Origin of the sequence: Pseudomonas lyxosi (assembly GCF_047758685.1) — a bacterium.
Taxonomy (GTDB): domain Bacteria; phylum Pseudomonadota; class Gammaproteobacteria; order Pseudomonadales; family Pseudomonadaceae; genus Aquipseudomonas; species Aquipseudomonas lyxosi.
On the sequence record NZ_CP180481.1, the window covers coordinates 3,527,451 to 3,583,410 of the forward strand.

At 58.7% G+C, this 55,960-nt stretch carries 52 protein-coding genes, 3 tRNA genes and 3 pseudogenes (2 of these 58 only partly in view); 36 read left to right on the top strand and 22 right to left on the bottom strand.

Translation table 11 applies throughout. The annotated features are described in order from the left end of the window. Both ACMXYI_RS30890 and ACMXYI_RS30895 read left to right on the top strand, forming a co-directional pair. Positions 1–1,145, top strand: a pseudogene (locus ACMXYI_RS30890) (GAF domain-containing protein); its annotated part reaches 337 nt to the left of the window's first position; the annotation flags it as partial. Positions 1,146–1,220: 75 nt separating this feature from the next. Beyond that, positions 1,221–1,874 (top strand): annotated as a pseudogene (locus tag ACMXYI_RS30895) (sensor histidine kinase); the annotation flags it as partial. A gap of 20 nt (positions 1,875–1,894) precedes the next feature. Here ACMXYI_RS30895 and ACMXYI_RS16160 read toward each other — a convergent pair. After that, on the bottom strand, positions 1,895–2,263 hold the full coding sequence (locus tag ACMXYI_RS16160; RefSeq protein WP_415768092.1) for a VOC family protein: 369 nt from the start codon (positions 2,261–2,263) through the stop codon (positions 1,895–1,897). Between the two features lie 179 nt (positions 2,264–2,442). Here ACMXYI_RS16160 and ACMXYI_RS16165 point away from each other — a divergent pair, with 179 nt between their 5' ends. Both ACMXYI_RS16165 and ACMXYI_RS16170 read left to right on the top strand, forming a co-directional pair. After that, positions 2,443–2,991: a DUF4174 domain-containing protein gene (locus ACMXYI_RS16165; protein WP_415768093.1), complete on the top strand. Its 549-nt coding sequence runs from the start codon at positions 2,443–2,445 to the stop codon at positions 2,989–2,991. 314 nt (positions 2,992–3,305) lie between these two features. Next, positions 3,306–3,674 (top strand): DUF6124 family protein, encoded by a 369-nt coding sequence (locus ACMXYI_RS16170; RefSeq protein ID WP_415768094.1) that lies wholly within the window; start codon positions 3,306–3,308, stop codon positions 3,672–3,674. Between the two features lie 79 nt (positions 3,675–3,753). Here ACMXYI_RS16170 and ampC read toward each other — a convergent pair whose 3' ends face one another. Then, positions 3,754–4,914 carry a class C beta-lactamase gene (gene ampC, locus ACMXYI_RS16175; protein ID WP_415768095.1) on the bottom strand — a complete coding sequence of 387 codons (1,161 nt, stop codon included), beginning with the start codon at positions 4,912–4,914 and terminating at the stop codon, positions 3,754–3,756. 142 nt (positions 4,915–5,056) lie between these two features. Here ampC and ACMXYI_RS16180 point away from each other — a divergent pair, with 142 nt between their 5' ends. Next, positions 5,057–5,935, top strand: coding sequence for a LysR family transcriptional regulator (locus ACMXYI_RS16180; RefSeq protein ID WP_415768096.1), 879 nt, complete (start codon positions 5,057–5,059; stop codon positions 5,933–5,935). Here ACMXYI_RS16180 and gudD read toward each other — a convergent pair. Both gudD and ACMXYI_RS16190 read right to left on the bottom strand, forming a co-directional pair. Further along, positions 5,932–7,275, bottom strand: a complete 1,344-nt coding sequence (gene gudD, locus ACMXYI_RS16185; protein ID WP_415768097.1) for a glucarate dehydratase — start codon at positions 7,273–7,275, stop codon at positions 5,932–5,934. The genes ACMXYI_RS16180 and gudD overlap by 4 nt on opposite strands. A 37-nt stretch (positions 7,276–7,312) precedes the next feature. Beyond that, complete coding sequence (locus ACMXYI_RS16190) at positions 7,313–8,656, bottom strand: MFS transporter (RefSeq protein ID WP_415768098.1); 1,344 nt, start codon at positions 8,654–8,656, stop codon at positions 7,313–7,315. A gap of 281 nt (positions 8,657–8,937) precedes the next feature. Between ACMXYI_RS16190 and ACMXYI_RS16195 the strand changes: the two genes are divergently transcribed. Then, on the top strand, positions 8,938–9,651 hold the full coding sequence (locus ACMXYI_RS16195; protein ID WP_415768099.1) for a FadR/GntR family transcriptional regulator: 714 nt from the start codon (positions 8,938–8,940) through the stop codon (positions 9,649–9,651). Between the two features lie 92 nt (positions 9,652–9,743). Next, positions 9,744–9,968 carry a hypothetical protein gene (locus ACMXYI_RS16200; RefSeq protein WP_415768100.1) on the top strand — a complete coding sequence of 75 codons (225 nt, stop codon included), beginning with the start codon at positions 9,744–9,746 and terminating at the stop codon, positions 9,966–9,968. Between the two features lie 367 nt (positions 9,969–10,335). On the opposite strand, the gene ACMXYI_RS16205 is transcribed toward ACMXYI_RS16200, so the two are convergent. Together ACMXYI_RS16205 and yegQ are read right to left on the bottom strand one after the other, a co-directional pair. After that, positions 10,336–11,142, bottom strand: coding sequence for a hypothetical protein (locus ACMXYI_RS16205; protein WP_415768101.1), 807 nt, complete (start codon positions 11,140–11,142; stop codon positions 10,336–10,338). A gap of 250 nt (positions 11,143–11,392) precedes the next feature. Then, a complete protein-coding gene (yegQ, locus tag ACMXYI_RS16210; protein WP_415768102.1) occupies positions 11,393–12,691 on the bottom strand; it encodes a tRNA 5-hydroxyuridine modification protein YegQ in 1,299 nt (432 codons plus the stop codon). A 163-nt stretch (positions 12,692–12,854) separates the two neighbouring features. Between yegQ and ACMXYI_RS16215 the strand changes: the two genes are divergently transcribed. Then, positions 12,855–13,916: an AI-2E family transporter gene (locus ACMXYI_RS16215; protein ID WP_415768103.1), complete on the top strand. Its 1,062-nt coding sequence runs from the start codon at positions 12,855–12,857 to the stop codon at positions 13,914–13,916. On the opposite strand, the gene ACMXYI_RS16220 is transcribed toward ACMXYI_RS16215, so the two are convergent. The 3 genes from ACMXYI_RS16220 to ACMXYI_RS16230 form a co-directional block, all read right to left on the bottom strand. Further along, complete coding sequence (locus ACMXYI_RS16220) at positions 13,913–14,095, bottom strand: hypothetical protein (RefSeq protein WP_415767019.1); 183 nt, start codon at positions 14,093–14,095, stop codon at positions 13,913–13,915. The two genes, ACMXYI_RS16215 and ACMXYI_RS16220, sit on opposite strands and share 4 nt — an antisense overlap. A gap of 100 nt (positions 14,096–14,195) precedes the next feature. Further along, positions 14,196–14,390: a hypothetical protein gene (locus ACMXYI_RS16225; RefSeq protein WP_003179723.1), complete on the bottom strand. Its 195-nt coding sequence runs from the start codon at positions 14,388–14,390 to the stop codon at positions 14,196–14,198. A gap of 235 nt (positions 14,391–14,625) precedes the next feature. Next, the gene (locus ACMXYI_RS16230) at positions 14,626–15,000 is read right to left on the bottom strand and encodes a hypothetical protein (RefSeq protein ID WP_415768104.1); all 375 of its coding nucleotides are present in this window, start codon (positions 14,998–15,000) and stop codon (positions 14,626–14,628) included. 244 nt (positions 15,001–15,244) lie between these two features. Here ACMXYI_RS16230 and ACMXYI_RS16235 point away from each other — a divergent pair, with 244 nt between their 5' ends. Together ACMXYI_RS16235 and ACMXYI_RS16240 are read left to right on the top strand one after the other, a co-directional pair. After that, positions 15,245–16,096 carry a shikimate 5-dehydrogenase gene (locus tag ACMXYI_RS16235; protein ID WP_415768105.1) on the top strand — a complete coding sequence of 284 codons (852 nt, stop codon included), beginning with the start codon at positions 15,245–15,247 and terminating at the stop codon, positions 16,094–16,096. Between the two features lie 12 nt (positions 16,097–16,108). Next, positions 16,109–16,627 (top strand): cupin domain-containing protein, encoded by a 519-nt coding sequence (locus tag ACMXYI_RS16240; RefSeq protein WP_415768106.1) that lies wholly within the window; start codon positions 16,109–16,111, stop codon positions 16,625–16,627. A 175-nt stretch (positions 16,628–16,802) separates the two neighbouring features. On the opposite strand, the gene ACMXYI_RS16245 is transcribed toward ACMXYI_RS16240, so the two are convergent. Beyond that, positions 16,803–17,450 carry a YceH family protein gene (locus ACMXYI_RS16245; RefSeq protein ID WP_415768107.1) on the bottom strand — a complete coding sequence of 216 codons (648 nt, stop codon included), beginning with the start codon at positions 17,448–17,450 and terminating at the stop codon, positions 16,803–16,805. A 310-nt stretch (positions 17,451–17,760) separates the two neighbouring features. Between ACMXYI_RS16245 and ACMXYI_RS16250 the strand changes: the two genes are divergently transcribed. From ACMXYI_RS16250 to ACMXYI_RS16270, 5 genes are read left to right on the top strand one after another with little or no spacing between them, the layout of a single operon-like run. Further along, positions 17,761–18,738: an NAD-dependent epimerase gene (locus ACMXYI_RS16250; protein ID WP_415768109.1), complete on the top strand. Its 978-nt coding sequence runs from the start codon at positions 17,761–17,763 to the stop codon at positions 18,736–18,738. Between the two features lie 45 nt (positions 18,739–18,783). Beyond that, positions 18,784–19,524, top strand: a complete 741-nt coding sequence (locus tag ACMXYI_RS16255; RefSeq protein ID WP_415768110.1) for a glycosyltransferase family 2 protein — start codon at positions 18,784–18,786, stop codon at positions 19,522–19,524. Further along, positions 19,521–19,799, top strand: a complete 279-nt coding sequence (locus ACMXYI_RS16260; RefSeq protein WP_076028031.1) for a lipid-A-disaccharide synthase N-terminal domain-containing protein — start codon at positions 19,521–19,523, stop codon at positions 19,797–19,799. Before ACMXYI_RS16255 ends, ACMXYI_RS16260 begins: the two co-directional genes overlap by 4 nt. A gap of 3 nt (positions 19,800–19,802) precedes the next feature. Then, a complete protein-coding gene (locus ACMXYI_RS16265; protein ID WP_415768111.1) occupies positions 19,803–21,323 on the top strand; it encodes an ArnT family glycosyltransferase in 1,521 nt (506 codons plus the stop codon). Positions 21,324–21,362: 39 nt separating this feature from the next. After that, complete coding sequence (locus ACMXYI_RS16270; protein ID WP_008148402.1) at positions 21,363–21,872, top strand: DUF1993 domain-containing protein; 510 nt, start codon at positions 21,363–21,365, stop codon at positions 21,870–21,872. 185 nt (positions 21,873–22,057) lie between these two features. Here ACMXYI_RS16270 and sstT read toward each other — a convergent pair whose 3' ends face one another. After that, positions 22,058–23,290 carry a serine/threonine transporter SstT gene (gene sstT, locus ACMXYI_RS16275; protein ID WP_415768113.1) on the bottom strand — a complete coding sequence of 411 codons (1,233 nt, stop codon included), beginning with the start codon at positions 23,288–23,290 and terminating at the stop codon, positions 22,058–22,060. Between the two features lie 280 nt (positions 23,291–23,570). Here sstT and ACMXYI_RS16280 point away from each other — a divergent pair, with 280 nt between their 5' ends. After that, positions 23,571–24,725 (top strand): MFS transporter, encoded by a 1,155-nt coding sequence (locus tag ACMXYI_RS16280; protein WP_415768114.1) that lies wholly within the window; start codon positions 23,571–23,573, stop codon positions 24,723–24,725. Positions 24,726–24,729: 4 nt separating this feature from the next. On the opposite strand, the gene nhaR is transcribed toward ACMXYI_RS16280, so the two are convergent. After that, positions 24,730–25,629: a transcriptional activator NhaR gene (gene nhaR, locus ACMXYI_RS16285; protein WP_008148408.1), complete on the bottom strand. Its 900-nt coding sequence runs from the start codon at positions 25,627–25,629 to the stop codon at positions 24,730–24,732. Between the two features lie 135 nt (positions 25,630–25,764). On the opposite strand from nhaR, the gene ACMXYI_RS16290 reads away from it, so the two are divergent. Both ACMXYI_RS16290 and ACMXYI_RS16295 read left to right on the top strand, forming a co-directional pair. Beyond that, positions 25,765–26,007: a hypothetical protein gene (locus tag ACMXYI_RS16290; RefSeq protein WP_415768115.1), complete on the top strand. Its 243-nt coding sequence runs from the start codon at positions 25,765–25,767 to the stop codon at positions 26,005–26,007. A gap of 28 nt (positions 26,008–26,035) precedes the next feature. Continuing rightward, positions 26,036–26,785 carry a TerC family protein gene (locus ACMXYI_RS16295; RefSeq protein WP_123366156.1) on the top strand — a complete coding sequence of 250 codons (750 nt, stop codon included), beginning with the start codon at positions 26,036–26,038 and terminating at the stop codon, positions 26,783–26,785. A 77-nt stretch (positions 26,786–26,862) separates the two neighbouring features. On the opposite strand, the gene ACMXYI_RS16300 is transcribed toward ACMXYI_RS16295, so the two are convergent. Next, positions 26,863–27,030 carry a hypothetical protein gene (locus tag ACMXYI_RS16300; protein ID WP_415768116.1) on the bottom strand — a complete coding sequence of 56 codons (168 nt, stop codon included), beginning with the start codon at positions 27,028–27,030 and terminating at the stop codon, positions 26,863–26,865. 167 nt (positions 27,031–27,197) lie between these two features. On the opposite strand from ACMXYI_RS16300, the pseudogene ACMXYI_RS16305 reads away from it, so the two are divergent. The 3 genes and pseudogenes from ACMXYI_RS16305 to ACMXYI_RS16315 all read left to right on the top strand — a co-directional run bounded on the left by ACMXYI_RS16305 (position 27,198) and on the right by ACMXYI_RS16315 (position 28,461). Further along, positions 27,198–27,927: pseudogene (locus tag ACMXYI_RS16305) on the top strand (peptidase C39 family protein). Positions 27,928–28,021: 94 nt separating this feature from the next. Next, a complete protein-coding gene (locus tag ACMXYI_RS16310) occupies positions 28,022–28,228 on the top strand; it encodes a DUF6021 family protein (protein ID WP_027925384.1) in 207 nt (68 codons plus the stop codon). 17 nt (positions 28,229–28,245) lie between these two features. Next, entirely contained in the window at positions 28,246–28,461 is a 216-nt protein-coding gene (locus tag ACMXYI_RS16315; RefSeq protein ID WP_415768118.1) for a hypothetical protein, read from the top strand. A 55-nt stretch (positions 28,462–28,516) separates the two neighbouring features. Here the strand turns inward: ACMXYI_RS16315 and pbpG are convergent, their stop codons facing one another. Both pbpG and folD read right to left on the bottom strand, forming a co-directional pair. After that, positions 28,517–29,455, bottom strand: a complete 939-nt coding sequence (gene pbpG, locus ACMXYI_RS16320; protein WP_415768119.1) for a D-alanyl-D-alanine endopeptidase — start codon at positions 29,453–29,455, stop codon at positions 28,517–28,519. Positions 29,456–29,693: 238 nt separating this feature from the next. Further along, entirely contained in the window at positions 29,694–30,548 is an 855-nt protein-coding gene (gene folD, locus ACMXYI_RS16325; protein ID WP_008148421.1) for a bifunctional methylenetetrahydrofolate dehydrogenase/methenyltetrahydrofolate cyclohydrolase FolD, read from the bottom strand. Positions 30,549–30,827: 279 nt separating this feature from the next. Here folD and ACMXYI_RS16330 point away from each other — a divergent pair. The 10 genes from ACMXYI_RS16330 to ACMXYI_RS16375 all read left to right on the top strand — a co-directional run bounded on the left by ACMXYI_RS16330 (position 30,828) and on the right by ACMXYI_RS16375 (position 41,158). Beyond that, positions 30,828–30,904, top strand: a tRNA-Arg gene (locus ACMXYI_RS16330). Positions 30,905–30,944: 40 nt separating this feature from the next. Continuing rightward, positions 30,945–31,020, top strand: a tRNA-His gene (locus tag ACMXYI_RS16335). Between the two features lie 54 nt (positions 31,021–31,074). Beyond that, positions 31,075–31,159 (top strand) — tRNA-Leu (locus tag ACMXYI_RS16340). Between the two features lie 423 nt (positions 31,160–31,582). Continuing rightward, positions 31,583–32,893 carry a trigger factor gene (gene tig, locus ACMXYI_RS16345; RefSeq protein WP_415768120.1) on the top strand — a complete coding sequence of 437 codons (1,311 nt, stop codon included), beginning with the start codon at positions 31,583–31,585 and terminating at the stop codon, positions 32,891–32,893. Positions 32,894–32,986: 93 nt separating this feature from the next. Then, complete coding sequence (clpP, locus tag ACMXYI_RS16350; RefSeq protein WP_033057292.1) at positions 32,987–33,622, top strand: ATP-dependent Clp endopeptidase proteolytic subunit ClpP; 636 nt, start codon at positions 32,987–32,989, stop codon at positions 33,620–33,622. Positions 33,623–33,734: 112 nt separating this feature from the next. Beyond that, positions 33,735–35,018: an ATP-dependent Clp protease ATP-binding subunit ClpX gene (clpX, locus tag ACMXYI_RS16355; RefSeq protein WP_007946893.1), complete on the top strand. Its 1,284-nt coding sequence runs from the start codon at positions 33,735–33,737 to the stop codon at positions 35,016–35,018. Between the two features lie 161 nt (positions 35,019–35,179). Continuing rightward, positions 35,180–37,576 (top strand): endopeptidase La, encoded by a 2,397-nt coding sequence (gene lon / locus ACMXYI_RS16360; protein WP_008148424.1) that lies wholly within the window; start codon positions 35,180–35,182, stop codon positions 37,574–37,576. Between the two features lie 147 nt (positions 37,577–37,723). Further along, entirely contained in the window at positions 37,724–37,996 is a 273-nt protein-coding gene (locus tag ACMXYI_RS16365; protein ID WP_002552737.1) for an HU family DNA-binding protein, read from the top strand. Between the two features lie 233 nt (positions 37,997–38,229). Then, complete coding sequence (locus tag ACMXYI_RS16370) at positions 38,230–40,101, top strand: SurA N-terminal domain-containing protein (RefSeq protein WP_415768121.1); 1,872 nt, start codon at positions 38,230–38,232, stop codon at positions 40,099–40,101. A gap of 229 nt (positions 40,102–40,330) precedes the next feature. After that, positions 40,331–41,158 carry a DUF2242 domain-containing protein gene (locus tag ACMXYI_RS16375; protein ID WP_415768122.1) on the top strand — a complete coding sequence of 276 codons (828 nt, stop codon included), beginning with the start codon at positions 40,331–40,333 and terminating at the stop codon, positions 41,156–41,158. Between the two features lie 350 nt (positions 41,159–41,508). Here ACMXYI_RS16375 and ACMXYI_RS16380 read toward each other — a convergent pair whose 3' ends face one another. After that, the gene (locus ACMXYI_RS16380) at positions 41,509–42,549 is read right to left on the bottom strand and encodes an AraC family transcriptional regulator (RefSeq protein ID WP_415768123.1); all 1,041 of its coding nucleotides are present in this window, start codon (positions 42,547–42,549) and stop codon (positions 41,509–41,511) included. 3 nt (positions 42,550–42,552) lie between these two features. Beyond that, positions 42,553–43,683, bottom strand: a complete 1,131-nt coding sequence (locus ACMXYI_RS16385; protein WP_415768124.1) for a carbon-nitrogen hydrolase family protein — start codon at positions 43,681–43,683, stop codon at positions 42,553–42,555. Positions 43,684–43,892: 209 nt separating this feature from the next. On the opposite strand from ACMXYI_RS16385, the gene ACMXYI_RS16390 reads away from it, so the two are divergent. Beyond that, complete coding sequence (locus ACMXYI_RS16390; RefSeq protein ID WP_415768125.1) at positions 43,893–45,932, top strand: FAD-dependent oxidoreductase; 2,040 nt, start codon at positions 43,893–43,895, stop codon at positions 45,930–45,932. 50 nt (positions 45,933–45,982) lie between these two features. Continuing rightward, positions 45,983–46,900 (top strand): 1-aminocyclopropane-1-carboxylate deaminase/D-cysteine desulfhydrase, encoded by a 918-nt coding sequence (locus tag ACMXYI_RS16395; RefSeq protein ID WP_415768126.1) that lies wholly within the window; start codon positions 45,983–45,985, stop codon positions 46,898–46,900. Positions 46,901–46,910: 10 nt separating this feature from the next. Here ACMXYI_RS16395 and ACMXYI_RS16400 read toward each other — a convergent pair whose 3' ends face one another. The 3 genes from ACMXYI_RS16400 to ACMXYI_RS16410 all read right to left on the bottom strand — a co-directional run bounded on the left by ACMXYI_RS16400 (position 46,911) and on the right by ACMXYI_RS16410 (position 49,781). After that, positions 46,911–47,459, bottom strand: coding sequence for a cytochrome b (locus ACMXYI_RS16400; protein ID WP_415768127.1), 549 nt, complete (start codon positions 47,457–47,459; stop codon positions 46,911–46,913). Positions 47,460–47,647: 188 nt separating this feature from the next. Continuing rightward, on the bottom strand, positions 47,648–48,475 hold the full coding sequence (phnX, locus tag ACMXYI_RS16405; protein ID WP_415768128.1) for a phosphonoacetaldehyde hydrolase: 828 nt from the start codon (positions 48,473–48,475) through the stop codon (positions 47,648–47,650). Positions 48,476–48,671: 196 nt separating this feature from the next. Next, a complete protein-coding gene (locus ACMXYI_RS16410; protein ID WP_415768129.1) occupies positions 48,672–49,781 on the bottom strand; it encodes a 2-aminoethylphosphonate--pyruvate transaminase in 1,110 nt (369 codons plus the stop codon). Positions 49,782–49,890: 109 nt separating this feature from the next. On the opposite strand from ACMXYI_RS16410, the gene ACMXYI_RS16415 reads away from it, so the two are divergent. Further along, positions 49,891–50,748, top strand: coding sequence for a LysR substrate-binding domain-containing protein (locus ACMXYI_RS16415; protein ID WP_415768130.1), 858 nt, complete (start codon positions 49,891–49,893; stop codon positions 50,746–50,748). Positions 50,749–50,858: 110 nt separating this feature from the next. On the opposite strand, the gene ACMXYI_RS16420 is transcribed toward ACMXYI_RS16415, so the two are convergent. After that, positions 50,859–51,734 carry a LysR family transcriptional regulator gene (locus ACMXYI_RS16420; protein WP_415768131.1) on the bottom strand — a complete coding sequence of 292 codons (876 nt, stop codon included), beginning with the start codon at positions 51,732–51,734 and terminating at the stop codon, positions 50,859–50,861. Positions 51,735–52,002: 268 nt separating this feature from the next. Between ACMXYI_RS16420 and ACMXYI_RS16425 the strand changes: the two genes are divergently transcribed. Together ACMXYI_RS16425 and ACMXYI_RS16430 are read left to right on the top strand one after the other, a co-directional pair. Next, complete coding sequence (locus ACMXYI_RS16425) at positions 52,003–53,328, top strand: MFS transporter (RefSeq protein WP_415768132.1); 1,326 nt, start codon at positions 52,003–52,005, stop codon at positions 53,326–53,328. 10 nt (positions 53,329–53,338) lie between these two features. Next, on the top strand, positions 53,339–54,730 hold the full coding sequence (locus ACMXYI_RS16430; protein ID WP_415768133.1) for an FAD-dependent oxidoreductase: 1,392 nt from the start codon (positions 53,339–53,341) through the stop codon (positions 54,728–54,730). Between the two features lie 3 nt (positions 54,731–54,733). On the opposite strand, the gene ACMXYI_RS16435 is transcribed toward ACMXYI_RS16430, so the two are convergent. Beyond that, a protein-coding gene (locus tag ACMXYI_RS16435) for a type VI secretion system Vgr family protein (RefSeq protein WP_415768134.1) crosses the window boundary here: on the bottom strand, positions 54,734–55,960 show its 3' portion. It continues 192 nt past the right edge of the window; the window shows 1,227 of its 1,419 coding nt (coding positions 193–1,419); its start codon lies beyond the right edge, outside the window; the stop codon is at positions 54,734–54,736.

The window sequence follows — 55,960 nt, forward strand, 5'->3', positions numbered from 1 at the left end:
TTATTCTTGAGCTGGAGCCGTTGCATGACGCTGCACCAGACAACACCGGCATCCTGCTTCGGGCCCTGCGACGGATGCAGGCAGCCAGCACGCTGGAGGACTTGTACACCGTCAGTGTCGATGAAATCCGCCGCCTGACCGGCTTCGACCGGGTGATGATTTATCGTTTCCAGCCGGCGGGGAATGGGCAAGTCATCAGCGAGGCGCTGGGCGGTGTTCTGCCCGGTTACTTGGGTCAATGTTTTCCCGCCTCGGACATTCCTGCGCAGGCGCGTGAGCTGTATCGCCTGAACTGGATTCGGGTGATCCCGGATGCGCGTTATGTGCCGGTGCCGATTCTTCCGGTATTGCGCCCTGACAACGGGCAGCCTCTGGATCTGGGTTTTTCGGTCCTGCGCAGCGTGTCGCCGGTGCATTGCCAGTACCTGGAAAACATGGGCGTGCGGGCCTCCATGAGCCTGTCGCTGCTGGAGAACGATCAGCTTTGGGGGCTGATCACGTGTGCCCATCCTGAACCGTTGCTGGTCAGTCACTCGGTGCGCACGATGTGCGCTGCAATCGCCCAGTTGCTCAGCGTGCAGATCACGGCCTTGCAAACCCGGGACGAACAGCGTCAGCGTGAACAGAAATCCCGGCTGATCAATGAACTGACCGCCGCGATGCGCCTGGCTGACAGCGATGTGCTGGAGGGGCTGCTCAACCACCCGGCGCAATTGCAGGATCTGACCGAGGCCAGTGGCGTCGCCGTATTGATTGAAGATCGCTTGCAGCTGTTCGGTGAGTGTCCGACGGTCGAGCAGGTACGCGCCCTTTACCTGTGGGTGCGCGAGCAATGCCTGGAAAGCGGTAAGCCGCTGTTGACCGACCACCTGCAAGGCTTGCACGGTGCCAGCGCGCTCTACAGTGACGTGGCAAGCGGTCTGCTGGCTTTCGTACTGCCCAAACCGGTGGATAACGGCGTCCTGTGGTTCCGCCCGCAACTGCGCTCCAGCATGAAGTGGAGCGGCAATCCCGATGAGCATTTCAGTGCCGGGACCGACAATCGTCTGCAGCCGCGTACCTCCTTTGCGCTGTGGGAACAGCAAGTGGAGGGCAGGGCGCGTGAATGGAGCACGGCGGATGCTTATGCGGTCAGAGAACTGCGCCGCAGCGCCATTGAAAACGACCTCGCCCGTCAGGTGCTCCGCGAGCATGAAGCGGTCCGCAAGCGGGATGAGTTGGTGGCAGTGGTGTCCCATGACCTGCGCAATCCCATGACCATAATCATCATGCAGTGCGGAATGATGCAGCGCCTGGTCGCCAAGGACGAAAGCAAGCATACCGTGCGCCTGAGCGCGGCCCTGGGCACCATGGAGGAAGCCACCGCAAGGATGAACACCCTGATTGCCGATTTGCTGGACAAGTCGAAACTCGATGCAGGCAAGTACCCGCTCGCGTGCAAGCCGCTGGATGTGGTCAACCTGCTTCAAGAGGCCTGTGGGTTGCTGGTGACCCTCATGGCCCACAAAAACATCGAGCTCAACTGCACAAGTTCTGAAGGGTTGAGCATCGACGCCGATCCCCAGCGGTTGTTCCAGGTGCTGTCGAACCTGTTGGGCAACGCGATTAAATTTACCCCCTTGGGCGGACGTATCGACCTCAGCGCCCGCCAAGTAGACGGCAAGGTGCTGATCTCGGTGCGCGACAATGGCGGCGGTATCCACGCCGTGCATTTGCCGCACATCTTCGAACGCTACTGGTCGGTTCGTGACGGAAATCCCAACGGCAGTGGACTTGGTTTGTACATTTGCCGCAGCATCGTGCAGGCCCATGGCGGAGAGCTTTGGGCCGAGAGCGAACCGGGGATCGGCAGCGTGTTCACCTTTTCCATTCCGGCGTTGGTGGCGGGCGCGGCTTAGGCCCGGGTCAGAATCTCCAGCAGATGCCCGTCGGGGTCATCGAAATAAACCCGCCGGCCACCGCCGTAATCGTTGATCTCGTTCGGTCGTTGTTTGCCGGGGTCGGCCCACCAGGGTTGCTTTCGGGCTTGCAGCCGCGCGAAGGCCGCATCGAAATCGTCGTCACCGATCAAAAACGCGTAGTGCTGGGAGGCAATCGGCGGGTCATTGTCGTAGAAGTCCAGCGACACACCGTTGTCGAACTTGACGATCAGCATCGGGCCGAAGGGTTCGGGGCTGGGCAGGCCGAGGATGTCTGCCAGATAGTTGGCTGATGTCTGCTTGTTGCGACACCAGACGATGGTGTGATTCAACTGAGCGCTCATGCAGTGGTCCTCACGGCGGATCAGGGCGTTGTTATTGAGCTATGAGATTAGCTCAGCCTGTTGCGCAATGACCGCCCTGACCTAAGCTTGGGGCAAGGCGAGACATAATTGCGTGAGTCACCCGGAACGAACGCCGTGATGCGCAATCATTAGAGCGTGGATATCAAAAGGAGATGCGCATGCTCATCAGGTCATTGACCCTGACTACCCTGCTGGCTTTCGCCGGCCCCTTGTTCGCTGCCGATGACGGCTCACCGCTGGATATGGACAAGGGCAGGTCCCGGCCGTTGATTGTCATCGCTCCAAGTACGGTCGATCCCACGTGGGTCAGCCTGAAAAAGTCTCTGGATGAGCCTGCCAATCGCAAGGGGTTCACCGAGCGAAACATGGTCCTGTACACCGTGCTCAATTTGATGGGCCAGCGCGAGGGCAAAGACCTGGGGCCACAAGACACGGCGGCATTGATCCGCTCGCTCAAGTTGGGTGCCGGCGCGAAGAGCAAAATCATCCTGGTGGGCAAGGACGGGGAAAAGAAGCTTGAACAATCGGGAGCGATTGAGCTGAAGGAAATTTTCGCCGCCGTCGACCAATTGCCGGCGACAGAGCAAGAAGCCACGGTGCCGACACCGCCTCCGGTCACTGAGGCCGCACCGGCCAACGGTGCCAAAGGCGCAAAACCGGGCAAACCGGCGAAGCCTGCCAAGCCGCCTGAAATGCCGGATGATTAAACGCAGACTTTTGTAGCAGCTGGCGCAGCCTGCGCCAGCTGCTACAACAATGAAAAATGGGCGACCTCAAGAGGTCGCCCATTTTGTTTGCTCGGCAGTTGCAAAAAAAACCGGGTGTTCCGGGGGGAGATGTATTGGCTTCTATTGGTCTCGGAAGTTTCCTGCAAGTCCTGTCGGTCTTGATGAACTGGTTTCTGTCAGAGAGCACCGCTAGCCTTCGTCAGCCACCGCAAAATCGCGGTCGGACGTGGGAATCCGCGACACTGAGGGATCCAGGGACGAAAACACCAATGGCAAAAAAAGGAGCCTCGTCTGTGAAAAAGTTCAGCAAGCATCAACCGCAAACCCCAACCGATGCCGATCATCCCGATCCCGCGAAGCTGTGTGAAACCGCAAATGGCGCAGTCACCCGAAACCCCAGGCGTACCGCCACGACCCAGCAGATTTTCACTGTTGCTTCTGGTGTCGACACACTAACCCTCCTAAATCAGGCCTGCGAAAACCTTGCCTCCCTGAATGTCCTGATTGCGAATTTTGCCGGGAAACAGGAAGGCTCGAACCGCAAAGTGCTGCTGTCGATTCAGCAATTGGTGGCGGTCACCGAGTTGTTGGTGAATCAGGCACGGGAAAATCTTGATCCGAGAAGCGATGCACCTGATGCTCAGCCGCCGACTCGGCATTGAGCTGACGCGGTAACGACAATGGGCGACCTCAAAGGGGGCGCCCATTTTTTTGCCTGCTACGAGAAATCGCGTTTCTCGGCTACTTGCTCAGAGCGCTCAATATCGTATGAGCAATCTTGATCCGTTCAGGGTTCGGGTAGTTTTTGTTGGCCAGGATCACGATGCCGATGTCTTTCGACGGCACGTACGCCACGTAAGCACCGAAGCCGCCCGTTGAACCGGTCTTGTTGATCAGCACGCTTTCCGGTTGAGGTTGCGGCGGGGTCAGCCACTGGACTTCGTGAGCCTCCATCGCCATCTGCGTCGAGTTACCCGCCAGCAATTTATCGAGGGTGACCGGATAGGGGTAGAACTCCCATCCGAGGCCTTGAGTCATGTCGCCGACCTTGTAATACCCGGTGTGAGTGATGGCGACTGCCCGCTGCATCGGCGTTTCAAGCCCCGACGGCTTCATGTTCGCCTCAACATACTGAATCATGTCCGCCGCGCTGGTTTTCACCCCATAAGCCTCCGAATCCAGTGCGCCCGGCCCGACTCGCACCGGTTTGTCATCCTTGTTGTAACCCTGAGCGTAAAGCCCCATTTGAGCCTGCGGCACTGTGAGGTAGGTGTGTTTCAGCCCGAGTTTCGGCAGCAGGGTTTTTTCCATCACATCATCAAACGGCGCACCCATGCTTTGGGCTGCGAGGTAACCGAACAATCCCAGGCTCGGGTTCGAATACTGCCGATGGGTGCCGGCGGCATAGGTCGGTTTCCACTGCTGGAAATAGACGAGCATCTTGTCCGGTGCATCGGCATCGTCGGGAAATTGCAGCGGCAGACCGCCGGCGCTGTAGGTGCCCAGTTGCAGCACGCTGATGTTATCAAACGCGCTGCCACGCAGTTCCGGCAGCACGCTGCTGGCCTTGTCCGACAGGGACAGTTTACCGGTGGCCTGAGCGTAGGCGGCGAGGGTGGCGGTGAAGGTTTTGCTCACCGAACCGATTTCGAACAAGGTGTTTTCAGTGACGGCTTTGCCGTTTTCCTTCGAGGCCACGCCGTAGTTAAAGTAATAAGGTTGGCCGTTGACGGTAATCGCAACCGCGACACCGGGGATCTGCTGTTGCTGCATCACCGGTTCGATGGCGGCCTTCACGATGGCTTCAATGCGGTCATCAGCAACGCAATGACCGGCGCTGAGGAAAAGTGCGAAAGCGCTGTAGGACGCGAGTTTGTTATGCATGATTGATTCACTTTCCATGAGTTTCAAGGGTGTTAACCGCTACACTCCGAGCGGCTTTTCAATCCGGGTTGCTGATGGGCGAGCCAAATCTATGCAGTCTGTCGAGGTTCGACAACCGATGATATTTCGGACGAGCCATTAGAAAAATTTGGGAGTGGGCATGATCCGGCCTCAATTACCGCTCAATGCATTGCGCGCCTTCGAGGCCTCTGCCCGGCATTTGAGTTTCACCCGGGCGGCCGTTGAGTTGTGTGTCACTCAGGCGGCGGTAAGCCATCAGGTCAAAAGCCTTGAGTCTCAACTTGGCGTGACCCTGTTCAAGCGCTTGCCCCGCGGGCTTATGCTGACCAGCGAGGGCGAAACCCTGCTGCCGGTGTTGCGCGAGTCTTTCGACCGTATTGCGCGCACCCTTGAGCGATTCGAGGGCGGACATTTTCGTGAGGTATTGACGGTCGGGGCGGTGGGGACGTTCGCGGTAGGCTGGTTGTTGCCACGGTTGACGGACTTTCAAGCGAAACATCCGTTCATAGATTTGCGCCTGTCGACCAACAACAATCGCGTGGATGTGGCGGCTGAAGGGTTGGATTACGCCATACGATTTGGTGCCGGGGCGTGGCATGGCATTGAAGCCGTGCGGTTGATCGAGGCGCCATTGTCGGTGTTGTGTGTTCCTGAGATTGCCCGGCAACTAAAAACACCTACAGACTTGTTGCAGCAAACGCTGTTGCGTTCTTATCGCACGGACGAGTGGCCCGAATGGTTTCAGGCTACCGGCCTATCGACCCACACAGCACCGCCCCGGAGCATCGTCTTCGATTCGTCGCTGGCGATGATGGAGGCGGCGCTGCAAGGGGCGGGCGTTGCATTGGCGCCGCCGCTGATGTTCGCCCGGCAACTGGCGGCGGGTGCAATCGAGCAACCGTTCGCTATCGGGATCACCACCGGCAGTTATTGGCTGACCCGCTTGCAGTCCCGGCCTGAAACGTCGGCGATGGCGGCGTTCAAGGATTGGCTGCAGCAAGCGGCCCAGGGGCGTTAGCGCACCAGACACGGCCGCTTGTTATCGAACTTCCAGCCCGGAATCAGAAACTGCATCGCCACGCTGTCATCCCGCGCGCCCAATCCCATGCCTTTATACAACTCATGAGCCTTGGCCAGCTGATCCATGTCCAGTTCGACGCCCAGCCCGGCTTTCTTCGGCACCTGTACGCAGCCGCCGACGATTTGCAGCGGCGCTTTGGTCAGGCGCTGGCCGTCCTGCCAGATCCAGTGGGTGTCGATGGCGGTAATTTCACCCGGCGCGGCGGCCGCGACGTGGGTGAACATCGCCAGGGAAATATCGAAGTGGTTGTTGGAATGCGAACCCCAGGTCAGGCCCCACTCATGGCACATCTGCGCCACGCGGACCGAGCCCTGCATCGTCCAGAAGTGTGGGTCGGCCAACGGAATGTCCACTGATTGCAGCTGGATCGCGTGGCCCATTTCCCGCCAGTCGGTGGCGATCATGTTGGTGGCGGTTTTCAGACCCGTGGCGCGACGGAATTCAGCCATGACTTCACGGCCCGAATAACCGTTTTCCGCGCCGCACGGGTCTTCGGCATAAGCGAGTACGTGATGCTGATCCCGACACAGGCGAATGGCTTCTTTCAGTGACCACGCGCCATTCGGATCGAGGGTGATGCGCGCCTCGGGGAAGCGTTCGGCCAGGGCGGTGACGGCTTCGATTTCGTCATCGCCACTGAGCACGCCGCCCTTGAGTTTGAAATCCTTGAAACCGTAGCGGGCGTGGGCGGCTTCGGCCAGACGCACCACGGCGTCGGCGGTCATGGCTTTTTCGTGACGCACGCGGAACCAGTCGTTGTCGGCGTCCGGCTCGCTGCGGTAGGCCAGATCGGTTTCGTTGCGATCGCCGACATAAAACAGATAACCGAGCATCTTCACTTCTTCGCGCTGCTGACCTTCGCCGAGCAGGGCCGCGACCGGCACGTCGAGGTGCTGACCCAGGAGATCAAGCAGCGCAGCTTCGAGGCCGGTGACGGCGTGGATGGTGATGCGCAAATCGAACGTCTGTAACCCGCGACCGCCGGCATCGCGATCAGCGAAGGTCTGGCGCACTTGATTGAGGATCTTCTGATACGTGCCGATCGGGCTGCCGACCACCAGGCTGCGCGCATCTTCGAGGGTCTGGCGAATGCGCTCGCCGCCCGGTACTTCACCGACGCCGGTGTGGCCGGCGTTGTCCTTGAGGATCACGATGTTGCGGGTGAAAAACGGCCCGTGAGCGCCGCTCAGATTGAGCAACATGCCGTCGTGACCGGCCACCGGAACAACCTGCATGCTGGTGATGATCGGGGCTTTGGCGGTTTCTTGTGTGTTCATTGTCATGTCCTTCAAAACAGTGCTCTTACATGAGTGTTCAGGCGTGATTGGGCGCTGGTTTGGCCAGTGCAGCAGGTGCGGATTTCGGTTTGTTGCGTGCGGCGAAGACGATGATCGCGGCAATGATCGAGGTCGTGGCCAAGCCGTACAGCCCGCCCTGAATCGAGCCGGTGCGTTCTTCCAGCAGGCCGAACGTGGTCGGCGCGACGAAGCCCCCGAGGTTGCCCACCGAGTTGATCAGCGCGATTACGCCTGCCGCGATCCGTGCGTCCAGATAGGCCTGAGGAATCGGCCAGAACAGCGACGACGCCGATTTGAAACCCAACGCAGCAAAGCAGATCGCAACGAAGGCGAAGATCGGCCCGCCGGTGGTGGACATGAACATCCCGGCTGCTGCGATCAGCAGGGCCGCGGCGACCCAGGCTTGTTGATGCTTCCATTTGGCCGACAACGAAGCGAAGGCGTACATGCCGACGATCGACAGCAACCATGGGATCGAGTTGAACAGCCCGACTTGAATGTCGCTCAGGTCGCCCATCTTCTTAATGATGCTCGGCAGCCAGAAGGTCGCGGCATAGATGGTCAATTGGATGAAGAAGTAGATCAGGCAGAACAGGATGATCTGGCGATCCTTGAGCAGCTTGCCCAACGACGGTTTGATCGGCGTCGCGGCTTCGCGGGCCAGTTGTTCGTCGTCGATGGCCTTGACCAGCGCGTCTTGCTCTTCGCGGCTCAGCCATTTGGCGTCGTGGGGTTTGGAGTCCAGCCAGAACCAGACGAACACGCACAGCCCGACCGAGAACATCCCTTCGATGAAGTACATCCACTGCCAGCCGTGCATGCCGAAACCGCTGATTTGCAGCAGTAACCCGGACAGCGGGCCGGAGATCAGCGAAGCAATCGCCGAACCGCTGAGGAAGATGGCAATCGCCTTGCCGCGCTCAACGCCAGGCAACCAACGAGTGAAGTAATAAATCACCCCGGGAAAGAACCCGGCTTCGGCCACGCCCAGCAGGAATCGCAGGATGTAGAAGTGGGTTTCGTTCTGGATGAACGCCATGCAAGCGGCAACCAGGCCCCAGGTCAGCATGATGCGGGTCAGCCAGATTCGCGCGCCGACTTTTTGCAGGAGGATGTTGGAGGGGACTTCGAACAGCGCGTAACCGATGAAGAACAGTCCGGCGCCAAGGCCGTAGGCGGCAGCGCCAATGCCCAGGTCATGTTCCATGTGGGCGCGGACGAAGCCGATGTTCACGCGGTCGATGTAGTTGACGATGAACATGATCACGAACAGCGGCAGAACATGGCGTTTCACTTTCGAGATGGCGGACTTCAGGACCGAATCGGCGCCATCGTTCATCCCGGATATGGATGTATTCACTGCGTTATCTCCCACTGATTATTTTTATGCGGGGTGTAGCTGGGTGTTGCGATGTTGATAGACATCATACAACTACGTTTTTTCATCGCGCAAGAGAGGTTGTCCAACAAAATGGCGCTTTGCGGAGCGTTTGTTATTCTTTTGCGGTGATGCACGACCTTTATGATGATCTCGAATACCCTGTTTGTTGAGTGTTGTCATACAAGTTGGTAGGTGTTTACTTGAGATTCCCATCGAGCGCAGTGCTACGATTCCGGTAGCCCTGTTTCCGGATGATCGCCATGCAAGAAGACCTCGACGCGCCTGCCCGCAAGCGCACCCACAACCTGGCCCATGACCTGGTCGCCAAACTGACCCAGAGCATCTTGCTCGGCCAGATGCTGCCCGGGGACAAGCTGCCGTCGGAGAACACGATTGTTCAGGAGCACGGGGTCAGTCGCACGGTGGTGCGCGAGGCGATCTCGAAGTTGCAGGCCTCCGGTCTCGTGGAAACCCGCCACGGCATCGGCACCTTTGTTATCGAGCGAGCACCGGAGCAGGGTCTGCGGTTGAACGTCGATACCGCGCTGGGGGTGCGCAGCATTCTGGAGTTGCGCATGGGCCTGGAAACCCAGGCCGCCGCGCTGGCTGCAACCCGTCGTACGGATCATCAATTGGCGCAGATGCGCGAAGCGCTGGACGACTATCAAAGCCTGCTGGCCAACAACGACAGCTGCGTCGAAGCCGACAAGCGCTTCCATCTGCTGATCGCCGAAGCCACCGGCAATGTGTGCTTCACCGAAATCATGCAGCACCTGGGCAGCGCCATGATCCCGCGCACCCGCGTCAATGCCGCCGAGCGCGGCGCAGTGGACTTGAGCAAGCTCGGGCAACTGGCCAACCTTGAGCACGAGGCGATTCTCAATGCGATCAAACGTCAGGACCCGGATGCGGCGCGGGCGGCCATGTGGCTGCACCTGACCAACAGTCGCGACCGGTTTTCGACCGATCGCTGACAACCGTTTGTCTACTCGATAGCACCTGATCGGCGGCGTTGCTTCCAACGAATACGGCCCAGATTTGCTGGACCTCATCAGTGAGGTGCGTCATGGCTAACGATTCGATGTTCCAGGGTGGAACGCCCAATACCGACCCTGCCAAACCCATGCCCGGCACCGACGAGCCAACCATGGATCATGACGCTCCACCCGGCATGGACCCTTCGCGGGACCCGGCCCAAGCGGATCGACCTGAAGACTGGATGGATCCTGATGCGGCCGAGGACGTGCCTCCGGCAGATGAACCAACACCGCTGTCCGATGACAGGCGATAAAAACAACCCGGCCAGTGCGCCGGGTTTTTGTTTTTTGTGCCGGGCAGTTCAACCGCGTCATCGTTCTTCGCGAGCAGTCGCATTGGCGACGGTCTGGATCAGGCGCTGGTTACTTGAGCAACGACCTGCCTGCGCTCCAGGTTTAAGGCGAGAACACTGACCATCACGAGGTTTCTTAGGCGACCGAGCCCAACACCCACCCTTCACCCTCCTAGATGTAGTAAAGCCCCTGCCGAGGCATAACCGTGTATTCGTCGGGCACCTCGCCGAATGCCGACCACGTTAAGTGCTCCCTGTGTCCTTGCGGTAGACCGTCCCGCGACAGTCATCCATTTTGACGAGGCAATGCAAATGCAATGTTGCAAGATCAGTCATCGTTCAGTGCAGTCAATTCGATGCTTGCGGGTTTGATGTACTGTTTACCGTTGCCAGATTTCGAGATGGTACCGAACACCAACATGTGCGAGCCGTCCAACTCACCAACAGTAATTTTGTGACGGCTCAAAAATGGTTTTACCGACTCAGGATCGATCGCAATACTCACAACCTCCCGATCACCAGTATTTATCCATAAAGAATCGTCATACCCAGTGCCTGTGTCATAGATAACACCCCAAAACCCGTACAGGGTCTGGGATCGGCATTTGCTTACCTCGGAGAAATTTACAAATAGGTCGCGAGCTGGCCATGCGCCTCTGCCCGGTAGCTCGACATAAATATCAGAGGTGCGAAAGGCTGCCGAGTAAATCAGGTTCTTCAGTAAAGGACGCAATCGACGATGCGAAATGGCATTTTGACGAGCGCCGGTTCCAGTAAATCTTCCGCCGCCACTTCCTTCTCCGCCCTTACCACCAGGTTCACCGTTAACAATCGGTCCTCCACCTTGAGCCTCATCGATGACGATGCGGGTTCCCGGATTGTGCAGAATATCCTGCTCACCACCATTACCAACGCCACGAACAGACTCTGGAGTCGCCAGCGGGCAGTTGGCGTGCGGTCGTGCGCCAAAACATGGACCTTGACCACTCTTAGCTTCCTTACGGAAATAGGCGGTCGTTTCACATTTGACACAAACGAGATATCGGCGGTACTGGGCGCGCTGTATGTCGGGGAGTGCAGCAAATTGGGGTCCAGTGTACTCAGTGCTGTTTAACGTGCAGTAAGCGGTATCCATATCGGAAGGCCTCATAATTTGGATCCAAATGAATACCAGAAACTCACTGCTTTGGCGATGGCTTGGAGCCACCACCATGGCCGGGTTGATTGTATAGGTCTCTATCCCCCTCCATGCTCCGGGTTTGGTCAGTTTTTTGACTATGATTGATACCTGTAAACCATGTCCCCGGTTTCAAACGTAAAGGATGTCCCCGGTCTTTACCTTTCTCGCTCTCCCCCGTGGAAAGAGGACAGGGTGAGGGGTGGATCTAAGCCACACCCACATCCCGCATCAACAACCCAAACTGCAAATCCACCGCATCCGGAATCGGCAGATACACGGTATGCCCATCCCCCGGCGCCACCTCGATCGGCTCGCCTTTAACGTTTTGCAGCTGCTGCAAGTCGAATTGGAAGTTGCCCTTGGGCGTCATCAGTTCCATATGGTCGCCCAAACCAAATCGATTCTTCACCTTGACCTCCGCCATTCGGTCACGCCGCTCGCCGGTCAGCTCGCCGACAAATTGCTGCCGCTCCGACACCGAACTGCCGTGCTGATAGTTCTGGTATTCGTCATGCACATGCCGCCGCAGAAAACCTTCGGTGTAGCCGCGCTGGGCGAGGGATTCCAGACGACCGGCCACCGCGTCGTCGATCGCCCGGCGGTAAACCTGAGTGGTCCGCGCGCAATAAAAGTGAGATTTGGTCCGGCCCTCGATTTTCAGTGAGTGCACGCCCATCTGCGTCAGCCGCTCGACATGCTGCACCGCGCGCAGGTCCTTGGCGTTCATGATGTAAGTGCCGTGTTCGTCTTCGAAGGCCGGCATCAATTCGTCGGGCCGATTGGCTTCCTGCAACAGGAACACCTGATCGGTCGGGGCGCCGATGCCCAGGGTCGGTTCGGGCAGGAAGGTCTGTACGATCTCGCCGAGCTGGTTTTCCGTGGCCTCTTGCGGCGAATATTTCCAGCGACAGGCATTGGTGCAGCTGCCCTGATTGGCGTCGCGCTTGTTCATGTAACCTGACAGCAGGCAGCGACCGGAATAGGCCATGCACAAGGCGCCGTGGACGAACACCTCCAGCTCCATCGCCGGGACTTGCTGGCGGATTTCGGCGATTTCTTCCAGGGACAGCTCCCGCGACAGGATGATCCGGCTCAAACCTTGTTGCTGCCAGAACTCGACACTGGCCCAGTTCACCGTATTGGCCTGTACCGAAAGGTGGATCGGCATCTGCGGATAATGCCGGCGGACCAGCATGATCAGGCCTGGATCGGACATGATCAGCGCGTCCGGGGCCATGGCAATTACCGGTGCCAGGTCTTTGAGGAAGGTTTTCAGCTTGGCGTTGTGCGGGGCGATGTTCACCACCACATAGAAGCGCTTGCCTTGAGCCTGGGCCTCGTGAATGCCGAGGGCCAGATTGGCGTGATCGAATTCGTTATTGCGCACCCGCAGGCTGTAGCGCGGCTGACCGGCGTAGACCGCATCGGCGCCGTAGGCGAAGGCATATCGCATGTTTTTCAGGGTGCCGGCGGGGGCGAGCAGTTCTGGAGGCAGGAGAGTCATGGCAGAGTCGGTCACAAAAGCCGCCGAGAGTAAGCGACCTGCCCGCGGGGTTCATTGATCTGGATCTATGCTTGATGAACAAACGGATGGCACTCGCGCGAACCGTGGCGGACTAAGCATCAGGACGCGACATTGTGTCCTTGCGGACTGACATGGATCGGACATGAACGAAGAGACACTGCAAGACAAATCACTGGTGATCTTGCTAGGGCTGGTCACCGCCGCTTTCATCTGGATTTTGCTGCCGTTTTACGGTGCGGTGTTCTGGGCGGTGATCCTCGGCATCCTCTTCGCGCCCCTGCAGCGGCGACTGCAACTGAAGTTCGGCTGGGAACGCAACCTGACGGCGCTGTTCACCCTGGCCATCTGCCTGGTGATCGCGATCCTGCCGGTGATCATCCTCAGTATCTTGCTGGTTCAAGAAGGGGCCGCGCTGTACAAGAGCATCGAAAGCGGCGAGCTGGACATCGCCGGGTACGTGACGCATTTCAAACACAGCCTGCCGCCGTACTTCCAGAACTTGCTCGATCGGGCCGGGGTTGGCGAGCTGGAAGGGCTGCGAGAGAAAATCATCAAGAGTGCGGTGACAGGCAATGAGTTTGTCGCCACGCAGGTTTTCAGTGTTGGTCAGGGCACATTCGAGTTTGTGGTGAGCTTTTTCATCATGCTCTACCTGCTGTTCTTCTTTCTGCGGGACGGCGCCGAACTGGCACGTAAAGTCCGCGCCGCGGTGCCGCTGCAGGAGCACCAGAAACGCCGTTTGCAACTCAAGTTCAATCGTGTGGTGCGGGCGACAGTGAAGGGCAACCTGCTGGTGGCGATCACGCAGGGTGCATTGGGCGGTTTGATTTTCTGGTTTCTGGATATTCCGAGCGCGCTGCTCTGGGCGGTGCTGATGGCGTTTCTGTCGCTGTTGCCAGCGGTGGGAGCGGGGATCGTCTGGGCGCCGGTGGCGGCGTTTTTCCTGTTCGCCGGAGCGATCTGGCAGGGCGTGGTGCTGGTGCTGTTCGGGATTTTTGTGATCGGCCTGGTGGATAACGTGCTGCGACCGATCCTGGTGGGCAAGGATACCAAGATGCCGGACTATCTGATCCTGATCTCGACCCTTGGCGGTCTGGCGATCTTCGGCCTCAATGGCTTTGTGATCGGGCCGCTGATCGCTGCGCTGTTCATGTCGAGCTGGGCAATTTTCATTGAAACCAAACCGCGGGTCCAGCTGCCTTAAGCGCTGATTTGGCCTTGGCCGATGCGTTGTGACAGGGCCTGGGCGGCCGGCAGCGAGGTGAGCGGACCGCTGATCGGCTCGCCGTCCTGCACCAGGTACCAACAGGCGAGCAATCCTAGCTCTCTGAGCGGTGCGGGAACGGCGCTGCCGATAACGGACATGATCTGAACCTGGGACATAAGTACCTCCATCAATCTATGGAGCTACCTTACGGACCGGACGCTTGAACGGACAATCAACGCTTTCGATAGTCGTCATTGATGCCAATGAGACTTCGCTTCAGTCGACCACCAGATCCAGCATATGAACCACTTCCTGCTCGTTGAGCAGGCCTTTTCGCACCAGGTTTTCTGCCAGCAGCGAAAGAAACTTGGCGCTGCGATGGCCTTCCAGGTGCTTGAGTTCGGTCAGTGCGTTGTACACCTTGCTGGAAGTGCACAAGCCGACAATGCGGTGCGGGTTTTGCGTGGGCATGAGGTCGTCCTTGTTTTTATCAACCTGTTGTTAACGGACAGATCCAAGATTGCGGACCTGACATGACATAAATATGACCGCTTTCCCCAACGCGGGGGAAGGGTGGCGAGTCAATCTTGCCAACTTGCACCGCAAAGACTGTCCCGACAGCGACCTTGGCGAGATTTATCCAGACCTCTGCCGACGGACGGTCATAAAAAAGGCCCCGCTGTTGAGGCGGGGCCTGATGATTCCGTTACCAGCGGCCATAACCGTGGGGAGGGCCGTAGTAACCGCGCGGTGGACCGTAATAACCACGTGGCGGGCCGTAGTAAACCGGCGGCGGGCCGTAATAGACCGGTTGTTGCACGTAGACCGGTGCCGGCTGGTAATAAACCGGTGGCGGGGCGTAGTAAACCGGTTGTGGCTGAGCGTAAACCGGTTGCTGTTGTACATAGACCGGTCGATTGCTGTTGATGATGGCCGAACCGACGATGGCCGTGCCAACGATCGCGCCAAATACCGCCGGCCCTTCCCAACCGTGACCGCCGTGACCGCCGCCAGCCTCTGCCTGCCCTGCGATAGCAAGAGCACCGATCAGCAAGGCTACTGTGGGGATTTTACGGATCATGATAGTTCCTCGGTTCTTCGCCCCGGCGCTCGTGTCTGCAATAGACCCAAGGATTGTCGCGGGGATACTTCTAAGACAGCGTTTTTTTCAAAATCAGCACAGCCGTTGGGTAAATTTTGTGTAAGGTCTGTACTAGCTTCTTTACGGTTCAGTGAGGCCGCGTTCAGACACACCATTATGATCGAACAGACCGGATGGATTGGCTAATCCCGTCCATCTGAAAGTGCTATTCAGGAGATTTTTCATGCAGATGAACCCCAACAGAGACACCCAGCTGTGCATGTCGCTTTCCGCACGTCCCGGGAACTTCGGCCTGCGGTTTCACAATCATCTGTATGAGCAACTGGACCTGAATTTTTACTACAAGGCCTTCAGCAGTCAGGATCTGCCAGGCGCCGTTGGCGGCATTCGCGCCCTGGGGATTCGTGGTTGCGGCGTGTCGATGCCGTTCAAGGAGGCGTGCATTGCGCTGGTCGATGAACTGGACCCCTCCGCTGCAGCCATTCAATCGATCAACACCATCGTCAACACTAACGGCCATCTCAAGGCTTACAACACCGACTACATCGCGATCGCCCAGTTGCTTGACACCCACCAGGTGCCGAAGGAATTGACCTTTGCCCTGCGCGGCAGCGGCGGCATGGCCAAGGCGGTGGCCAGTGCCTTGCGCGATGGTGGCTACAAAAATGGCCTGATCGTTGCCCGCAACGAGCGTTCCGGACGGGCGTTGGCCGACTCGCTGGGCTATCGATGGCAAGCGGAACTGGGCTCGGAGCGGCCGCAGATGCTGATCAACGTCACACCGATTGGCATGTCCGGCCCCGAGGCCGATCAGCTGGCGTTCGATGTTGAAACCATCGCTGCTGCCGAGACTGTCTTCGATGTAGTGGCAGTCCCCTCGGAAACACCGTTGATTGTGCGCGCTCGTGCTGAAGGCAAGCGAGTGATCACCGGGCTGGAAGTGATCGCGATCCAGGCGCTGGAGCAGTTCGTGCTGTACACCGGCGTGCGGCCGACCGATGAGCAGTTTCAAAAAGCCGTGGAATTTGCCCGAAGCGGCCTTGGCTATCCTGCTGCCCAGCAAGCGAAACCGTGACTGAGGTGACTCATGCATCCTGCCATTCTTAATCTGGATCAGGCCGAACTTGAGCCGCTGCCCGAAGCGTTTGCCCCGGCGGGAGACACCGCCGACCGCTATCAGCAACGGCAGGCGCGCATTGGCCAGCAACTTGGCGCGCAGAAGCTGGGTTATCGCTTGTACGCGCTGGAACCGGGGATGCGTGGCAGTCCGTTTCACAGTCATCGGGTCAACGAGGAGATGTTTTACATCGTGGCCGGGGAAGGGGAGATTCGCTTGGGCGCCGAGCGCTTTGCCGTTCGCGCCGGTGATGTCATTGCCTGCCCGCCGGGCGGCCCTGAAACCGCGCACCAGATCATCAACACCAGCAACGCTGAGCTGCGCTACCTGGCGGTCAGCACCCAGCAGTCACCCGAGATTTGCGAGTACCCGGATTCCGGCAAGTACGCGGTGATGGACGACTTCAAGGTCGACGCCGAGGGCAATGCCTCGGGCTTCGTCGCCGTCGCCCGGCCGGCGGACGGCGTGGATTATTGGGACGGCGAGTAATCACGCCTCCCTCTGTGTAGCAGCTGCCGAGCTTGCGAGGCTGCGTTCGGCTGCGCAGCAGTCGTAAACCCTACATTCACGGTTCGCCTGAAACACCGCATTGCCTGTATTGACGACTGCTTCGCAGCCGAACGCAGCCTCGCAGGCTCGACAGCTGCTACGCAGACCGCGTTGTTTATTCGAGGCGGGCCAGACGCTCTTCCAGCGCCGCAATTCGCGCCTCAAGCTCTTCGATCCGCTCAACCGATACGCCGCCACCCGCGCCACGCTCGATCGGGTTCTGCCGTGCCGCCAGGATCACTTCGATGTCCGCCGGGTCGCCCAAGGCGTGCATGTAGCGGTCTTCACGCTGACCGGCCTGGCGCGGAATCAACAGCGCCAGACCACGAGCGATCAAGCGTTCCAGTTGATGCACCACCTGTTCGGCATCTTCGAAGTCATGCATGCGGCCGCTGCGGGTCAGCAGTTCATTGACCGTTTGCGGACCGCGCAGGAACAGTAGCCCAGCAAGAATGACCTGAGCCGGCACCAGTTCCAGCGCCTTGTCGACTTTGTGTTCCCAGCGATCCGCACGACTGCCCATCACCAGTTTGGTAAAGCCGCGTCCTTCGAGGGCGCGCAGGCTCTGGCCGACCTGACCCTGGGTCAGGTTCATCACCGGCTCGCGGCTGGTTTTCTGGTTGCAGGCAATCACCAGCGCATTGAGGGTCAGCGGATAGGTTTCCGGACTGGTGGCCTGTTTTTCGATCAACGAACCCAGAATGCGGATTTCCGTGGAGTTGAGTCGCGGCTCGTCGAAGGTCGTTTCTTGCTCAGTGCTCATGATTCTGCATTCCTTCCCGGGTTCATGATTTTCTCCTGCTGGCATGCACTTTAGATAGACGTGTGCCAATGGCAACTGAATTCGTCGCCGTACCTTGGCAATGGTCACAAAACTTAAATCAACCTGTTACGCCACCTTAACAATCAGACGTGCACCGTATGCATGGCTGCAGAGGACTGCGGCTCATCACGGGTACGGCGAAAATTCCTATCGACGACGTCACCGGCCTTATTAATTGTGCAGTGGAGCAAGGCATGAAGTTGACGTGGGTATCGACCCGCAATAATGCGCTGATCGGCGCGCGCCCGCTATGACCGTACTGGTCACCGGCGCCGCCGGTTTCATCGGGTATCACACGGTCAAGCGCTTGTGTCAGGAAGGTCTTGAGGTGGTCGGTATCGATAATCTCAACGACTACTACAGCGTGGAACTCAAACACGCACGGCTCAAGGAGCTGAAGTCCTTGTCGGGCTTTCATTTCCAGGCACTGGATATCGTCGACAAACCGGCCTTGATGGCATTGTTCAAGGATCACGGCTTCACAGAGGTTATCCATCTGGCTGCCCAGGCGGGCGTTCGCTACTCGCTGGACAACCCGGACGTGTATGCGCAATCGAACCTGACGGGTTTTCTGAATGTGCTGGAAGCCTGCCGGCACCATCGCCCCGAGCATCTGATTTATGCATCGAGCAGCTCGGTGTACGGCACTAACAGCAAAATGCCGTTCAGCGTCGAAGACGCCGTCGATCATCCGATTTCGTTGTATGCCGCCAGTAAGCGTGCCAACGAGCTGATGGCCCACAGCTATTGCCATCTGTATGGACTGAAGGCCAGCGGCCTGCGTTTTTTTACCGTTTACGGACCTTGGGGGCGCCCCGACATGGCGCTGTTCAAATTTACCGAAGCGATCCTTAACGACAGGCCGATTGATCTCTACAACCAAGGCCAGATGTCGCGCGACTTCACCTACATCGACGACATCGTCGAAAGCATTGCGCGCCTGCGCCCAAGACCGCCGTTATCGGAAGGACCTGGCGATGGCGCCAACCGGATCTTCAACATCGGGCGCGGCACGCCGGTGGCGCTGCTGGATTTCGTCGAGTGTCTGGAGTCGGCATTGGACAGGGAAGCCCGGCGCAACTTCCTGCCGCTGCAGGCTGGCGATGTGGTCAAGACCTGGGCGGATGTGTCGGCATTGGCGCAGTGGGTCGATTTCCGTCCACAAGTGACGGTTGAAGCCGGTGTAGCGGAATTTGTGAAGTGGTATCGCCACTTTTATCAGAGATGAAACGTTGGCCCTTGATCATAAAAATCCAGGGTAATAGGGGCCTCTATGAGCCAAGACATATTTGTATCCGTCCTGATTCCGGCAAAGAACGAGGCGAGCAATCTCAAATCGCTGCTTGAAGAAATCCGTATCGCACTGGCCGATGAGGCGTATGAAATCATCGTCGTGGACGATGGCAGTACTGACGCTTCCTTGCAGGAACTGCGACAGACCCGCCACAGCGGCCTGAGCACGTTGCGTATCCTGCGCCATGAGCGTTCGCTGGGGCAGAGCACTTCGCTCTACCACGCGGCGCTCGCCGCTCGGGGCCAATGGCTGGCCACGCTCGATGGCGACGGTCAGAACGACCCGGCGGACATCCCCGGCATGCTGGCATTGGTGCGCAGTGAGCAGGGGAGCGTCGACCTTCAGTTGGTGGCCGGGCACCGGGTCAACCGTCGTGATACCGCGAGCAAGCGCTGGGCCTCGCGGTTTGCCAACGGGTTGCGCAGCCGGATGCTCAAGGACCAGACACCGGACACCGGCTGCGGGCTGAAACTGATACAGCGGGCGGCGTTTCTGCGCTTGCCGTACTTCGACCACATGCACCGGTTCATTCCTGCGCTGATCCAGCGTCATAACGGCCGCATGATCACCCACCCCGTCAACCATCGGCACCGCATGGCCGGGGTCTCCAAATACGGAAACCTCGACCGCGCCCTGGTGGGCATTCTCGATCTGATCGGCGTCTGGTGGCTGATCAGGCGCACGCGTCTGCATGCCCATGCGCAGGAGATCGAAGGATGAACCTGTCCCGCGAAACCCTGTGGCTGGTGGTCGGTTTCAGTGGCCAGATCGCCTTCACCGGTCGCTTTGTCTTGCAGTGGCTGTACAGCGAATACAAGAAACGCAGCGTGATTCCGGTGAGCTTCTGGTACCTGAGCATCGTCGGCAGTGCGCTGCTGTTCGCTTACGCCATTTACCGACAGGACCCGGTTTTCATCGCCGGTCAGGCGTTCGGCTCCATCGTCTATTTGCGCAATCTGCAATTGATTGCCCGCAGCAAAACCTTGAAGGACTGACCCGTGCGCCGAACCCTGTCACCCAGCGTCGAATGCCTGGGGCTGATGTTGCTTGCTCTTTTATTGGTCGGCGCCGGGTTCGGGCTGCGTCAGCCGCAGAATGTCGACGAGGAGCGATTCCTCGGTGTTGCGCTGGAGATGCTGCACAACGGTTCCTGGCTGATTCCGCACCGAGCCGCGGAGATCTACGGCGATAAACCACCGATTTTCATGTGGACGGTAGCGTTTTTCACCTGGATCACCGGGATGCCCGCCCTTGCCCTTTATATTCCGGGGCTTTTGTCTGCCACATCGGTCACGGCCATGCTCTACGACTTGGGTCGCCGGTTGTGGAATCAGCGGGCCGGACGAACAGCAGCGCTGTTGTACCTGGCCACGTATCAGACCTACAGCATTCTGCGCACCGGTCAGATCGACAGTTTTCTGATCCTGTTCACTTCTCTGGGTATGTACGGCCTGACCCGTCACCTGCTGCTCGGGCCCGCCTGGCGTTGGTTCTACGCGGGATGCGCGGCCATGGGCATTGGCGTGATCACCAAAGGGGTCGGCTTCGTCCCGGCGTTGATGCTGATTCCGTATGCCTACGCAGTGCGCAAAGGCTGGCCTGGGGTGGTGGCCATACCGGGCGAGGCGCGCAAGTGGTGCCTGGGCTTTTTGGTGGTGCTTGGCGCCGTCGCGATCTGGCTGCTGCCCTTGGCGGTGTCCATCGCATTCAATGGCGCCGCTGACGAAATCGCCTACGCACGGGAAATTCTGCTGCGCCAGACAGCGGGGCGCTATGCCGCCGCGTGGGATCACCGAGAACCGTTCTGGTACTTCTTCGTCAACGTCATCCCGCAATACTGGTTGCCGTTGGTGCTGGCCTTGCCGTGGCTCGTGCCCGCTTGGCGCAGGCAGTTGCGCAAACGCGACGGTCGAGTGCTGGTGCTGCTGGGGTGGGTCGTACTGGTCGTACTGTTCTTTTGCCTGAGCAGCGGTAAACGCAAGTTGTACATTTATCCGGCGTTGCCAGGGCTGGTGCTGGTTGCAGCGCCATTGATTCCGTGGCTGCTCAAGCGCTGGTTCGACAAGCGCCCGCGCGGTCGGCGGGTATTCCAGGTGTTGGCCGTCACGTGGTTCACGCTGTGGTTCGCTCGCGGTTTCGTCGACCCGGTCAAGGACGGACCCAATCCCCACGAGGCGCTGATGGCGCAAGCAGCGGCGATGACTCAAGGCGCAGACCTGGTGCTGGTCAACTGGCGTGAGGGACATTGGCTATTCGCCCGACAGCCGATTGTGCATTTCGGAATGATCGGCTCCACGGTCGAGCAGGCCGCTCAATGGCTGCGCGAACACCGCCAGGCGTACGCCTTGGTGCCGGATGAACTGCTGAGCCGGTGTTTCAATCCGCAGGCCGCCCGTGAACTGGGCGAAACTTCGCGCGCACAGTGGTCGATTGTCGGTGCCGATGCCGATAACGGTCGTTGTCATCCCGGACAGCCAGCCAATATCTATCGCTTCACCTGGGACCGCGCATCGCTATAATCGCCCCACGTTTCCCTCCTGTCACAACACGAGACTGCCATGACTATTTCCCTGTACGCCGCTTCCGTCCCGGTTTTCAAACAAATGCTCAACGCCCTGAGCGACGTTTTGAACAAGGCCGAAGCCCACGCCACCGCCAAGAACATCGACCCAAATGCTTTCCTGCAAGCCCGTCTGTACCCGGACATGTTCCCGCTGGTCCGTCAGGTGCAGATCGCCGTTGATTTCGCCAAGGGCGTTTCCGCGCGTCTGGCCGAAGTTGAACTGCCGAAATACGACGACACCGAAACCACCTTCGCCGAGCTGCAAGCGCTGATCGCCAAAGTGCTGGCCTTCATCGGCGAGATCAAACCGGAACAGATCGACGGCAAGGAAGGCATCGAAATCATCACCCGTCAGGGCACGCCGAAAGAGAAGCGCTTCACTGGCCAGGCTTACCTGCTGAGCTACGGCCTGCCGCAATTCTTCTTCCACGTCACCACCACCTACGCACTGCTGCGTCACAACGGTGTGGAAGTGGGCAAGCGCGATTACATGGGCGCGTTCTAAACCGCTCAGGCAATAAAAAGCCCTCGCAGCCTTAGGTTGCGGGGGCTTTTTCATATGTAAGCATTGTTCATCTGCACCGCAGATTCTGTGGGAGCGAGCTTGCTCGCGATGGCGGACTGTCAGCCAACATCAATGGTGAATGTCACGCCCTCATCGCGAGCAAGCTCGCTCCCACAGGATGGGGGTTACGCCAACCGTTGGGCCTTCTGTTCTTCACCCAGGCACGCCGCCGCGGTGAACAGTACGTCGGTGGAAGAGTTCAGCGCGGTTTCCGCCGAGTCCTGCAGCACACCGATGATGAACCCGACGGCCACCACCTGCATGGCGATTTCACTGGGGATGCCAAACAGGCTGCACGCCAGTGGAATCAACAGCAACGAGCCTCCCGCCACGCCCGAAGCGCCACAGGCACAGATCGCCGCGACGATGCTCAGCAGGATGGCGGTCGGAATGTCCACGGCGATGCCCAGCGTATGCACGGCGGCCAGGGTCAGCACGGTAATGGTGATCGCCGCGCCCGCCATGTTGATCGTTGCACCCAGCGGGATCGAGACCGAGTAGGTGTCTTCGTGCAGGCCCAGGCGCTTGCTCAATTCCAGATTGACCGGAATGTTCGCCGCCGAACTGCGGGTGAAAAATGCGGTGATACCGCTTTCGCGCAAGCACGTGATCACCAGCGGATACGGGTTGCGCCGCAGCTTCCAGAACACGATGACCGGGTTCATCACCAGCGCCACAAACAGCATGCAGCCCAGCAAAACCGCCAGCAGGTGCACGTAGCCGATCAAGGCACCGAAACCGGAGGTGGCGAGGGTCGAAGCCACCAGTCCGAAAATGCCCAGCGGCGCAAAACGGATCACCAGCCGCACGATCAGGGTCACGCCGTTAGACAAGTCGCCGAGCACCTCGCGAGTGGTGTCACCGGCATGGCGAATGGCAACGCCCATCCCAATCGCCCACGCCAGAATGCCGATGAAGTTGGCATTCATCAGCGCGCTGACCGGGTTGTCGACCACGCTCAACAGCAGACTTTGCAGCACTTCACTGATCCCGCCCGGCGCGGTGACCGCAACGTCGTGAGTGGCCAATACCAGGCTCGAGGGGAACAACGTACTGGCGACAACGGCCACCACCGCCGCCGCAAACGTTCCCAGCAGATACAGAAACAGAATCGGCCGAATGTGGGTTTCCTGGCCGTGTTTATGGTTGGCAATCGAGGCCATGACCAGCACGAACACCAGAATCGGCGCGACAGCTTTAAGCGCTGATACGAAGACTTTGCCGATGAACGCGGTGGACTTCGCCACCTCCGGCGCGAAGAGGGCCAGGGCAATCCCGGCGATCAGGCCGATGATGATTTGTGTGACCAGGCTTAAGCGTTTCAGGCGTAACCATAGCGAAGGGGATGAAGCGGTCATAAAACGGCATCTCTGATTTTATTAGGTGCGGGGGTATCGCGACATCAATGCCAATCAATGGCCGATGAACAGGGTGTACGTATCGCAGGGCGCGGACTTTATCACAGCGTGGTCTCCATCCTTCAGACCTGTGACGATCTGCCACCCGTGGGTCAACGAGATCGGCAGGTTCGTGCAACCCTGATCGGAAACACTCTGTTAAGATTCGCCATCCTCATTTTCAAGTCATGCCAGTGGGCCTTCGGGTTATCGCTGGTGCCGTCGTTTTCTGGAGTTCTGCATGCTGTTGCCCATCCTTCTGTTGTCTGCCGCCGGTTTCACGGTGCTGACCACGGAATTCGTCATCGTCGGCCTGTTACCGGCGATCGCTAGAGACCTTGAAGTCAGCATCCCCCAGGCGGGTTTGCTGGTGACCTTGTTCGCCTTCACGGTCGCCGCATTCGGGCCGTTTCTGACTGCGTATTTCGCCCGGTTCGAGCGCCGCAAATTGTTCATCTCGGTGCTGATCATGTTCGGCCTGGCCAACACCCTCGCGGCGTTTGCGCCGAACATCTGGGTGATGTCCGCCGCCCGGTTGATCCCCGCGTTGGGGCTGCCAGTGTTCTGGGCGCTGGCCAGTGAAACCGCGGTGGACATTGTCGGCCCGGACTACGCCGGTCGCGCCATTGCCAAGATCGGATTCGGGATTGTCTGCGCCACCGTGTTCGGCATACCGGTGGGCACACTGATCTCCGATGCGTTCGGTTGGCGCAGTGCTTTCGGCATTCTGGCGGTGATCGCGTTTGCCAAGGCGTTGCTGCTGTTTATCTACCTGCCGAAAACCAATCTGCATCAGCATCAAGTGAGCTTCAGTTCGCAATTCAAAATTTTGCGCAGCCCGCTGATGGTTGGCCATGTGCTGCTGTCGATCCTGGTGTTCAGCGGCATGTTCACCGCCTACACCTACCTGGCGGACATTCTTGAGCGACTGGCCGGTTTCAACGGCACGGTGGTCGGCTGGTGCCTGATGGGCTTCGGCGCGGTCGGCTTGATCGGCAACTCATTGGGCGGCCGCGCGGTGGATCGTCATCCGTTGATCGCCTCGATGATGTTCTGCGCGTTCATGATCGCCGGCCTGGTGGCGTTGGTGCCGAACATTCATTCGCCGCTGGGTCTGGCTGCGGCGATGGGGATCTGGGGCGTGACTCAGGCGGCGTTGTTCCTGGTCAGTCATGTGCGATTGATGAAGGCTGCACCCGAAGCGCCGGCGTTCGCGGCATCGCTGAACATTGCCGGGGCTAACCTCGGGATCGGCCTGGGCGCCATGATCGGCGGTAGGGTCATCGACGGTGTAGGCCTGCAAGGTCTTGGTTTCGCGGCGGCCGCTTTTATCCTCGCCTCGATCCTCTTGGCTATCGCGCTGATGACCTTCAAGCCCCGCGAAGTCTGCGCCTGACACCTCACATCTCGGTGAACAGCTCGCGTCGGGCACCTTCGGTAATGGCGACAATGCCGGGGTGCTTGACCTTGCGTTCCACCGAAATGGCGTAGAACGACTCGGTCACCGCGTCGGTCTGGCCAATCAATTCCACGCCGTATTGGCGTATCACTTCATCGGCAATCACGCTCGGGCCGATGAAGATCCCGCTGCCGGATTGGCCGAAAGCCTGCATCAAGGCGCTGTCGTCGAACTCGCCGACAATGCGCGGCTGGATCTGCTGCTCGGCAAACCAGCGCTGCAAGCGACTGCGCACCACGGTCTCCGGCCCTGGAATCAGCAGCGGTGCACCGTGCAGGCTGCGGGGAAAATCCTGACCGTATTGCGCCGCCAATTCAGCGGTGGCAAAGAAGCTGATCCCGCATTCCCCGAGTTTCTGGCTGTAGCCCTTGATGTCCAGGTGCGAGGGCATCGGGCTGTCGGAAATCACCAGGTCGAGACGCTGGATCGCCAGGTCGGCGAGCAGGCGTTCGAGTTTGTCTTCGCGACAGGTGATGCGCAGCGGTTCGCTCAATTCCATGGTCGGCGCGATCAGGCGGTAGACGATGGATTTGGGCACCACATCGGCCACGCCAACCCGAAACAGAATCTGCTGTTCGTTGGGCTGTGCTCGCAGCATCAGTTCCAGTTCCCCGCCCAGCTGAAACATTTGCTCGGCGTAGGGCAGGGTCTGACGCCCGGCTTCGGTGAGTTCCAGCTGCCGGCCGACCCGGCGAAACAACTCGATGCCATAGGTTTGTTCGAGCAGGGAAATCTGCCCGCTGATGGTCTGCGGTGTCAGATTCAACTGCTCGCAGGCGCGCACGATGCTGCCGGTCTTGGCCACCACCCAGAAGTAATGCAATTGCCGATAGTTGAGCATGACCACCTACAGTTCGTAAAAAACGAAGTATAACCGCTAAAAATACGAATTTTCCTGAAGTGTTTGCCTCCCTAGAATGCCTCGCTATCAACGGGCCATCGTTTCGGCCCGGTTTGTTCTATCGAGGAAAGCATCATGAAGCTTAAAACCACGGCACTGTTGATCACGTCTTTACTGGTATTGGCCGGTTGTGACCAGGCCGAAAAAAGCGCTCAGCAACTGATGGGCAAGGCTGCCGAAACCGCCAAACAAGCGATCGACGACACCCACAAAGCCGCAGAGCAGGCAATCAGTGACGCCACTGGCGGGCTGATCAGCAAGAAAGAACAATCGGGCGAAGATAAACAGAAAACCGAATCTTCGTCCCAGGAAATCTAAAACGTCTTAAAAGAGTCAGGACTGACCCATGGAATACCTTTTAGAACTTGCTGCAAGCCCCACCGCCTGGGTCGCCCTGGCTACCTTGATCGTTATGGAAATCGTGCTCGGCATCGATAACCTGATCTTCATTTCGATCCTGACCAATAAACTGCCCGAGCAGCACCGGCAGAAAGCGCGGCGCATTGGTATCGGCATGGCACTGATCCTGCGACTGGCGCTGTTGAGCACTATCGCGTTCATCGTCCAGTTGACTGAGCCTGTGATCGATATCTTCGGCCAGACGTTCTCCTGGAAGGACATGATCCTGATCGCCGGCGGCCTGTTCCTGTTGTGGAAGGCGACCACCGAGATCCATCACAGCATGGACCCTGCGCCGGATGATCCGACGTCGGCCACCTCGACCGTGACCCTGGGCTTTGCCGCCGCGATCGGTCAGATCCTGCTGCTGGACATGGTGTTCTCCATCGACAGCATCATTACCGCTGTCGGCATGACCGAGCATTTGCCGATCATGATCATTGCGGTGGTGGTGTCTGTACTGGTGATGTTGCTGGCGGCTGATCCTCTGGCCAAGTTCATCAACGACAACCCGACGGTGGTGATGCTGGCGCTGGGCTTCCTGATCATGATCGGCATGACGCTGATCGCCGAAGGCTTCGGCGCCCATGTACCGAAAGGCTATGTGTATGCGGCCATGGCGTTCTCGGCGACGATCGAGGGTTTGAACATGATGTCGCGACGTGCAAAGCAGAAGCGTTTAGCCGCTGAAGCTTAATCTGCGTTAAACGAAACGGCCGCCTGTGCTCGAAAGAGCCAGGCGGCCGTTTTTGTTTGGATACATAAGGGTGTCGGTCAGTGCGCGGTAGCGTGCTGTTCAGCGGTTTTATCGGGTTTCGCCACCGGCGCCGACTGAGCCGGATGATGGTGCCGGCGGGTAATGCGCAGGACTCCCCATAACATGGCGGCGGCAACGGCCAGCCAGCCAGAAATCAACATCACAATGGTCATTGTCAGGCTCATCAGTGCCTCCTCTTCGCCCTGCTGCGGGCACACACTCTTTGCACATGACAGTCTAGTCGCTGCTGTGTTTCAGGCTATTGACCAAAGGTCGGCTGTCACCAATCAGTTCGCTCTATCGAATCCCATCATCTGCCGGTTAAGGCTATACCGCTGCCGCGCGGCGTCCTATGATCGACGGCCAAGCCGGGAGCGCGAATGCCTGGCGTCAAAATCAAGAGAGTGATGATGGTGCGGGTATTTTCTCGAATTCGATCTTTAGTGCTGGTCGTTGGCTGCGTTGCAGGTCTGGCTGGCTGCGCGGGGAGCGTGGCACCTGAAATCAAGCGCCTGCCGGAGCGTGTCGAGCTCAGTGGCACGTTCTACCGTGGCGTGGCGAATCAGAGTGGGCCGCAAGTGCTGGCCAGCATGTTGTCCCAGCAAGGCATTGTGATTACCCCAGGTTTGCTCGAAAAGCCGTTGCATTTGCCGGGTGCCGAAGCCCAGTTGCAGCAGAACATGCAGAACCTCGCTCGCGAGTACGGCATGGTCGTCTATCCCCTCGACAGCAATCTGCCTGCACTGTTGACCCAGGTGGCGGCCGGTTATCCGGTAATGGTGCGTTTCACCGAAGGCTCAGCGTTCTGGGCTGAACCGCGTTACGCCATTCTTGCCGGGTACAACCGTCAGAAGCAGACAGTGCTGCTGCGCTCGGGCATGAATCGTCGGGAGTTGATGGGCTTCGGTTCGTTTGAATCGGCGCTCAAGGATGCCGGTGGCTGGGCCGTGCTGATCCAGAAGCCGAATCAACTGCCGGCCAATGTCGATCAGCAGCGATGGCTCAAGGCCGCGAGCGACCTTGCCCAGGCAGGTCAGGAGCAGGCGGCCGCCAGGGCGAAGAAAGCGCTGAACGCGCAATAAGTCCGTTCGTCATCTGTCGGGCACCGCTGCACTTTGCTGACCTCTAACGAAGTAGGGCCCGGATTTCTCCCGGCCAGACTCAAAGGAGGTGCCCATGGCACATTCCACTACCCCCGTCGGCCCGCACTCATCTGAGCATTCTTCGGGCGATGAGTTGGGGTTCGACCCCGATTCACCGGACCTCGCCGATCCTCAGGTCGACCCCATCGGACCCGCCAAGGCCCCGAGGGATGTGAAGCCGGGCGACAATCCCAAGGCGCCTGCGAAGCCTTACGATCCACTCGCCGATCTGAAACCCTGAGCCTGAGTGAGGTGCGTATGTCTACCGATTCGAGTTTCAACGACAAACGTCCGGACAGCGTTCCAACCACGCCGGAAGAGGGTGTTGACCCCGTGATGGATCCGAATGATCCGTTAAGGGATCCCTTGGCGCGTCCGATGGTAGTACCAACGGAACATCCCCATGGCACGAGAGATCCGAGCACCGGGGACGGCATTCCAGATGACGACCAGATGCCGTTGCCCAATGACTGACGCTGGACGAAAAAAAGCCCCGAATAGTCGGGGCTTTCTTTTTTCTGTCGTTTAGTTATTTCGACGCTTCAACCACGCCGCTCTGACGATGCTTGAGGTTCTTGTCGGATTTGTACTGCAAGGCTACAGACGGCACGTTCGTGCCCCTGCCGGTTTCCACCCAGCTGCGAATGCGACTGGCATCGGCAAAATGCGTGTACTTGCCAAAGGCGTCGAGGATGACCAGCGCAACCGGGCGATTGCCCATGCTGGTGACCAGCACCAGGCAGTGACCAGCCTCGTTGGTGAAGCCGGTTTTCGTCAGCTTGATGTCCCAGTTCGGCTTGTTGACCAAATGGTCGGTATTACGGAAACCCAGGCTGTAGTTGGGTTTACGGAACGAGACGGTTTTTTGCTTGGTCGTACTCAGCTCAGTCAACAGTGGGTACTTGTGCGCAGCGATCAGCAGTTTGCTCAGGTCGCGGGCCGTGGACACGTTGCGAGGGGAGAGGCCGGTCGGTTCGACGAAGTGGGTGCTGGTCATGCCCAGTGCTTTCGCTTTGGCATTCATTGCGGCAATGAACGCGACGTAGCCGCCCGGATAATGATGGGCCAGGCTCGCGGCCGCGCGGTTTTCCGAGGACATCAGGGCGATCAGCAGCATTTCCTTGCGCGGCATTTCGCTGTTGAGTTTCACCCGGGAAAACACACCTTTCATTTCCGGGGTGTCGCTGATGTTAATGGAGATGTATTCGTCCATGTTCTGCCTGGCTTCAACCACGATCAGCCCGGTCATCAGTTTGCTGACGGAAGCAATCGGCACAACCACGTCAGGATTGCTGGCATAGATGACTTTGTTGGTCTGCAGATCCATCAGCAACGCGCTGCCGGAAGCGATCTTCAGTGATGACGTGTCTCGCGGCGCCGAAGTGGTGTCGGCAGCGTTGACCATTGGCGTGGTGAAAGTCCCTGTAAATGCAAAAAATAGGCTCAGGATGGAAAGACGGATTTTCACGCTGGCAGACTCGTTAGGTGTGGATAAGCCGTTCTGTAACGGGTTGTTTCTTTAAAAACGACGCATTTTAGGAGTATGGCTGAAGAACTGTCGATGGTTGATCAATGAACAGGTCAAAGTCCTTGAAAACCCCTACAAACAGTAGGTTTCCGGCGAGCGGTAACGTTTTTAATTCAGGCAAAAAGAACCCCGCCAATGGCGGGGTTCCTTTGTTCGTCGCAGCCATGAAAATGCGAACTCAGCTGTGCAGTGTTTCGGCAGCGTACAGCGTGTTTTCCAGCAGGCAAGCGCGGGTCATCGGGCCAACGCCACCCGGGACTGGAGTGATCCAGCCGGCGCGGGGCAGGGCGGTGTCGTAGATCACGTCACCAACCAGTTTGCCGTCTTCCTGACGGTTGATGCCGACGTCAATCACGATCGCGCCTTCTTTGATCCACTCACCCTTTACCAGCCCCGGCTTGCCGGCGGCGACCACCACCAGATCGGCACGGCCCACGTGGCCTGCCAGATCCTTGGTGAAACGGTGGGTGACGGTCACGGTGCAACCAGCCAGCAGCAATTCCATTGCCATCGGGCGGCCAACAATGTTGGAGGCCCCGACAACCACTGCGTCCATCCCGTAGAGATCGACACCGGTGCTTTCCAGCAACGTCATGATGCCTTTAGGCGTGCACGGACGCAGCAGCGGAATACGCTGGGCCAGACGGCCGACGTTATAAGGGTGGAAACCGTCGACGTCCTTGTCTGGACGAATGCGCTCCAGCAATTTGGAGGCGTCCAGGTGTTCAGGTAGAGGAAGCTGAAGCAGAACGCCGTCAATCGCCGGGTCGTCGTTCAAGCGATCAATCAGATCGGTCAACGCTTCTTGAGTGGTTTCGGAAGGCAGGTCGTAGGCTTGGGAAATGAAGCCGACCTCTTCACAGTCTTTACGCTTGTGCGAGACATAAACCTGAGAGGCAGGATCGCTGCCGACCAGGATCACCGCGAGGCCGGGCGTGCGCAGACCTTGCTGGCGACGCTCGTTGACGCGTTTGGCGATCTGCTGGCGCAGGCTGGCGGCGATCGATTTGCCGTCGATTAGTTGTGCAGTCATTGCGCGTGATTAACCATCGAGAGGGGAAAAAAAGAGAACGCATTCTCGCATGTCATGAGGTGAGGGCAAAGGCGCTTGGTCTGCAAATTCCCCTAACCCCTTTAATTAAATGAATTTTTTTTAAAAAAGAGTTGACGACCTTCAGGGTCACCTATAACATTCGTCGCACTTGTCGGGCACAGCCTAGCACTGGTTAAGAAGGTCGAGCAGAGTTGATGTTTAATTCGGTGAGACTGAAAGCACTTAGTTTGTAATCGTCCAAGAATACAGATTAACAAGGCGCCCGTAGCTCAGCTGGATAGAGCATCCGCCTTCTAAGCGGATGGTCGCAGGTTCGAGTCCTGCCGGGTGCGCCATTAGGCAGCTTTGGCACAAGTAACGCAACATGGCAATATGGTGGGCGTAGCTCAGTTGGTAGAGCACGGGATTGTGACTCCCGTTGTCGAGGGTTCGATCCCCTTCGTCCACCCCATATTTAGAAAGGCGCCAGATTAACAGTCTGGCGCCTTTGCTTTAAAAGCTTGATGCGGATGTGGTGGAATTGGTAGACACACTGGATTTAGGTTCCAGCGCCGCAAGGTGTGAGAGTTCGAGTCTCTCCGTCCGCACCATTACAAGTAGCTATTTAATAGCAGAAAACGGCGCAGCACCTGAAAAGGGCTGCGCCGTTTTTGTTTTAGAAGTCTGAATTTTCAAAAGCGGCCGCAGGTTCTGGGTCGAGAGGGCGGCTCGGATCGTCGGATTTATGTTTCTCGATGATGCTGGCTCGCCCGTTGGTCCCCTCGTGGGGTCGACTGTCAGGGATGGATTGCCGATGCCTTCTATATATAGAAGGATTGGTGCAGAGCCCTGGCATGATTGGCTGTATTTGCTAACAGGGCGAGGCACAACCGTTTGTCCCCGCCTATAAATTGCCTGCTGCTTTTTTACCCGTTTTCAGTAGGGTGACTTCTTGAGTTTGACCCACTAGAATGCATGCCCTTGATTCTGGGGTCGGAAACGGCCGGCTAACGTCTGTGCAACGAGGAATATCCATGCAAGTTTCTGTTGAAAATACTTCTGCTCTTGAGCGCCGCATGAGCATCACCGTGCCGGCTGAGCGCATCGAGACTCAGGTCAACAAGCGTCTGCAGCAGACTGCCCAAAAGGCCAAGATTGCTGGCTTCCGTCCAGGCAAAGTGCCAATGAGTGAAATCAAGCGCCGTTTCGGTGCTGATGCACGTCAGGAAGCGGTCGGCGACGTGATCCAGTCCTCTTTCTACGAAGCTGTCGTTGAGCAGAAGCTGAACCCGGCTGGTGCTCCTTCGATCGAGCCGAAATCGCTGGAAGCTGGCAAAGACCTGGAATACGTCGCGATTTTCGAAGTGTTCCCTGAGTTCACCGTTGCCGGTTTCGAAGGTATCGCGGTTGAGCGCCTGAGCGCTGACGTGGCTGATGCCGATCTGGACAAAATGCTGGAAGTGCTGCGCAAGCAGAACACCCGTTTCGAAGTGGCCGATCGCGCTGCTCAAAACGAAGACCAGCTGAACATCGATTTCGTTGGCAAGGTCGACGGCGAAGTGTTCGCTGGCGGTTCCGCCAAAGGTACTCAGCTGGTTCTGGGTTCCGGCCGCATGATCCCTGGTTTTGAAGACGGTCTGGTTGGCGCTAAAGCCGGCGAAGAGCGCGTTCTGAACCTGACCTTCCCAGAGGACTATCAGAACCTCGACCTGGCAGGCAAAACCGCTGAGTTCACCGTGACCGTGAACACTGTTTCCGAGCCAAAACTGCCAGAACTGACCGAAGAATTCTTCGCTCAATTCGGCATCAAGGAAACTGGTCTGGAAGGCTTCCGCGCCGAAGTTCGCAAGAACATGGAGCGTGAACTGCGTCAGGCGATCAAATCCAAGGTCAAGAATCAGGTAATGGACGGTCTGCTGGCCACCAACCCGATCGAAGTGCCTAAGGCTCTGCTGTCCAACGAAGTTGACCGTCTGCGCGTGCAGGCTGTTCAGCAGTTCGGCGGCAACATCAAGCCTGACCAACTGCCGGCCGAGCTGTTCGAAGAACAAGCCAAGCGCCGCGTTGTGCTGGGTCTGATCGTGGCTGAAGTGGTCAAGCAATTCGACCTCAAGCCTGACGAAGCCCGCGTTCGTGAAATGATTCAGGAAATGGCTTCGGCTTACCAGGAGCCTGAGCAGGTTGTGTCCTGGTACTACAAGAACGACCAGCAACTGAACGAAGTCCGTTCGGTTGTGCTGGAAGAACAAGTTGTGGATACTGTTCTGCAGAAAGCTAGCGTGACCGACAAATCGGTCTCTTACGAAGAAGCAGTCAAGCCGGTAGAAGCTCCACAAGCCGACTGATCGTTTTTGCGGTAAGAAGTACACACCATAAGCCAGCCTTCGTGCTGGCTTATGCGTATTCAAGACATAACTATTTGGGAGTGACTGCAGAGCATGTTCCGTAATTCGTATATTCAGCAGAACTCTGATATCCAGGCCGCAGGCGGCCTGGTCCCGATGGTTGTCGAGCAATCTGCTCGTGGCGAGCGCGCCTATGACATCTACTCGCGCCTTCTCAAGGAGCGAGTGATCTTTCTGGTTGGTCCGGTAGAGGACTACATGGCCAACCTGATCTGTGCGCAACTGCTGTTCCTTGAAGCGGAAAACCCGGACAAGGACATCCATCTCTATATCAACTCCCCGGGCGGTTCGGTGACGGCGGGCATGTCGATCTATGACACCATGCAGTTCATCAAGCCAAACGTGTCGACCACCTGTATCGGTCAAGCGTGCAGCATGGGTGCGTTTCTACTGACGGCCGGTGCCGCCGGCAAGCGTTACTGCCTGCCGAACTCGCGTGTGATGATTCACCAGCCACTGGGCGGTTTCCAGGGCCAGGCTTCGGATATCGAAATCCATGCCAAGGAAATCCTCTTCATTCGTGAGCGTCTCAACACGCTGATGGCCAAGCATAGCGGGCACACTCTTGAAGAAATCGAGCGCGATACCAACCGCGATAATTTCATGAGTGCAGAAGCAGCGCGTGAATACGGGTTGATCGATGAAGTGATCAGCCAGCGCCCCGCTTAAATTAAGCAGCTCAAAATAGGGTTGGTCGGCGCGTCCGATCACTAGCGGGCTTGAAAAAGCCCGCAATAGCCTTCATCTTGTGTTGCAAGCCTATCGGATTTGGATCGAACGAATGACTGACACCCGCAACGGCGAGGACAACGGCAAGCTGCTCTATTGCTCCTTCTGTGGCAAAAGCCAGCATGAAGTACGCAAATTGATTGCCGGCCCCTCGGTCTTTATCTGCGACGAGTGCGTCGACCTGTGCAATGACATCATCCGTGAGGAGGTGCAGGAAGCCCAGGCCGAAAGCAGCGCGCATAAATTGCCTTCGCCTAAAGAAATCAGCGGCATCCTTGATCAGTACGTGATTGGTCAGGAGCGTGCGAAAAAGGTTCTGGCCGTAGCGGTGTACAACCACTACAAGCGCCTGAATCAGCGTGACAAAAAGAATGACGATGTCGAACTCGGCAAGAGCAACATCTTGCTGATCGGCCCGACAGGCTCGGGTAAAACCCTGCTTGCCGAAACACTGGCCCGCTTGCTGAACGTCCCGTTCACCATCGCCGACGCAACCACCCTCACCGAGGCAGGTTACGTGGGTGAAGATGTCGAAAACATCATTCAGAAGCTGCTGCAGAAGTGCGATTACGACGTAGAAAAGGCCCAAATGGGCATTGTCTACATCGATGAGATCGACAAGATCTCGCGCAAGTCTGACAACCCGTCGATCACCCGGGACGTTTCCGGTGAAGGCGTGCAGCAGGCCCTGCTCAAGTTGATCGAAGGCACGGTCGCTTCCGTTCCGCCTCAAGGTGGTCGCAAGCATCCGCAGCAGGAATTCCTTCAGGTCGACACCCGTAACATCCTGTTCATCTGCGGTGGTGCGTTCTCCGGTCTGGAAAAGGTTATTCAAAACCGTTCCACCAAGGGCGGCATCGGTTTCAACGCGGAAGTGCGCAGCAAGGAAGAAGGCAAGAAAGTCGGTGAGTCCCTGCGTGAAGTCGAGCCTGACGATCTGGTCAAGTTCGGTCTGATCCCGGAATTCGTCGGTCGTCTGCCGGTACTTGCCACGCTGGACGAGCTTGATGAGGCTGCGCTGATGCAGATTCTCACCGAGCCGAAAAATGCTCTGACCAAACAGTATGCCAAGCTGTTCGAGATGGAAGGTGTGGACCTGGAATTCCGGGCCGACGCTCTGAAATCGGTCGCCAAACGTGCCTTGGAACGCAAAACCGGTGCCCGTGGGCTGCGTTCGATTCTCGAAGGTGTATTGCTCGACACTATGTATGAAATCCCCTCGCAGTCCGAGGTGAGTAAAGTAGTGATCGACGAAAGCGTTATAGAAGGCAAGTCCAAGCCACTGTATATCTACGAAAACAGTGAGCCGGCTGCCAAGGCAGCGCCAGACGCCTAAGCGTCACGCTGCTGGAATAAAGAAGGGGCCTTCGGGCCCCTTTGCTTTTTGCGCGTTTTAACACCTTCTTTAAGCTTGTTTTTTTTGAAGGTAGCCCCCATCTTGGTTTCAAGCTCACTTCCATCTGTTTACGGCCTTATGGCCGCCGTAGAGGCGAAATCATGAAGACAACCATCGAATTGCCTCTCCTGCCATTGCGTGATGTTGTGGTTTATCCGCACATGGTTATCCCGCTGTTCGTGGGGCGCGAGAAATCCATCGAAGCCCTCGAGGCAGCGATGACGGGCGACAAGCAGATCCTTCTGCTGGCTCAGAGAAACCCTGCTGACGACGATCCCGGTGAAGAAGCACTTTATCGCGTAGGTACCATTGCGACCGTTCTACAGCTGCTCAAGCTGCCTGACGGCACGGTCAAGGTCTTGGTCGAAGGTGAGCAGCGGGGCGCCGTTGAGCGTTTCAGCGAAGTGGACGGCCATTGCCGTGCCGAAGTCTCATTGATCGACGAAGTCGACGCGCCAGAGCGTGAGTCGGAAGTGTTCGTACGCAGCCTGCTTGCTCAGTTCGAACAATATGTACAGCTGGGCAAGAAAGTCCCGGCTGAAGTCCTGTCGTCGCTCAACAGCATCGACGAACCAGGCCGCCTGGTCGACACCATGGCCGCACACATGGCCCTGAAGATCGAGCAGAAGCAGGAAATCCTCGAAATCATTGATTTGTCGGCCCGGGTCGAGCACGTTCTGGCGTTGCTGGATGCCGAGATCGACCTGCTGCAAGTCGAAAAACGCATTCGCGGTCGCGTCAAAAAACAAATGGAGCGCAGCCAGCGCGAGTACTACCTGAATGAGCAGATGAAGGCCATTCAGAAAGAGCTCGGCGACAGCGACGAAGGCCACAACGAAATCGAAGAGCTGAAAAAGCGCATCGATGCCGCTGGTCTGCCGAAAGATGCCTTGGCCAAAGCCCAGGGCGAACTGAACAAGTTAAAACAAATGTCGCCAATGTCTGCGGAAGCGACCGTGGTGCGCTCGTATATTGACTGGCTGGTTCAGGTGCCGTGGAAGGCGCAGAGCAAAGTGCGCCTGGATCTGGCGCGCGCAGAAGACATTCTCGATGCAGACCACTATGGTCTGGAAGAAGTCAAAGAACGGATCCTCGAATACCTCGCCGTGCAAAAACGCGTGAAGAAAATTCGTGGTCCGGTGTTGTGCCTGGTCGGTCCTCCTGGGGTCGGTAAAACCTCTCTGGCGGAGTCGATTGCTCACGCCACCAACCGCAAATTCGTGCGCATGGCCCTCGGTGGCGTGCGTGATGAAGCGGAAATTCGTGGTCATCGCCGTACTTATATCGGTTCGATGCCAGGAAGATTGATTCAAAAAATGACAAAAGTGGGCGTCCGCAACCCGCTGTTCCTGCTCGATGAAATCGACAAAATGGGCAGCGACATGCGTGGCGATCCGGCGTCGGCGTTGCTGGAAGTGCTCGATCCTGAGCAGAACCACAACTTCAACGATCACTATCTGGAAGTCGACTACGACCTGTCCGATGTGATGTTCCTTTGCACCTCGAACTCCATGAACATTCCTCCAGCCCTGCTCGACCGGATGGAAGTGATCCGTCTGCCGGGTTACACCGAAGACGAAAAGATCAACATCGCCGTCAAATACCTTTCGCCAAAGCAGATTACGGCTAACGGCTTGAAAAAAGGCGAGCTGGAATTCGACGCCGAAGCGATCCGTGACATCATCCGCTACTACACCCGCGAAGCCGGTGTGCGGGGGCTGGAGCGCCAGATTGCCAAGGTTTGCCGCAAGGCGGTCAAAGAGCATGCAATGGAAAAACGCTTCTCGGTGAAGGTCACTGCCGAGATGCTGGAACACTTCCTGGGCGTGCGCAAATTCCGCTACGGTCTGGCTGAATCGCAGGACCAGATCGGTCAGGTCACCGGGTTGGCGTGGACTCAGGTGGGTGGCGAATTGCTGACCATCGAAGCCGCCGTCGTACCGGGTAAAGGCCAGTTGATCAAGACCGGTTCCTTGGGTGACGTCATGGTCGAATCGATCACTGCGGCCCTGACCGTTGTTCGCAGTCGCGCGAAGAGCCTGGGGATTCCCCTGGACTTCCACGAGAAGCGCGACACGCATATCCACATGCCGGAAGGGGCGACCCCGAAGGACGGCCCTAGCGCCGGTGTGGGCATGTGTACGGCTCTGGTGTCCGCATTGACCGGGATCCCTGTGCGCGCGGACGTCGCCATGACTGGCGAAATTACCCTGCGTGGTCAGGTGCTGGCGATTGGTGGTTTGAAAGAAAAACTGCTCGCTGCACACCGTGGCGGAATCAAGACGGTGATCATTCCTGAAGAGAACGTACGCGATCTGAAGGAAATTCCTGACAATATCAAGCAAGATCTGCAGATTAAACCGGTTAAATGGATTGACGAGGTCCTGCAAATTGCGCTGCAATACGCGCCGGAGCCCTTGCCAGATGTAGCTCCAGAGATAGTTGCAAAGGATGAAAAACGCGAGTCTGACTCTAAGGAAAGAATTAGCACGCATTAGTACGCATTTGCCTGGGTGGCTTGTTGACAGCTTTTTAGAGCCCTTGTTATAAAGCGGCTCTTAAGTGTCTGTAGGCCATTCAGCACTCGTTTTTGCTTTCACCAAAAAACTTAGAATCATACTCAAATAGATATAAGGGGACTTAGAGTGAACAAGTCGGAACTGATTGATGCTATCGCTGCATCCGCTGATATCCCGAAAGCTGCTGCTGGCCGTGCGCTGGACGCTGTAATCGAATCCGTCACTGGCGCTCTCAAGGCTGGCGACTCTGTTGTTCTGGTTGGTTTCGGTACTTTCTCCGTAACTGATCGTCCAGCTCGCATTGGTCGTAACCCACAGACCGGTAAGACGCTGGAAATCGCAGCTGCTAAAAAACCAGGTTTCAAAGCCGGTAAAGCACTGAAAGAAGCTGTCAACTAAGTTCGATTCAGGTTTTTGCCTATCCGGGTCGGGGTCATGCCTGACCTGGCAGCGGAGCGGTAGTCCAGTCGGCGAGTCGCCGATCCGAGACGCCGAGGCTCGCAAGTTCGAGTCATCGGTCCGCTCCGCCAGTTACGAGAAGGCGCATCCTCGGATGCGCCTTTCTTCTATCCGGATTCTACCCACGCTCCACGGTTGCCTAATTTTGAAGTTCAACCGTTTCTGGGGGACGCATGCTGCAGAATATCAGGGACAATTCACAAGGCTGGATTGCCAAGACCATTATCGGGGTCATCGTTGCACTGATGGCTTTGACCGGTTTCGACGCCATTTTTCAGGCCACTACGCATCGTAATGATGCGGCGAAGGTCAATGGCGAAGAAATCAGCCAGAACGAGCTGAGCCAGGCGGTCGATATGCAACGCCGTCAGCTCATGCAACAGCTGGGCAAGGATTTCGATGCTTCCTTGCTCGACGAAAAAATGCTGCGCGAATCGGCCCTCAAAGGCCTGATCGACCGCAAGCTGCTGCTGCAAGGCGCAGAAAACTCGAAGTTCGCTTTTTCCGAAGCTGCTTTGGACCAGGTGATCCTGCAGACGCCTGAATTCCAGGTTGATGGCAAGTTCAGCCCAGAGCGTTTCGACCAGGTTATTCGCCAACTCGGCTACAGCCGCATGCAATTCCGTCAGATGCTGGCTCAGGAAATGCTGATCGGTCAGCTGCGCGCTGGTCTGGCAGGTAGCGGTTTCGTCACCGACGCACAGGTTCTGGCATTCGCCCGTCTGGAAAAACAGACCCGCGATTTCGCTTCGCTGAACGTCAAGGCTGACCCGGCGGCTGTGAAGCTGACCGACGATGAAGTCAAAGCCTACTACGACGAACACGCCAAGGAATTCATGACGCCGGATCAGGTGGTCATTGATTACCTGGAGTTGAAGAAGGCTTCCTTCTTTGATCAGGTCAGCGTCAAGGACGAAGACCTGCAAGCGGCGTATCAGAAAGAAACCGCAAACCTGTCGGAACAACGCCGGGCCGCGCACATTCTGATCGAAGTGAACGACAAGGTGACCGAAGCGCAAGCCAAGGCCAAGATCGAGGAGATCCAGGCACGTCTGGCAAAAGGCGAGAAGTTCGAGGCCCTGGCCAAGGAATTCTCCCAAGACCCGGGTTCGGCGAACAACGGCGGTGACCTCGGCTTTGCCGGTCCAGGTGTCTACGATCCAGCCTTCGAAACAGCGCTGTATGCGTTGGCCAAGGATCAGATCTCGGCACCGGTCCGCACCGACTTCGGTTTTCACCTGATCAAGCTGTTGGGTGTCGAAGCGCCTGAAGTGCCGACGCTCGCCAGCCTGAAAGACAAGCTGACCCGTGAGCTGAAAACCCAGCAGGTCGAGCAGCGTTTCGTCGAGGCGACCAAGCAACTGGAAGACTCGTCGTTCGAAGCCTCCGATCTGGCTCAGCCGGCGCAGGACCTGAAGCTCACTGTTCATACGTCCAAACCGTTCGGCCGTGAAGGTGGCGAAGGTGTTGCGGCCAACCGTGCCGTGATCACTGCTGCGTTCAGCCCTGAAGTGCTGGATGAGGGTGCCAACAGCACCGCCATCGAGCTCGATCCGGAAACCGTGATCGTGCTGCGCGCCAAGGAGCACCTGAAACCTGCGCAACTGCCGCTGGAAAGCGTGGCTGCCAGCATTCGCGTGCAATTGGCCAAGGAGCACGCCAGTGCTGCAGCCAAGACCAAGGCTGAAGAGCTGATTGTCAGCCTGCGCGATGGCAAGACTGCGCTGGACAAGGCGATCGACGGTCAGAGCTGGAAAGTGACCCAGGCAGCCACTCGTGGCCAGGAAGGGGTTGACCCAACCGTGCTGCAGGCGCTGTTCCGCATGCCCAAGCCTGTCGCCAAGGACAAGCCGACCTTCAGCAGCGTGACCCTGGCCGATGGTAGCCTGGTGATTGTGCGTCTGAACGGCGTGAACGAAGCGGCTGCGCCGACTGAAGAAGAGAAGGCTCAATACCGTCGCTTCCTCGCTTCGCGCATTGGCCAGCAAGACTTTGCGGCCTACCGCAAACTGCTGGAAAGCCAGGCTGAGATCAAACGCTTCTGATGCCTGACTGAGTTTTACGCGACACAAAGACCCCGGCCGAAAGGTTGGGGTTTTTTATGGGCGAAACAAAGGCAGCGCGAGTTACCCGTCGCCTGAGTATTTACCGTGCGACTTTTTCCTGTAAATGACAGTCAGTAGACTTGTAACTGTTTTAAGACACTAATCGATGCTCCGCTAAGCATCGATCTGTTGCACAATACGCCCCGGACCGTTTTCCTCAGGATGTTCAATGTTTAAATCATTTCCCATGCGTGTTGCAGGGCTGGCGTTGGTGCTGGCCGCCGCGGCCGGCTGCTCGTCGAAGAAAGCCCCTATCTACGAGCATGAGAACTTCGATGACTCCGGAACGTTTTCGCGCAGCTACCCGGTAACGGATGCGCAGACGTGCGAAGCCGCCCGTCGGGCGTTGCTCAGCCAGGGCTACATCATCACCAGCTCCGACCCGAAGCTGGTCAGCGGACACAAAAGCTTCCAGCAGACCGGCGAGAGCCACATGGAGATCAGCTTCAGTGTGGTCTGTGCCGATGACGGCAGTGAGGGGCTCCACGCGACCATGTTCGCCAACGCCCTGCAGGACCGTTATGCGCTGAAGAAGACCAACAACTCCGCCAGCGTTGGTGTGGGCGTGCTGGGTTCGGTGTCGATGCCGATCGGTTCGTCCGACGACTCGATGGTCAAGGTTGCCAGCGAAACCGTATCGTCGCCCAAGTTCTACGAGCGGTTCTTCACCCTGGTCGAGTTGTTCCTGCCGCCGGAAGCGAAAAAGGCCGCGCACATCAAGGATAAGCCGAAACCCGATCTCGGCGTGCCTGAAGCCAAGCCCGCACCAGCTCCGTTGGCGCCGACCCCGGCACCTGCGGCAGAACCTGCGCCGGCACCTGCCGAAGCGGCTCCAGCAGCCTCTGAGCCTGTTGCACCGCCGCCTGAAGCCGCTCCGATTGCTCCAGCCGAGAATTCCGAACCTGCATCGACCACGGAAACGGTCACTCCGCCGCCCCAATCAAGCCTGCCTCCACCCACCGAGCCTATTTCGGCCATTCCTGTATCTGGCCAGTAATCGTGCTCTGACGCTGCGGGATCGGGTCAGACGACACCGATCCCGCAGCGGCTTTTAAATTGATCCGCGTCAACCCAGGCCGTTGTCCTACGGCCTGTATCGAAAAAATCCTGTGATAAATTCCTGACGGCCTGCTACGTTTTATTAAGTAGTCGCTGAGCGGCGTGCCTGCGTCATTTTTCTTTCACGTGGGCACTTTATGCTCGGGGCGCTGGTCATTTATTCAGGCGTTTTTTTCAACGAGCTGTGGGGGATTCAAAATGGACGAATATCAAGAAGAGCTGCTCGAGTATCAGGCGTTTGAACTGGACCCGCTGGAACCGGCCGAAGACGCTACCGAGCTGTAAACGTCAAGCGGATTGGCGATGACTGCGGCGAAACTCGCCGGGAGTCTGGCCGCTCCAGCGTTTGAAGGCCCGTTGAAAGGCTTCGGCTGAGGCAAAGCCCAGCAGGTAGGCGATTTCTCCGAACGCCAGTTCGGTATCGCGGATGTAGGTCATGGCCAGGTCGCGACGCGTGTCATTGAGGATCGCGCGAAATTGCGTGCCTTCCTCGGCGAGTTTGCGGCGCAAGGTCCAGGTCGGCAGCTTCAGGCGTGCCGCCACTTCTTCCAGGTCGGGTTCCCGGCCACCATTGAGCAATGGCCCCAGTAACTGAGTGATGCGTTCGCGCAGGCTGCGGGTGCGTGTCAGTTGCTCCAGTTCCCGTTCACACAGTTGCAGCAGGTGTCGCCAGGTGCTCGGGCAGTGTTCCGGGTTGCGCTGGGCGAGGCTGGCAAGGCTCAAGCGCAGTTGATTGTGCTCACTGCCGAACTGGATCGGGCAGTCGCCCAGTACTTCATAAGCCGTGCGGTAATCCGGCTCATCAAACTCGATCTCGATGCGTTCGGCCCGCAACGGGGCAGGGCTTATGCTGGACAATTGCTGCAACCAGCCAGCGATGATCGAATCCACCACGAAGCGGTTGTAGGCGTTGTAAGGGATGATGGAATAAAACCGCAGCCAGGCGCCTTGGGCGTCTTCGTGAAAGCTCGATTGACCGCGATAGTTGGAGCCATACAAGGCTTCGAAGCGAATCAGGCACCGCGCGGCTTCTCGCACCGTTGGCGCCTGAGCAGCCGTGACCCCGGCCAGGCCGACCTGGCTCAGGCGACTGAGCTGACCCATACGCAAGCCAAGTGCCGGGTTGTCGGTCAGTTGAATGGCGCTGTGGCCCAGGCGCATGTAGCGCGGGATCGAGAGCCGGGCGCCCGCTTCGCTGAGGCGAGCCGCGTCGAGGCCGTATTGTTCGAGTAGCGGCTGAGGGTCTGCACCGTGGCTGCGCACGGCGTCGGCCAGGCTATGAACAAAGCCCACCGACAGATCGCCGAGTCGCATCGGCAACGGTTTCATCGGTTACAACCAGAGGTTCAGCAAGCGCGCGCCACGGGCATTGCCGTCGGCGAACTGCCGCCCGTTGCTGCTGAGAAAACTTTGACCGGCGCTGCCCTGATCCCAGAACTGACCGCGCAGGAACACGCTCATGCCGGCGATTGCCTGGCTGCTGGGCGGTTGAGCGGTGAGTGTCAGACGATGCCAGGCCTGACCCTCGCTGAGCTCCCCGGTCTTGAGACTGACCGAGCCAGGCGTCGACAGCCCCTTGTAACCGCGCCACGGTTTGTCCCAGGTGCCGCGCCCGATCACAAACGCCGGGACCGCGACGAACTGCGCACCCTGGTCGTCGAGCTTACGGTAATTGTCCGGGTACCAGCTGTCGCTGCCGATCAGCACACCCAAGCGTCCGGCCGGGGTGTCGACGACGTTGAGCGTATGCTCGCCATTGGCGGCGATGACTTCATGTTCATCGAAAATCGGGTGCATCTGGCGCTGGGGCTGGCCGATCGGCAGACCATCGCGACCGAACACCACGCTGCTGTTGTACAACGCGCCGCGGCCGATTTTCAGGGTGCCGTCGATGACGCTAGGCTCGGGCAGCACGATGGAGCCCGCCACCAACGTCACGTGGAATTCTTTCGCCAGACCACCAAACAGTGCCTGGTAGTCCTTGGCCATGCCTTTGGCCTTCATGCGCAGGTGTGCGTCGTCCAGACGTTTGTCACCCTTGGCGCTGATCAGCGCGCGGACGAACTTCAGCGGGTTGCTGACCGCCAGCCAGTTCATGGCTTCCTTGAGCGTGGTCGCCTGGTACAGCTCATCTTTCTCGCCGCTGACCATCAACCAGGTGCCGACATGTTCGGGCAGGACGACGATGGTTTTTTCGTTCAGCAGGCCTTGGTCCTGGGCCTTCTGCAAATACGCCGCCAACTTGCGGTGCAGGCGCTCGGAGCTTTGATAGTCGGTGGGAAACAGCTCGGGCTGGATGCCCAGCAAATTGCCGCGATCGGCGGGTGTGCCTTGGTCGACCGCGAGGTTGATGCGCAGGTCCGACAGGTAATGACCCACCGGACGGTCCGCGGCCCACATGGCGTAGGTCGTAAGGGCGGCAATCAATGCCATGGAGAAGGTCAGGTACAGAAGTTTGCGCATGGGGAAACAGTCAACGGCCGTGTGCAGGGTTCGCGACTAGGGTAGGGCGCATGCCGACGCTTGCCAAGGGGCGCTGCACATTTGGATCAATAAGTTGTCAGTTACGGTCATTGAGTGACAGCGGCGCGACTCTTAGTCTGTCCAACATGACTGACGGGGGCCGAAGAGCTCCTGCACTTTTTCCGTGATCGCTCGATGTGGAGTTACCGATGGCCGCCGCTCATTACCCGCACCTGTTGGCCCCGCTGGACCTGGGTTTTACCACGCTGCGCAACCGTACCCTGATGGGTTCGATGCACACTGGTCTTGAGGAAAAGCCCGGCGGTTTCGAGCGCATGGCGGCGTATTTTGCCGAACGTGCCCGTGGCGGTGTTGGCCTGATGGTCACTGGTGGTATTGGCCCGAACGACGAGGGCGGGGTGTACTCCGGCGCAGCCAAACTGACCACCGAGGAAGAAGCGCTCAAGCACCGGATCGTCACCCGCGCGGTGCACGAGGCGGGCGGCAAGATCTGCATGCAGATCCTTCACGCCGGGCGTTATGCCTACAGCCCGAAGCAGGTCGCGCCGAGCGCCATTCAGGCACCGATCAACCCGTTCAAGCCTAAAGAGCTGGACGAGGAAGGCATCGAGAAGCAGATCAGCGATTTCGTCACCTGTTCGTCCCTGGCGCAACAGGCCGAGTACGACGGCGTCGAGATCATGGGTTCCGAAGGTTATTTCATTAACCAGTTCCTCGCCGCCCATACCAACCACCGCACCGACCGTTGGGGCGGCAGCTACGAAAACCGCATGCGCCTGCCGGTGGAAATCGTCCGCCGGGTGCGCGAAGCGGTAGGCCCTAATTTCATCATTATCTTCCGTCTGTCGATGCTCGATCTGGTGGAAGGCGGCAGCAGCTGGGAAGAAATCGTCCAGTTGGCCAAGGCGATCGAGCAGGCGGGTGCGACGATTATCAACACCGGCATCGGCTGGCACGAAGCGCGGATCCCGACTATCGCCACTAAAGTGCCACGCGGCGCGTTCAGCAAGGTCACGGCCAAGCTGCGCGGTTCGGTGAGCATTCCGCTGATCACCACCAACCGTATCAACACCCCGGAAGTGGCCGAGCAGATTCTGGCCGAAGGCGATGCCGACATGGTCTCCATGGCGCGGCCGTTCCTCGCCGACCCGGACTTCGTCAACAAGGCCGCTGAAGGTCGTGCCGATGAAATCAACACCTGCATCGGTTGCAACCAGGCCTGTCTGGACCACACCTTCGGCGGCAAGTTGACCAGTTGCCTGGTGAACCCGCGCGCCTGTCACGAAACCGAACTCAATTACCTGCCGGTGCAGCAGATCAAGAAAATCGCGGTGGTCGGTGCCGGTCCTGCCGGTTTGTCCGCGGCGACTGTGGCCGCCGAGCGGGGTCATCAGGTGACGCTGTTTGATTCGGCCAGCGAAATCGGTGGCCAGTTCAACATCGCCAAGCGTGTGCCGGGCAAGGAAGAATTCTTCGAAACCCTGCGCTACTTCAACCGCAAACTGCAGACCACCAACGTTGAGGTGTGCCTGAACACCCGCGTCGATGTGGCGAAACTGGTCGAAGGCGGTTACGACGAGATCATCCTTGCCACCGGCATCGCCCCAAGAACTCCGGCGATTCCGGGTGTCGAGAACGCCAAGGTGCTGAGCTACCTGGACGTGATCCTTGAGCGCAAACCGGTGGGCAAGCGTGTCGCGGTGATCGGCGCCGGTGGTATCGGATTTGATGTCTCGGAGTTCCTGGTTCACCAGGGCGTGGCCACCAGCCAGAACCGCGAGGCGTTCTGGAAGGAGTGGGGCATCGATACGCATCTGCAAGCGCGCGGCGGTGTCGCCGGCATCAAGGCTGAACCTCATGCACCGGCGCGTGAAGTGTTCCTGCTGCAGCGCAAGAAATCCAAGGTCGGCGACGGCCTCGGTAAAACCACCGGCTGGATTCACCGCACCGGTCTGAAAAACAAGCAGGTGCAGATGCTCAACAGCGTCGAGTATCTGAAGATTGACGACGAAGGTTTGCACATCCGCATCGGCGAAACCGGCGAGCCGCAAGTGCTGCCGGTGGACAACATCGTGATCTGCGCCGGTCAGGATCCGCTGCGTGAATTGCACGAAGGTCTGGTGGCGGCCGGGCAGAACGTGCATTTGATTGGCGGCGCGGATGTGGCGGCAGAGCTGGATGCCAAACGGGCGATCAACCAGGGGTCGCGTCTGGCTGCTCAGCTGTAATCTCGACAACGGCTGTTAAGATGCCGGCTCTTCACCCAGAGCCGGCATCGATGCTTCTCCCGCCCAACGAATGGCTACCCCAAGCCCCCCTTGAACCCCTTCATCTTGATTGGCTCACCCGATCAAGGATCGAAGTCGCGGTCCTGCGCCTTGACCAAATCGACCCTCTGATCAGCGGCAACAAGTGGTTCAAACTCATCGAGCACTTGAAAGCCGCTGACCAGATCGACGCCAAAGGCATCATCAGTCTGGGCGGTGCGCACTCCAATCATCTGCATGCACTGGCCGCGGCGGGTAAGCGTTTTGGTTTTCGCACCGTTGGCCTGCTGCGCGGTCATCCGCAAGAAACGCCAACGGTAAAAGACTTGCAGACGTTCGGCATGCAGTTGCATTGGCTCGGTTATGGCGGTTATCGAGCGCGGCACGAGCCGGGTTTCTGGTTGCCATGGCGGGCGCAGTACCCCGATCTGCATCCGGTGCCGGAAGGTGGCGGCGGTTTGCAGGGAGCGAAGGGTTGCATGCCGCTGAGGACAATGGTCAGCGAGCAACTGAACGGTCTTGGCTGGAGCGACTACAACGGCTGGTGGCTGGCCTGCGGAACGGGCACGACCCTGGCCGGTCTGGTGCTGGCCGAGGCGGGTGAACACCCGGTGTATGGCGCGCTGGCGGTGCCCGACGATCATGGTGTGGCGCAGCAAGTCGAATCAATTGTGCAAGAGGCGGGTTTACACAATCGCGCCTATGAATTGTTAGACGCCAGCCGTGGAGGCTTTGCCAAAGTCGATCCGCTGTTGCTCGAATTCATCGATCAGACCGAACAGGCCAGCGGCCTTCCCCTCGAACCGCTGTACACCGGCAAAGCCCTGTTGGCACTCAAGCAGCAAGTAGAAGCCGGAAAATTCGAAAAGGGCACGCGCCTGATCTTCATCCATACCGGCGGATTGCAGGGGCGCCGGGGTTTCCAGTGAGCGGCGGGATTCAACCGCGCTTGGGCATCATCCGCAGCAAGGTGTTATCACCCACGACATAGTGGTGATAAATCCCCGCCAAGGCGTGCAGGCCGATCAGCCAGTAGCCGATGGTGCCGCCGAGCTCATGCCAACCCTGAATCTGCTTGGCCAACGCCTTGTCCTCCGCGACCAGCAGCGGCAGGTCGAAGCCGTAGAACATCACTTGGTGACCTTTTGCGCTGGTGACCAGCCAGCCCAGAATCGGCATGGCGATCATGAAAATGTACAGCGCCCAGTGCATCAGTTTGGCCAACACGGTCTGCCAGTGAGGCGAGGCCGGGAAGATTTGCGGTGCGGGGCCCAGGCTGCGAGCAAACAGCCGCAGCCAGACCAATACAAACACCGTCAAGCCCAGCATAAAGTGCGACTCGGTGATCAGCGCCCGGCCGCCACTGCCTTTTGGAAAGATTCCGCGAAATTCGATGCAGGCGTAAACCAGCGCCAGCAGGACCAGCATCAACCAATGCAGCGCGATCGATACGGTGCTGTAGCGTGAATCGGAATTCTTCCAGGGCATACGGTGTTCCTCACAGGTCAGGTCCAGACCACCGTTCTTGTTCGACGGTGTGCTTTAACTGTAATCCGCTTTGGTGGATTTGCCTGTGGCTATTTGGGCGTTCAATGCTCTAAATCAGGAGGTTGGCCACAAAAAAAGCGCCAGTTCCGTTAAGGCACTGGCGCTTTTTTATGCGGCGACAGGCGCAATCAGTTGGTTTGCGGCATCTCACCCTTGGCAAGGCGCTGGTTGATATCGGCGATCACTTCCGGCAAATCGGTGATCGTGTCGATCATGTAGTGCGGCCGGGAGCCTTCGAACATGGCGTGGATGCGCTTGCGTTCGCTGGCCAGCTTATCGCTGCCGAGAGCGCGGTAACCTTCGTAGTCCAGGCCCAGCGCGTTACCCGAGCAGATCAGCGCCACGGTCCACATGCCGGCGCGACGACCTTCGAGAATGCCCGGCACGGTGTCGTCGATCTTCACGCAGGCTGCGACATCATCGATCCCGAGGGCGATCACGTTGGCCAGCGCCTGGGCCGGCCATGGACGGCCGTTGGGTACTTCGTCGGTGGCGACCACGTGGTCGGCGACGTAACCGTTGGTGGCGGCCAGTTCGACAACTTTGTCCATGACCTGTTTCGGGTAGCCGGAGCAGGAGCCGATCTTGATCCCTTGCTGGCGCAGATTGGCGATGGTGTCCAGCGCGCCCGGAATCAGCGCCGAGTGCTCGGCGATTTTCTCGATTTGCAGGGGCATGAAGCGTTTGTAGATGGCGGTGACGTCATCGTCGGTCGGCGTACGGCCGAACACCGCGCAATAACGCTCGGCGACTTCCGGCTGATCGCACAGGGTGCGGATGTGGTCCCACTTGCCCATGCCCATCGGGCCGCGGGCTTCTTCGATGGACACCTGGACGTCGAACTCGGCGAAGGCTTCGACAAAAATCTGAGTTGGCGCGAAGGAGCCGAAGTCGACCACGGTGCCGGCCCAGTCGAGGATGGCGGCTTGCAGCTTGGTTGGGTTTGCGTAGTTCATGTCTCAAATCCTGTATTTGGGGAATGGTGATCCCTGTAGCAGCTGTCGAGCCCTAGCGAGGCTGCGTTCGGCTGCGAAGCAGTCGTAAAAGCCATCCACTTCGGTGTTTCAGCTGGACCGCGTTGTCAGGGTTTACGACTGCTTCGCAGCCGAACGCAGCCTCGCAGGCTCGGCAGCTGCTACAGATCGTCGTGAATCAGATTTCGAGGACTTCCATCTCGCGCAGCACTTCGGCCACCGCCGCTACCGCCGCGTGCATCTCGTCCTGGTTGACGTGGCCGATGCAGCCGACGCGGAAGGTTTCGACCTGGGTCAATTTGCCGGGGTAGAGGATGAAACCCTTAGCCTTGACGCGTTCGTAGAATTCCTTGAACTGGTAGCGCGGATCTTTCGGCGCATGAAAGGTGACGATGATCGGCGCCTGAATTTCGGCCGGCAGGAAGCTGCGCAGTCCGAGTTTGGCCATGTCATCGAGCAGCACCTGGCAGTTGTTGGCATAGCGCTGATGCCGGGCGGGCAAGCCACCTTCTTCGTTGTATTGCAGCAGGGCTTCGTGCAACGCCGCGACCACGTGGGTCGGCGGGGTGAAGCGCCATTGGCCGGTCTTGGCCATGTAGGTGTGCTGATCGAAAAGGTCCATCGCCAGCGAGTGCGAGTTACCGGCGGCATTCGCCAGCGCTTCTTTGCGAGCGAAGACGAAACCCATCCCCGGCACACCTTCCAGGCACTTGCCCGAGGCGGCGATCAGCGCATCGAACGGCACCTGTTGCGCGTCGATCGGCAGTGCGCCGAAAGAGCTCATGGCGTCGATGATCAGGCGTTTGCCGTGTTGCGCGATGACGTGGGCGATTTCCGGCAGCGGGTTGAGGATCCCGGTGCTGGTTTCGCAGTGAATCAGCGCGACGTGGGTGATGCTGGCGTCGGCGCGCAGCAGGCGGTCGACGTCGGCGGCGGTGGTCGGTTCGTCTTCGGCGGTTTCGAAGGTGCTGAAGGAACGACCGAGGACTTCGCAGATTTTCGCCAGGCGTTTGCCGTAAGCGCCGTTGATCAGCACCAGGACTTTGCCGTCGCGAGGTACCAGCGTGCCGATCGCCGCTTCGACCGCGAACGTGCCGCTGCCTTGCAGGGGCACGCAGTGGTGGCTGTCGCCGCCGTTGATGATCGTCAGCAATTGTTCGCACAGGCTGGCGGTCAGTTGATTGAAGCGGTCATCCCATGAACCCCAGTCGACCATCATCGCCTGACGGGTGCGGGCCGATGTGGTCAGTGGGCCGGGGGTGAGCAGGATGGGTTCGGCAGTACTCATTCTCGTGTCCTCGCAATCGATGGGATGAAGCTACGGGGCTTAAATTGCAATTTGCCGTGCTATCAATCAAATTGTTTGTTGTTATGCCAGCCATCAGTGAGGGTTATTCATGAACCTGTTCCAGCTCCGCGCATTCGATGCGGTGGCCCGTGAGGGCAGCTTCACCCGGGCCGCCGCGCGACTGTTCATCAGCCAACCGGCGGTCACCGGCCACATCAAGGCGCTGGAGGAGCACTACCAGATCACCTTGTTGCGGCGCACCGCACGACGAGTGGAGCTGACGGAGGAGGGCACCAAACTGGCCGCGATCACCCGGGCGATGTTCGGTCTGGCCGAAGAGGCGCAAGTGATGCTCGAGGCCAACCGGCAGTTGTTGACCGGGCGTCTGGAGGTTGCGGCGGACGGGCCGCACATGGTGATGCCGATGCTGGCGAGTTTGCGCGCGCGGTATCCCGGCATCACCGTGAACCTGCGGCTGGGCAATGCTCAGGAAACCCTGGCGGCGTTGCTGTCGGAGCATGCCGACGTGGCGGTGCTGACCGAAGTCGAACCGCGCAAGGGGCTGCATTTGCAAGACTTAAGCGAATCACGGATTTGTGCGCTGGTGCCCGACGGTCATCCGTGGGCGCAAATGTCCAAGGGGGTGCCGCTCAAGGCGCTGGATCAGGTGATCATGGTGTTGCGCGAGCCCAGTTCGATCACTCGACGCACCTTCGACGAGGCGTGCGCGACGGCGTTGGTCAGTCCACGGGTGTTGCTGGAGCTGGACAGTCGCGAGGCGGTGACCGAAGCCGTCGCCGCAGAGTTGGGGGTTGGCGTGGTGTCATCGGTGGAGGTCAGTCATGACCCGCGGGTGGTGGCGGTGCCGATTCTTGGTGAAGGGTTGGTTAACCGACACATGATTGGCTGCATGGAACGGCGACGGGAATTGCGCTTGATACAGGCGTTTTTCGAGTTGGCGCCGTAGGAGAGTGATCGTTCCCACGCTCTGCGTGGGAATGCCTCAATGGACGCTCTGCGTCCGCTTTGGGACGCGGAGCGTCCCGGGCTGCATTCCCACGCGGAGCGTGGGAACGATCATTGGGGGAGGCTCTCGCGAACCATCTCGAGAAACGTCGCCACCACCCGCCGCGAACTCTGCTCGCGCAAGCACACCAGCGTCTCGGTCAATCGCCGTTTGCAGTCGGTAATCGGCAACGCACACACCCGCGAATCCGCGCCGAACTCGGCAGCCGATACCACACCAACGCCAATCCCCACGACCACCGCCTCACGCGCCGCCTCCCGACCTTCAACCTGAATCGCCGGGCGAATGCGAAAGCCTGCCTGAGCCATTTCTTCTTCCAGCGTTTGCCGCGTCACCGAGCCGATTTCCCGCAGCACCAACGGCGTGTCATCCAGATCCGCGAGGCAAATCGATTCACGGTCGGCCCACGGATGATTGCGCGAAACGAACGCCACCATCGGGTCGTTGCGCAGCGGCAACGAGATCAGACGTTCGTCACTCACCTCCCGGCCCAGCAACGCCAGGTCGGCCTGATAGTTGAACAGCCGAAACAGCGATTCGTCGGTGTTGCCGGTTTCGATCTTCACGCTGATGCCGGGGTAGCGCTCACAAAAGCGAGCAATCTGCGGCAACACGTGCACTGGCGCATCCACCGCGAGAATCAGGCTGCCGGTCTGCAAGGCCCTGGAGTCATGCAAGAGCTCCTGCGCCTCGGCCTCGATAACGAACAATCGCTGGGTGATGCTCAGCAAGCGCTCGCCCAGATCTGTCAGGCGTACCGAGCGTTTGTTGCGGTGGAACAGCAGCACACCGAAACGCTCTTCGAGCTTGCGCACTTGGTCGGAAATCGCCGGTTGCGTGAGGAATAGCCGCTCGGCGGCTTTGGTGAAGCTTCCATGGACGGCCACGGCGTGGAAGGCTTTGAGCTGGGCGTGGGAAACCGACATCGAAACCTCCAGTAACAAGCTGAGCTTATATTGGAAATACGATAAATCGATTTCACTTATTAATCAGTAATTGTTTTTATCGACCTCAGCCCCGGTGACTGGTCAGTCGAACAGCGTTGGCGGCCATGAGCCTGTGCGTGCAACAGCAGGGCTCATCTGACCGATATCGCCTCAGGGAAGCTGCGATATCGAAGTGCTCAACAATAAAAAAACAGGCGTTATTTCTCAATTTCTGCCGGCACACTCACACCCTGAGGTCAGAACCACAATGAACAAGCACATCGGCACTATCAAGCGTTGGCGCGTGCAGATCTTCGCGATCACCTGGCTCGCTTACGCCGCTTTCTACTTCACCCGCAAAGCTTTTTCCGTGGCAAAACTGGGGATCGCCGAAGACCCCACCTTCATGCTCGACAAAATGGCCATGGCCAACCTCGACGCCATCTACCTGACGGCTTACGCCATTGGGCAATTCACCTGGGGCATCCTGGCCGACCGCTTTGGCCCAAGGGTCGTAGTGTTTGGCGGCTTGCTGATTTCAGCGGCGGCAGCCTTGATGATGGGCAGTTTCGCGACGTTGCCAATCTTCGCCACCTGCATGCTGATTCAAGGGTTTGCCCAGTCCACCGGCTGGTCCGGGCTGTGCAAGAACCTCGGCAGTTTCTTTCCCTCCGAGCAACGGGGGCGGGTGCTGGGGTTGTGGAGTTCCTGCTACGCCTTTGGTGGGTTGGTGGCGTCGCCGTTTGCTGGCTGGTGGGCGTATACGCTGATCGGCACCTGGCATGCGGCGTTCTTTTCCAGTGCGGCGGTGGTTGGGCTGGTCGCCGTGCTGTTTTTTATTTTTCAGCGCAACAAACCCGAAGACGTTGGCTTGCCGGCCGTGGAACCGGAGCCGCAACTGACGGCGCAAGAGGCCGACGCGCAAAGCAAGATCAGCATGCTGGAACCGTTAAAAGAAATTCTGCGCAACCGCACCGTGCTGGTTCTGGGCCTGGCGTACTTTCTGCTGAAACCGGCGCGCTACGCGATTCTGCTCTGGGGGCCGGTCATCGTCTTCGAGCAGATGCCCTCGGTGGGCAAGGTCGGCGCGGCAATCATTCCGACCGCGTTTGAACTGGCCGGGTTACTCGGGCCGATTCTGCTGGGTCTGGCCTCAGACAAACTGTTCGGCGCCCGACGCATGCCGGCGTGTGTGCTCAGCCTGTTGGCGCTAACCGTGACCCTGGCCTTGTTCATGGGCGCCCTGCATACCGGCAGCGTGATGCTGGTGGTGGCGCTGCTGTTCGTCATGGGCCTGACCCTGTACGGACCGGACTCGATGATCAGCGGCGCGGCCGCGATCGATTTCGGCACCGCCAAGGCGGGCGCCACAGCGGCCGGTTTCGTCAACGGTTGCGGCTCGGTCGGGGCGATTCTCGGCGGCTTGCTGCCGGGCTACTTCGACTCGGTCACCGTGTTCATCGTCTTCGCCGGCTGTGCGATGTTTTCGGCCCTGGTGCTGATCCCGCACTGGAACAGCCGCCCGGCTGGCTTGCGTGCCGAAAGCGCCTTCGTGCCTAACCAACCGATCACCGTAAAACCTCTGCGTACTTAAGGATTGACCCATGAGACCTTTCTGGCTGGAACAGGCGCTGGCGGCCGAGTCCTGCGCGCCATGCGAACCCTTGGCGGGCGACACCCGCGCTGACGTCTGCATCGTCGGCGGCGGCTACACCGGGCTGTGGACGGCAATCATGCTCAAGGAACAGAACCCCGAGCTGGATGTGCTGCTGATCGAGGCTGATATCTGCGGTGCCGGCGCCAGTGGTCGAAACGGTGGTTGTGCACTGTCGTGGTCGGCCAAGTACTTCACCCTTGAACGGCTGTTCGGCGTCGAAGAAGCCGTGCGACTGGTCAAGGAATCGGAGCGCAGCATCCATGCCATCGGCGCCTTTTGCGAGCAGTACGGGGTGGACGCCGATTACCGCCTCGACGGCACGCTCTACACTGCCACCAACCGTGCCCAATGCGGCTCGACCGACGCCGTGATCGCGGCGTTGGAGCGCAATGGCATCAACTCCTTCACCCAACGGCCGGTGGCCGATGTGCAACGCATGGCCGGTTCCAGCAAACATCTGGAAGGCTGGTTTTCCCCGGCGGCGGCCAGCGTGCAACCGGGCAAACTGGTGCGCGGCTTGCGCCGGGTCGCCTTGCAACTTGGGGTGAGGATTCACGAGCACACGGCCATGACCGGGTTGCAGGAGGGCAAGCCTGCGGGGATTCAAACCCCGAATGGCACCATTCGCGCGGATCGCGTGGTGCTGGCGATGAACGCCTGGATGGCCCGGGCGTTTCCACAGTTTGAGCGTAGTGTGGCGATCGTTTCCAGCGACATGCTGATCACCGAACCACGACCCGATCTGCTCAACGAGATCGGTTTGACCAGCGGCGTCACCGTGCTCGATTCGCGGATTTTCGTGCACTACTACCACAACACCCCGGACGGCCGAATCATGCTCGGCAAGGGCGGCAATACCTTTGCTTACGGCGGGCGAATGTTGCCGGTGTTCGATCAGCCATCGCCCTATGCCGGTTTGTTGCAGCACAGCCTGAGCGAGTTCTTTCCGGCGTTTGCCGAGGTCAAGGTCGAGGCGACCTGGAACGGTCCGTCTGATCGTTCCGTCACCGGTTTGCCTTTCTTCGGCCAGATGAGCGCCAGTGGCAACGTGTTTTACGGTTTCGGATACTCCGGCAGCGGGGTTGGCCCGTGTCACATGGGCGGGCAGATTCTCGCTTCGATGGTCCAGGGGTTGGACAACGCCTGGACCCGTTCACCTCTGGTCAACGGCCCGTTGGGCTTGTTTCCGCCGGAACCGATTCGTTACCTCGGCTCCCTGATGGTGCGCAACGCCATCCGCCGCAAGGAGCGCGCCGAGGATCATGGGCATCGGCCACGGCATCTGGATGTGCGTCTGGCGAAGTTCGCGGCGGCGGCAGGCAAGGCCGACAAGGGCTGAGTGTCAGGGCGTGAGGTCCGAGCGATTGACCAGCCAGTCGAGCAGTAAGTGGCTATCGCGGCGTGGCGCGGGAACGGGCCGAGTGCGCGGGTGATGACCCATGCCGACGCATAGCACCGGCCGGTCCGGGTCACTGTCGAGAAAGCTGATCAGGATGTCGCTGCCGGCCGTTGGCAGGCTGGACGGGTCAATCAGACCGTTCGGCGCTGTAAGGGCGACCGGTAGCCAGAAACCGACAGATTCAACCGCTTCCGCTGTTGGCCACAGCCTGACCTGTATTCGACCTCGATCATCCAGCACCGCCGGCTGCCCGGCAGGGCCCAGCACCCGGGCGGGCTGATAGCCCGGGATGCTCGGCCTGGCCTGTCTGAGCGCCGGCCTGAAGACTGTTGACCAGGGAATGGCGGTGAACTGATTGCGATAATGGCGGACCGTATCGGGTTTGTCGGCGGCAAGAATCGAAGGTTGTTGCCCCTGGTGTCGGGTTTCGGTGAGCAGCCATTGATCGTTGAAATTCGGCAGTGGATGTTCTGACACTTGCACTATCCGTGCGCTGCGCAGCGCGCTCTGGGTGCTTTGACCGTGGATCTGCAGGTGCTGGCAACGTAGACGCTCCAGTTGTCGTCGGCTCAACTGATCGCGATGGATGTGCTCGGAAGCGGGGCGGACCATCATCGGCAATGGTTTGCTAAAAGCGTGGTTGGCCGCGCCCTCGTCGGGTTTTTGCGAGCCACGGTTCCTGGCCTCCAGTCGTGAGGGAAAGGGCGGCGAGTCATGGCGCTGGAACAACTCACTGATCACCGGCACGTCATTGTCTTCGGGCGCGTTGTCCTGATAAGGCGTAAGGACTGGTTCCTGGGGGAAACTCAGGCTGTCATCGGCCAGGACCAGCACATGCCCGTCGCGCTGATGTTCGAAGTGATAGTGAATGCCTTCTTCTTCGCACAGCCGTTGCAGCAATGCCAGATCGCTTTCCTCGTACTGAATGCAAAAAGGCCGGACGGGATAGTGTCCGTTGGATAATTCGAAGCGGTAGCTCCCCTCGGGCACATCATGTTCCTCCAGCAGTTGGCGCAGGATCATCGGTACGCTGAGGTGATGAAAGACGCGGCGTGAACGCTGTCGGTCGAGCCATTGAAGGTAGGGCACCAGCACCAGTTTGTAGCCGATCCGGTGGGGGCCGCGATGCTCGCGACTGGCACTGTGAAGTACGCCATGAATACCCTGGCC

Bases quoted from the DNA above. Each gene is read 5' to 3' on its own strand.
- ACMXYI_RS16160 (WP_415768092.1), bottom strand. From the start codon at position 2,263: ATGAGCGCTCAGTTGAATCACACCATCGTCTGGTGTCGCAACAAGCAG.
- ACMXYI_RS16165 (WP_415768093.1), top strand. From the start codon at position 2,443: ATGCTCATCAGGTCATTGACCCTGACTACCCTGCTGGCTTTCGCCGGC.
- ampC (WP_415768095.1), bottom strand. From the start codon at position 4,914: ATGGAAAGTGAATCAATCATGCATAACAAACTCGCGTCCTACAGCGCT.
- ACMXYI_RS16180 (WP_415768096.1), top strand. From the start codon at position 5,057: ATGATCCGGCCTCAATTACCGCTCAATGCATTGCGCGCCTTCGAGGCC.
- gudD (WP_415768097.1), bottom strand. From the start codon at position 7,275: ATGAACACACAAGAAACCGCCAAAGCCCCGATCATCACCAGCATGCAG.
- ACMXYI_RS16195 (WP_415768099.1), top strand. From the start codon at position 8,938: ATGCAAGAAGACCTCGACGCGCCTGCCCGCAAGCGCACCCACAACCTG.
- ACMXYI_RS16200 (WP_415768100.1), top strand. From the start codon at position 9,744: ATGGCTAACGATTCGATGTTCCAGGGTGGAACGCCCAATACCGACCCT.
- ACMXYI_RS16205 (WP_415768101.1), bottom strand. From the start codon at position 11,142: ATGGATACCGCTTACTGCACGTTAAACAGCACTGAGTACACTGGACCC.
- yegQ (WP_415768102.1), bottom strand. From the start codon at position 12,691: ATGACTCTCCTGCCTCCAGAACTGCTCGCCCCCGCCGGCACCCTGAAA.
- ACMXYI_RS16215 (WP_415768103.1), top strand. From the start codon at position 12,855: ATGAACGAAGAGACACTGCAAGACAAATCACTGGTGATCTTGCTAGGG.
- ACMXYI_RS16220 (WP_415767019.1), bottom strand. From the start codon at position 14,095: ATGTCCCAGGTTCAGATCATGTCCGTTATCGGCAGCGCCGTTCCCGCA.
- ACMXYI_RS16225 (WP_003179723.1), bottom strand. From the start codon at position 14,390: ATGCCCACGCAAAACCCGCACCGCATTGTCGGCTTGTGCACTTCCAGC.
- ACMXYI_RS16230 (WP_415768104.1), bottom strand. From the start codon at position 15,000: ATGATCCGTAAAATCCCCACAGTAGCCTTGCTGATCGGTGCTCTTGCT.
- ACMXYI_RS16235 (WP_415768105.1), top strand. From the start codon at position 15,245: ATGCAGATGAACCCCAACAGAGACACCCAGCTGTGCATGTCGCTTTCC.
- ACMXYI_RS16240 (WP_415768106.1), top strand. From the start codon at position 16,109: ATGCATCCTGCCATTCTTAATCTGGATCAGGCCGAACTTGAGCCGCTG.
- ACMXYI_RS16245 (WP_415768107.1), bottom strand. From the start codon at position 17,450: ATGAGCACTGAGCAAGAAACGACCTTCGACGAGCCGCGACTCAACTCC.
- ACMXYI_RS16250 (WP_415768109.1), top strand. From the start codon at position 17,761: ATGACCGTACTGGTCACCGGCGCCGCCGGTTTCATCGGGTATCACACG.
- ACMXYI_RS16255 (WP_415768110.1), top strand. From the start codon at position 18,784: ATGAGCCAAGACATATTTGTATCCGTCCTGATTCCGGCAAAGAACGAG.
- ACMXYI_RS16260 (WP_076028031.1), top strand. From the start codon at position 19,521: ATGAACCTGTCCCGCGAAACCCTGTGGCTGGTGGTCGGTTTCAGTGGC.
- ACMXYI_RS16270 (WP_008148402.1), top strand. From the start codon at position 21,363: ATGACTATTTCCCTGTACGCCGCTTCCGTCCCGGTTTTCAAACAAATG.
- sstT (WP_415768113.1), bottom strand. From the start codon at position 23,290: ATGACCGCTTCATCCCCTTCGCTATGGTTACGCCTGAAACGCTTAAGC.
- ACMXYI_RS16280 (WP_415768114.1), top strand. From the start codon at position 23,571: ATGCTGTTGCCCATCCTTCTGTTGTCTGCCGCCGGTTTCACGGTGCTG.
- nhaR (WP_008148408.1), bottom strand. From the start codon at position 25,629: ATGCTCAACTATCGGCAATTGCATTACTTCTGGGTGGTGGCCAAGACC.
- ACMXYI_RS16290 (WP_415768115.1), top strand. From the start codon at position 25,765: ATGAAGCTTAAAACCACGGCACTGTTGATCACGTCTTTACTGGTATTG.
- ACMXYI_RS16295 (WP_123366156.1), top strand. From the start codon at position 26,036: ATGGAATACCTTTTAGAACTTGCTGCAAGCCCCACCGCCTGGGTCGCC.
- ACMXYI_RS16300 (WP_415768116.1), bottom strand. From the start codon at position 27,030: ATGAGCCTGACAATGACCATTGTGATGTTGATTTCTGGCTGGCTGGCC.
- ACMXYI_RS16310 (WP_027925384.1), top strand. From the start codon at position 28,022: ATGGCACATTCCACTACCCCCGTCGGCCCGCACTCATCTGAGCATTCT.
- ACMXYI_RS16315 (WP_415768118.1), top strand. From the start codon at position 28,246: ATGTCTACCGATTCGAGTTTCAACGACAAACGTCCGGACAGCGTTCCA.
- folD (WP_008148421.1), bottom strand. From the start codon at position 30,548: ATGACTGCACAACTAATCGACGGCAAATCGATCGCCGCCAGCCTGCGC.
- tig (WP_415768120.1), top strand. From the start codon at position 31,583: ATGCAAGTTTCTGTTGAAAATACTTCTGCTCTTGAGCGCCGCATGAGC.
- clpP (WP_033057292.1), top strand. From the start codon at position 32,987: ATGTTCCGTAATTCGTATATTCAGCAGAACTCTGATATCCAGGCCGCA.
- clpX (WP_007946893.1), top strand. From the start codon at position 33,735: ATGACTGACACCCGCAACGGCGAGGACAACGGCAAGCTGCTCTATTGC.
- lon (WP_008148424.1), top strand. From the start codon at position 35,180: ATGAAGACAACCATCGAATTGCCTCTCCTGCCATTGCGTGATGTTGTG.
- ACMXYI_RS16370 (WP_415768121.1), top strand. From the start codon at position 38,230: ATGCTGCAGAATATCAGGGACAATTCACAAGGCTGGATTGCCAAGACC.
- ACMXYI_RS16375 (WP_415768122.1), top strand. From the start codon at position 40,331: ATGTTTAAATCATTTCCCATGCGTGTTGCAGGGCTGGCGTTGGTGCTG.
- ACMXYI_RS16380 (WP_415768123.1), bottom strand. From the start codon at position 42,549: ATGAAACCGTTGCCGATGCGACTCGGCGATCTGTCGGTGGGCTTTGTT.
- ACMXYI_RS16385 (WP_415768124.1), bottom strand. From the start codon at position 43,683: ATGCGCAAACTTCTGTACCTGACCTTCTCCATGGCATTGATTGCCGCC.
- ACMXYI_RS16390 (WP_415768125.1), top strand. From the start codon at position 43,893: ATGGCCGCCGCTCATTACCCGCACCTGTTGGCCCCGCTGGACCTGGGT.
- ACMXYI_RS16395 (WP_415768126.1), top strand. From the start codon at position 45,983: ATGCTTCTCCCGCCCAACGAATGGCTACCCCAAGCCCCCCTTGAACCC.
- ACMXYI_RS16400 (WP_415768127.1), bottom strand. From the start codon at position 47,459: ATGCCCTGGAAGAATTCCGATTCACGCTACAGCACCGTATCGATCGCG.
- phnX (WP_415768128.1), bottom strand. From the start codon at position 48,475: ATGAACTACGCAAACCCAACCAAGCTGCAAGCCGCCATCCTCGACTGG.
- ACMXYI_RS16410 (WP_415768129.1), bottom strand. From the start codon at position 49,781: ATGAGTACTGCCGAACCCATCCTGCTCACCCCCGGCCCACTGACCACA.
- ACMXYI_RS16415 (WP_415768130.1), top strand. From the start codon at position 49,891: ATGAACCTGTTCCAGCTCCGCGCATTCGATGCGGTGGCCCGTGAGGGC.
- ACMXYI_RS16420 (WP_415768131.1), bottom strand. From the start codon at position 51,734: ATGTCGGTTTCCCACGCCCAGCTCAAAGCCTTCCACGCCGTGGCCGTC.
- ACMXYI_RS16425 (WP_415768132.1), top strand. From the start codon at position 52,003: ATGAACAAGCACATCGGCACTATCAAGCGTTGGCGCGTGCAGATCTTC.
- ACMXYI_RS16430 (WP_415768133.1), top strand. From the start codon at position 53,339: ATGAGACCTTTCTGGCTGGAACAGGCGCTGGCGGCCGAGTCCTGCGCG.